At 63.9% G+C, this 57,671-nt stretch carries 49 protein-coding genes (1 of these 49 running past the window's edge); 25 read left to right on the top strand and 24 right to left on the bottom strand.

The features are described from left to right. From ACP7BV_RS21115 to ACP7BV_RS21100, 4 genes are all read left to right on the top strand, one after another. Positions 1-283 carry the final stretch of a hypothetical protein gene (locus ACP7BV_RS21115; protein ID WP_426106588.1) on the top strand. The gene continues 2,018 nt to the left of window position 1, outside the view, so 283 of the gene's 2,301 nt are visible here — the last part of the coding sequence; its start codon lies beyond the left edge, outside the window; it ends in the stop codon at positions 281-283. Between the two features lie 184 nt (positions 284-467). Further along, complete coding sequence (locus ACP7BV_RS21110; protein ID WP_426106609.1) at positions 468-2,018, top strand: MBOAT family O-acyltransferase; 1,551 nt, start codon at positions 468-470, stop codon at positions 2,016-2,018. Between the two features lie 11 nt (positions 2,019-2,029). Next, entirely contained in the window at positions 2,030-2,632 is a 603-nt protein-coding gene (locus ACP7BV_RS21105) for a hypothetical protein (protein WP_426106587.1), read from the top strand. Positions 2,633-2,713: 81 nt separating this feature from the next. After that, positions 2,714-3,250 carry a hypothetical protein gene (locus ACP7BV_RS21100; RefSeq protein WP_426106585.1) on the top strand — a complete coding sequence of 179 codons (537 nt, stop codon included), beginning with the start codon at positions 2,714-2,716 and terminating at the stop codon, positions 3,248-3,250. Positions 3,251-3,254: 4 nt separating this feature from the next. On the opposite strand, the gene ACP7BV_RS21095 is transcribed toward ACP7BV_RS21100, so the two are convergent. The 4 genes from ACP7BV_RS21095 to ACP7BV_RS21080 all read right to left on the bottom strand — a co-directional run bounded on the left by ACP7BV_RS21095 (position 3,255) and on the right by ACP7BV_RS21080 (position 9,489). Continuing rightward, on the bottom strand, positions 3,255-4,607 hold the full coding sequence (locus ACP7BV_RS21095; protein ID WP_426106583.1) for a putative O-glycosylation ligase, exosortase A system-associated: 1,353 nt from the start codon (positions 4,605-4,607) through the stop codon (positions 3,255-3,257). 3 nt (positions 4,608-4,610) lie between these two features. Further along, positions 4,611-4,736: a hypothetical protein gene (locus ACP7BV_RS21090; RefSeq protein WP_426106581.1), complete on the bottom strand. Its 126-nt coding sequence runs from the start codon at positions 4,734-4,736 to the stop codon at positions 4,611-4,613. 117 nt (positions 4,737-4,853) lie between these two features. Beyond that, entirely contained in the window at positions 4,854-6,893 is a 2,040-nt protein-coding gene (locus ACP7BV_RS21085; RefSeq protein WP_426106580.1) for a M13 family metallopeptidase, read from the bottom strand. Between the two features lie 547 nt (positions 6,894-7,440). Then, complete coding sequence (locus ACP7BV_RS21080; protein WP_426106578.1) at positions 7,441-9,489, bottom strand: M13 family metallopeptidase; 2,049 nt, start codon at positions 9,487-9,489, stop codon at positions 7,441-7,443. Positions 9,490-9,816: 327 nt separating this feature from the next. On the opposite strand from ACP7BV_RS21080, the gene ACP7BV_RS21075 reads away from it, so the two are divergent. Continuing rightward, on the top strand, positions 9,817-11,256 hold the full coding sequence (locus ACP7BV_RS21075; RefSeq protein ID WP_426106576.1) for a S41 family peptidase: 1,440 nt from the start codon (positions 9,817-9,819) through the stop codon (positions 11,254-11,256). Positions 11,257-11,351: 95 nt separating this feature from the next. Continuing rightward, complete coding sequence (locus tag ACP7BV_RS21070; protein ID WP_426106575.1) at positions 11,352-12,473, top strand: beta-ketoacyl-ACP synthase III; 1,122 nt, start codon at positions 11,352-11,354, stop codon at positions 12,471-12,473. A 142-nt stretch (positions 12,474-12,615) separates the two neighbouring features. Here ACP7BV_RS21070 and ACP7BV_RS21065 read toward each other — a convergent pair whose 3' ends face one another. Further along, a complete protein-coding gene (locus ACP7BV_RS21065) occupies positions 12,616-14,649 on the bottom strand; it encodes an FAD-dependent oxidoreductase (protein ID WP_426106574.1) in 2,034 nt (677 codons plus the stop codon). Positions 14,650-14,839: 190 nt separating this feature from the next. Here ACP7BV_RS21065 and ACP7BV_RS21060 point away from each other — a divergent pair, with 190 nt between their 5' ends. Continuing rightward, positions 14,840-15,394, top strand: coding sequence for an SRPBCC family protein (locus tag ACP7BV_RS21060; RefSeq protein ID WP_426106573.1), 555 nt, complete (start codon positions 14,840-14,842; stop codon positions 15,392-15,394). A gap of 2 nt (positions 15,395-15,396) precedes the next feature. On the opposite strand, the gene ACP7BV_RS21055 is transcribed toward ACP7BV_RS21060, so the two are convergent. The 8 genes from ACP7BV_RS21055 to ACP7BV_RS21020 all read right to left on the bottom strand — a co-directional run bounded on the left by ACP7BV_RS21055 (position 15,397) and on the right by ACP7BV_RS21020 (position 22,625). Beyond that, positions 15,397-15,852 carry a hypothetical protein gene (locus tag ACP7BV_RS21055; RefSeq protein WP_426106571.1) on the bottom strand — a complete coding sequence of 152 codons (456 nt, stop codon included), beginning with the start codon at positions 15,850-15,852 and terminating at the stop codon, positions 15,397-15,399. Positions 15,853-15,869: 17 nt separating this feature from the next. After that, complete coding sequence (locus ACP7BV_RS21050; protein ID WP_426106569.1) at positions 15,870-16,310, bottom strand: DUF2721 domain-containing protein; 441 nt, start codon at positions 16,308-16,310, stop codon at positions 15,870-15,872. Positions 16,311-16,378: 68 nt separating this feature from the next. Beyond that, entirely contained in the window at positions 16,379-17,335 is a 957-nt protein-coding gene (pip, locus tag ACP7BV_RS21045) for a prolyl aminopeptidase (RefSeq protein WP_426106568.1), read from the bottom strand. Between the two features lie 39 nt (positions 17,336-17,374). After that, positions 17,375-18,691 carry an amino acid deaminase gene (locus tag ACP7BV_RS21040; protein WP_426106567.1) on the bottom strand — a complete coding sequence of 439 codons (1,317 nt, stop codon included), beginning with the start codon at positions 18,689-18,691 and terminating at the stop codon, positions 17,375-17,377. After that, positions 18,675-19,130, bottom strand: a complete 456-nt coding sequence (locus tag ACP7BV_RS21035) for a GNAT family N-acetyltransferase (protein WP_426106566.1) — start codon at positions 19,128-19,130, stop codon at positions 18,675-18,677. The genes ACP7BV_RS21040 and ACP7BV_RS21035 overlap by 17 nt, the downstream gene beginning before the upstream one ends. A 196-nt stretch (positions 19,131-19,326) precedes the next feature. Then, complete coding sequence (phbB, locus tag ACP7BV_RS21030) at positions 19,327-20,067, bottom strand: acetoacetyl-CoA reductase (RefSeq protein WP_426106565.1); 741 nt, start codon at positions 20,065-20,067, stop codon at positions 19,327-19,329. A 69-nt stretch (positions 20,068-20,136) separates the two neighbouring features. Further along, a complete protein-coding gene (locus ACP7BV_RS21025; protein ID WP_426106563.1) occupies positions 20,137-21,315 on the bottom strand; it encodes an acetyl-CoA C-acetyltransferase in 1,179 nt (392 codons plus the stop codon). A 401-nt stretch (positions 21,316-21,716) separates the two neighbouring features. Beyond that, positions 21,717-22,625: a LysR substrate-binding domain-containing protein gene (locus ACP7BV_RS21020; RefSeq protein ID WP_426106561.1), complete on the bottom strand. Its 909-nt coding sequence runs from the start codon at positions 22,623-22,625 to the stop codon at positions 21,717-21,719. Positions 22,626-22,731: 106 nt separating this feature from the next. Between ACP7BV_RS21020 and metE the strand changes: the two genes are divergently transcribed. From metE to minE, 4 genes are all read left to right on the top strand, one after another. Next, positions 22,732-25,032: a 5-methyltetrahydropteroyltriglutamate--homocysteine S-methyltransferase gene (gene metE / locus ACP7BV_RS21015; RefSeq protein WP_426106560.1), complete on the top strand. Its 2,301-nt coding sequence runs from the start codon at positions 22,732-22,734 to the stop codon at positions 25,030-25,032. A 458-nt stretch (positions 25,033-25,490) separates the two neighbouring features. After that, the gene (gene minC / locus ACP7BV_RS21010; protein ID WP_426106559.1) at positions 25,491-26,285 is read left to right on the top strand and encodes a septum site-determining protein MinC; all 795 of its coding nucleotides are present in this window, start codon (positions 25,491-25,493) and stop codon (positions 26,283-26,285) included. Between the two features lie 26 nt (positions 26,286-26,311). Then, the gene (gene minD / locus ACP7BV_RS21005; protein WP_426106558.1) at positions 26,312-27,127 is read left to right on the top strand and encodes a septum site-determining protein MinD; all 816 of its coding nucleotides are present in this window, start codon (positions 26,312-26,314) and stop codon (positions 27,125-27,127) included. A gap of 1 nt (position 27,128) precedes the next feature. Continuing rightward, the gene (minE, locus tag ACP7BV_RS21000; RefSeq protein WP_426106557.1) at positions 27,129-27,383 is read left to right on the top strand and encodes a cell division topological specificity factor MinE; all 255 of its coding nucleotides are present in this window, start codon (positions 27,129-27,131) and stop codon (positions 27,381-27,383) included. A gap of 274 nt (positions 27,384-27,657) precedes the next feature. Here the strand turns inward: minE and ACP7BV_RS20995 are convergent, their stop codons facing one another. Continuing rightward, positions 27,658-28,149, bottom strand: a complete 492-nt coding sequence (locus ACP7BV_RS20995; protein ID WP_426106555.1) for a hypothetical protein — start codon at positions 28,147-28,149, stop codon at positions 27,658-27,660. A 242-nt stretch (positions 28,150-28,391) separates the two neighbouring features. On the opposite strand from ACP7BV_RS20995, the gene ACP7BV_RS20990 reads away from it, so the two are divergent. The 10 genes from ACP7BV_RS20990 (at position 28,392) to ACP7BV_RS20945 (ending at position 39,104) form a co-directional block, all read left to right on the top strand. Beyond that, complete coding sequence (locus ACP7BV_RS20990) at positions 28,392-29,081, top strand: response regulator transcription factor (RefSeq protein ID WP_426106554.1); 690 nt, start codon at positions 28,392-28,394, stop codon at positions 29,079-29,081. Positions 29,082-29,140: 59 nt separating this feature from the next. Continuing rightward, entirely contained in the window at positions 29,141-29,887 is a 747-nt protein-coding gene (locus ACP7BV_RS20985; RefSeq protein ID WP_426106552.1) for a hypothetical protein, read from the top strand. Between the two features lie 119 nt (positions 29,888-30,006). After that, on the top strand, positions 30,007-31,281 hold the full coding sequence (gene hemA / locus ACP7BV_RS20980) for a glutamyl-tRNA reductase (RefSeq protein WP_426106550.1): 1,275 nt from the start codon (positions 30,007-30,009) through the stop codon (positions 31,279-31,281). A gap of 82 nt (positions 31,282-31,363) precedes the next feature. Beyond that, positions 31,364-32,440 carry a peptide chain release factor 1 gene (gene prfA / locus ACP7BV_RS20975; RefSeq protein WP_426106548.1) on the top strand — a complete coding sequence of 359 codons (1,077 nt, stop codon included), beginning with the start codon at positions 31,364-31,366 and terminating at the stop codon, positions 32,438-32,440. Positions 32,441-32,701: 261 nt separating this feature from the next. After that, entirely contained in the window at positions 32,702-33,172 is a 471-nt protein-coding gene (locus ACP7BV_RS20970; protein ID WP_426106547.1) for a disulfide bond formation protein B, read from the top strand. Continuing rightward, positions 33,169-33,987 (top strand): peptide chain release factor N(5)-glutamine methyltransferase, encoded by an 819-nt coding sequence (gene prmC / locus ACP7BV_RS20965; RefSeq protein ID WP_426106546.1) that lies wholly within the window; start codon positions 33,169-33,171, stop codon positions 33,985-33,987. The genes ACP7BV_RS20970 and prmC overlap by 4 nt, the downstream gene beginning before the upstream one ends. A 64-nt stretch (positions 33,988-34,051) precedes the next feature. After that, complete coding sequence (locus ACP7BV_RS20960; RefSeq protein WP_426106544.1) at positions 34,052-35,821, top strand: DUF885 domain-containing protein; 1,770 nt, start codon at positions 34,052-34,054, stop codon at positions 35,819-35,821. 153 nt (positions 35,822-35,974) lie between these two features. Further along, entirely contained in the window at positions 35,975-37,567 is a 1,593-nt protein-coding gene (gshA, locus tag ACP7BV_RS20955) for a glutamate--cysteine ligase (RefSeq protein ID WP_426106543.1), read from the top strand. A gap of 29 nt (positions 37,568-37,596) precedes the next feature. Next, complete coding sequence (locus tag ACP7BV_RS20950; RefSeq protein ID WP_426106541.1) at positions 37,597-38,640, top strand: histone deacetylase family protein; 1,044 nt, start codon at positions 37,597-37,599, stop codon at positions 38,638-38,640. Positions 38,641-38,651: 11 nt separating this feature from the next. Beyond that, complete coding sequence (locus ACP7BV_RS20945) at positions 38,652-39,104, top strand: GNAT family N-acetyltransferase (protein ID WP_426106540.1); 453 nt, start codon at positions 38,652-38,654, stop codon at positions 39,102-39,104. 21 nt (positions 39,105-39,125) lie between these two features. Here the strand turns inward: ACP7BV_RS20945 and ACP7BV_RS20940 are convergent, their stop codons facing one another. The 7 genes from ACP7BV_RS20940 to ACP7BV_RS20910 form a co-directional block, all read right to left on the bottom strand. Further along, positions 39,126-40,346: a hypothetical protein gene (locus ACP7BV_RS20940; protein WP_426106539.1), complete on the bottom strand. Its 1,221-nt coding sequence runs from the start codon at positions 40,344-40,346 to the stop codon at positions 39,126-39,128. 2 nt (positions 40,347-40,348) lie between these two features. Further along, entirely contained in the window at positions 40,349-42,001 is a 1,653-nt protein-coding gene (locus ACP7BV_RS20935; protein ID WP_426106538.1) for an MBOAT family O-acyltransferase, read from the bottom strand. Positions 42,002-42,021: 20 nt separating this feature from the next. Then, positions 42,022-43,923, bottom strand: coding sequence for an HAD-IIIC family phosphatase (locus ACP7BV_RS20930; RefSeq protein ID WP_426106537.1), 1,902 nt, complete (start codon positions 43,921-43,923; stop codon positions 42,022-42,024). Between the two features lie 63 nt (positions 43,924-43,986). Then, entirely contained in the window at positions 43,987-44,238 is a 252-nt protein-coding gene (locus ACP7BV_RS20925; protein WP_426106536.1) for an acyl carrier protein, read from the bottom strand. 131 nt (positions 44,239-44,369) lie between these two features. Further along, positions 44,370-45,419 (bottom strand): PEP-CTERM sorting domain-containing protein, encoded by a 1,050-nt coding sequence (locus ACP7BV_RS20920; protein WP_426106534.1) that lies wholly within the window; start codon positions 45,417-45,419, stop codon positions 44,370-44,372. A gap of 85 nt (positions 45,420-45,504) precedes the next feature. Continuing rightward, the gene (locus ACP7BV_RS20915; RefSeq protein ID WP_426106533.1) at positions 45,505-46,767 is read right to left on the bottom strand and encodes a sensor histidine kinase; all 1,263 of its coding nucleotides are present in this window, start codon (positions 46,765-46,767) and stop codon (positions 45,505-45,507) included. After that, on the bottom strand, positions 46,757-48,112 hold the full coding sequence (locus ACP7BV_RS20910; RefSeq protein ID WP_426106532.1) for a sigma-54-dependent transcriptional regulator: 1,356 nt from the start codon (positions 48,110-48,112) through the stop codon (positions 46,757-46,759). Before ACP7BV_RS20910 ends, ACP7BV_RS20915 begins: the two co-directional genes overlap by 11 nt. A gap of 177 nt (positions 48,113-48,289) precedes the next feature. Between ACP7BV_RS20910 and ACP7BV_RS20905 the strand changes: the two genes are divergently transcribed. From ACP7BV_RS20905 to ACP7BV_RS20895, 3 genes are read left to right on the top strand one after another with little or no spacing between them, the layout of a single operon-like run. Further along, a complete protein-coding gene (locus ACP7BV_RS20905; RefSeq protein ID WP_426106531.1) occupies positions 48,290-49,576 on the top strand; it encodes an efflux RND transporter periplasmic adaptor subunit in 1,287 nt (428 codons plus the stop codon). Between the two features lie 17 nt (positions 49,577-49,593). Further along, entirely contained in the window at positions 49,594-50,274 is a 681-nt protein-coding gene (locus ACP7BV_RS20900; RefSeq protein ID WP_426106529.1) for an ABC transporter ATP-binding protein, read from the top strand. Between the two features lie 11 nt (positions 50,275-50,285). Continuing rightward, positions 50,286-52,718, top strand: a complete 2,433-nt coding sequence (locus tag ACP7BV_RS20895) for an ABC transporter permease (RefSeq protein WP_426106528.1) — start codon at positions 50,286-50,288, stop codon at positions 52,716-52,718. A gap of 140 nt (positions 52,719-52,858) precedes the next feature. Here ACP7BV_RS20895 and ACP7BV_RS20890 read toward each other — a convergent pair whose 3' ends face one another. The 3 genes from ACP7BV_RS20890 to ACP7BV_RS20880 form a co-directional block, all read right to left on the bottom strand. Continuing rightward, the gene (locus tag ACP7BV_RS20890) at positions 52,859-53,581 is read right to left on the bottom strand and encodes a hypothetical protein (protein WP_426106527.1); all 723 of its coding nucleotides are present in this window, start codon (positions 53,579-53,581) and stop codon (positions 52,859-52,861) included. 411 nt (positions 53,582-53,992) lie between these two features. Next, the gene (locus tag ACP7BV_RS20885; RefSeq protein ID WP_426106525.1) at positions 53,993-54,448 is read right to left on the bottom strand and encodes an FKBP-type peptidyl-prolyl cis-trans isomerase; all 456 of its coding nucleotides are present in this window, start codon (positions 54,446-54,448) and stop codon (positions 53,993-53,995) included. A 108-nt stretch (positions 54,449-54,556) separates the two neighbouring features. Next, complete coding sequence (locus ACP7BV_RS20880; protein ID WP_426106524.1) at positions 54,557-56,434, bottom strand: potassium transporter Kup; 1,878 nt, start codon at positions 56,432-56,434, stop codon at positions 54,557-54,559. Positions 56,435-56,654: 220 nt separating this feature from the next. Between ACP7BV_RS20880 and rarD the strand changes: the two genes are divergently transcribed. Continuing rightward, on the top strand, positions 56,655-57,563 hold the full coding sequence (gene rarD, locus ACP7BV_RS20875) for an EamA family transporter RarD (protein ID WP_426106607.1): 909 nt from the start codon (positions 56,655-56,657) through the stop codon (positions 57,561-57,563). The last annotated feature ends 108 nt before the right edge of the window (positions 57,564-57,671 follow it).

The following is a 57,671-nucleotide window of genomic DNA, read 5'->3' as shown; positions in this document are numbered from 1 at the left end:
GTATGCCACAATCGGCCAGGCCTATGCAGCCAGCAACACCGCCGCAGAGAACGCCCTGGCCTGCAACAGCAGCGCAATGGCCACGTCGCTGGGACTGAAGGTGGGTGAAATGACCGGCTATGCGGGCGTCCATACCGGCTACCCGTCCAACCTGCAGCCGGCCCTGGCCTACGCCGCCGACGTCGGCGGCAGCCCGGGCAGCGCAGCCTGGAGCGTTTTCATGGCACGCACCATCAAGCCAAACTACGGTCTGGGTCCGCAGTTCGCGATCGTGCCGCGCTGACCGGCACAAGCCCCGGCACCACAGCAGTACCCACCAGGGGGCCGATGCACATCGCGCCCCCTGGATGCTTTTGGGGCGCGCACGGCTGCCGTCCAAGGTTTTTCGTATAAGCAAGCACTCTGGTAGAGTCTGGACTTTTTCCGACGCCGCCTTGCCCGGGCGCCTCCTGCTGCCGCGCACCGTCATGCTCTTTAATTCCTTCAGCTTCCTGTTCCTGTTCCTGCCCGTGGTTTTCATCGGCTTTTTTGCGTTCGCGCGGGTGGGCAAGGGCTGGGCCGCCGGCTGGCTGGCTGCCGCCTCGCTGTTTTTTTACGGCTGGTGGAGCGTGGCCTACATTCCGCTGCTGCTGGGCTCGATCGTGTTCAATTACTGGGCCGGCGCCCGCATCGGCGCTGCGCAGGGCAGCGCGCGCGCGCGCTTGCTGGCGCTGGCCGTCACGCTCGACCTGGCGCTGCTGGCGTACTTCAAGTATGCCGATTTTTTCATCGACAGCGTCAACCGCGTATCGGCGGCTTACCTGCCGGTGCTGCCGCTGCTCCACCTAGTGCTGCCGATCGGCATTTCCTTCTTCACCTTTACCCAGATCGCCTTCCTGGTCGACACCAGCCGCGGCAAGGTCAGCGAAGTGCGCTTCGTCCACTACCTGTTGTTCGTCACCTATTTCCCGCATTTGATTGCCGGTCCCGTGCTGCATCACAAGGAAATGATGCCCCAGTTCGACCTCGACCAGACTTACCGGCCCTCCAGCGCCAATCTGGCCGTCGGCCTGTCGATTTTTGCGCTCGGCCTGGCCAAGAAAGTACTCATCGCCGACAACCTGGCGCCGCACGCCGGCTTTTTCTTCGATGGCGCCGACACCCCGTCGCTGCTGCTGGCCTGGGGTGGCGTGCTGGCCTATACCTTCCAGCTGTATTTCGACTTCTCCGGCTACTCGGACATGGCGATCGGGCTGTCGCGCCTGTTCGGCATCCGCTTGCCGCTCAACTTCAACTCGCCCTACAAGTCCCACAACATCATCGAATTCTGGCGCCGCTGGCACATGACGCTGTCGCGCTTTTTGCGCGACTACCTGTATATCGCCCTGGGCGGCAACCGCCACGGCCCCGCGCGCCGCTACCTGAACCTGATGACCACGATGGTGCTCGGCGGCCTGTGGCATGGCGCCGGCTGGAATTACGTGGTCTGGGGTTTCCTCCACGGCGCCTACCTAATGCTCAACCATGCATGGGCCGGCGTGGCCGCCCGCCTCGGCCTGGACGGCTCGCACCGCGGCATGCGCGCAGCGTCGGTGGCGCTGACCTTTATCGCCGTGTGCGTGGCCTGGGTGTTTTTCCGCGCGGCCGACGTTAGCCGCGCAGCCAGCATCGTGCAGGGCTTGTTTGGCGTCTATGGCGTCGGCCTGCCAGAATCGATCGGCAACTACCTGGGGACAGGCCAGGCGCTGCTCGAGCGCGCCGGCGTCACCTTTTACCTGGGCGGCGGCAGCCGTTTCATGGAAACCTGGAGCTGGGTGACCGTGGGCGCGGGTCTGGCCTTCCTGTTCCCCAACACGCAACAGATCATGGACCGCTTCGATCCGGCGCTCGACTACGCGGCCAGCGCGCCGCTCGGCCTGGCGCGGCGCGCGCTGCACTGGCGAGCGTCGACGGCCTGGGCCCTGTGGATAGGCGCGTTATGTGTGGCCAGCCTGCTGTCGCTGAGCCGGCCCGCCGAATTTCTCTATTTCCAATTCTGATGGAGTCACCGATGGCAACACCTGGCCAATTCCGGCGCTTCCTGGCCATCGCCGGCGGCGCCACCTTGTGCGGCGCGCTGGCCTGCGCGGCATTGGTCGTCGCCATCGATCCCTACCGTCTGTACTGCATGCCCGAACGGCCCGGCTTGAATGCCGACAAGACCCAGCCGCAGCGCTACCAGTACGAAATCAAGACCGCCAACGCGCGCGCCGCGCACGCCGAGCTGCTTATCCTGGGCAATTCGCGCGCGGAAATCGGACTCAACCCCGACGACCCGCTGGTGGCCGCGACCGGCCTGTCGCCTTACAACCTGGCGCTGGCCGGCACGCGCCTGCACACGGCGCGCGAACAGCTCGGCGCGCTCGCTGCAGCCGGCCAGCATCCGAAACATGTCATCGTTGGCGTCGATTTCCTCGACTTTCCCGTGGACCCGGCCGCGCCCGCTGCCCTGGCGCCGCCTGCGCGCCAGAGCGGCCTGCTGGCCGAGTTGCCGTGGCGCTTCGACACGCTGTTCTCGGTCGACTCGGTGATCGATGCCGTCAAGACGGTGCGCATGCAGGGCGCAGCCGATGCCTTGAGCATGAGCGACAAGGGCTTCAACCCGCTCAGGTAGTATCGCCAGCTGGCGCGCGAGGAAGGCTACTATCCGCTGTTTCGCCAGCGCGCGGCCGACTATGCCGAGCGCTTCGAGCGCATGCCGGGCGCCCTGGTGTCGAACGCCGGCCACAGCTCGCGCGAGTGGGATGCCCTCGGCGGCGTGCTCGAACAGGCGGTGCGCGCCAAAGCGCGCATCGACCTGGTGATTTACCCTTACCATGCGCAGCTGCTGTTCCTGCTCGAGAAAGCGGGCAAGCGGGCGTTGTTCGATGCCTGGAAGGCGCTGCTGGCCGAGCGCCTGGCAACGCTGCAGCGCGACCATCCGACAGCGCGCGTGGCCCTGTGGGACTTCAGCGGCTATGGCGCGCGCCAGTGCGAGGCGATCCCCGCCAAGGGCGACCGCAACACCAACACCGAATGGTACTGGGAGGGCGGGCACTTCAAGGAAGCGCTCGGCCACTTGATGTTCGCCCGCATGCTCGCGCCCGTGGGCGCGGTCGGGGGCGCACCCTCGCCCGAGGGCGAGACGTTCGGTTTTGCGCTCACTGCGGCCAATCTGGATGCCAACAATGCACGCATGGCGCGCGAACGGGCCGCCTGTGTCGCCGCCAACCCGGCGCTGTTTGCGCAATAAAAACTCAGGCCCGGGCCGCAGCCAGCGCTGGTTCCTTGGCCGACTCGGCGACGGCGGCCAGCTTGAGGGCGCGCGGCAGGATGCGCGTGTCGAGCACGAGGATGATGCCGCAAATGGCATAGATCAGCTCGAAATAGGCAAAGCTGAGCGCCGCGCCGCCCAGGCAGAAGGTAAACAGCGATAGCTGCAGCATGGTGGCAAGGTTGGCGATCCATGCCGTGGCCGGGTGCTTGCGCGCCGTGCGGGTGACTTTGCGCGCGGTGATGAACGCACGGGCCAGGAATGAAAGATACAAGGCCAGGCCGACAAAACCATGGTCGCCCAGCACCTGGAAGTAGACGCTGTGCGCCGCGCGCGGCAAATTCACGTTGGGCAGCGCGTCCCCGCTGTAGAAAAACGAGAAGTCGAAGAAGTGCTGGGCCAGCTCGGCCCACACGGCGCGATTTTCCAGCGCCTTGAAGCCGCCGCCCAGAAACGGATGGTGGGCGGCCATGATGAAACTGAGCTTCCAGGCCACCACCCGGCCCATGAACGAGGCATCTTCCTTGGCCTCGCCGATGGTGTCCATGCGCGAGACCCACTCCTGGGACACCATGGTGGACAGGCCCGCCACCAGGATGCACACCATAATGGCGAGCAATATCTTGCGATCGCTCTTGACGAAAAAATAGGCTCCCAGGCCGATCAGGGCGACGAAGCCGCCGCGCGACTGGGTGCCGACAATCGCCGTTACGAGCAGGCCCATCAGTCCCAGCAGGCCGACCCGGATGACGATGCCCTTGGCGCCATATTGCTGGAGCAGGTAAAAACAGATCGGCAGCGTGATCACGAAGGCGAGCGAGAGTTCGTTACGGTCGCCCAGCACATGGCCGGCAAAGCCTTCGATGTGGTGGCCACCGCCCGAGGCGATATATTTGAGCGCCTCGAGGCCGCCAAAAAACCCGATCGACATCACCACGCACCACAGGAAAAAGTCGATATGTAGCTTCTTGTCGATGATCAGCACCACAAACAGGAACAGCAGCACGATCTTGAGGAAGCGGAACCAGTATTCCCAGGCGACTTCGGGCGCGCCCTCGGTCATGATGGTCGACAGGGTCGTCCAGGCAAAAAACAGGAAAATCAGCATGCCCAGGCTGCCGAAAACGGCTTTCGGCTTGTCCTTGGTCATCAGGTAGCCGCCGATGGCGACCGCGGTGAAAATCACGTTGTAGCGGATCGCATTGCCAAAGCCGTACAACCAGGCATTCGGAAAAAACATCGCCGTCCAGATCCACATGCCGAGGGCGATGAAGGGGCGGCGCGTCATGGCGTACAGCATCAGCGGCAAGATGCCCAGGAAGAAAATGTCGCGCATGCCTTACTTCTTGCCTTTGGGCGCGCCCGGCGGCTGCGGCGCTTCCTCGGGAAGGCTATCTTGCCTGAGCGCCCAGTAGCACAGGTAAGTGACGGCGATCAGGTCGATTGCCCAGAGTAAGCTTTCCATCGAGTCATTCCAAGTGGTAAATGTGCAGATATTGTACCGGAGATGACGATGGGTTCACTTGCGCCGCACCCGCAAAAAAGGCCACTTTCGTGGCCTTTTTTGCAATCGCTGCGGCGATTACCAGATCGTCACGCGCTCGCTCGGCGCCAGGTACATCTTGTCGCCTTGCTTGACCCCGAACGCTTCGTAGAACGCCGGCTGGTTCATCACCGTGCCGTTGGCGCGCGCCTTGCCCGAAGAATGGGTGTCGGTTTTGATGCGGCTGATCTGCTCGGCGTCGCGGATCTTTGCGCGCCACACCTGGTTCCAGCCCATGAAGAAACGCTGGTCGCCCGTCAAGCCGTCGATGACGGGTGCGCTCTTGCCGCCCAGCGACAGCTTGTACGCCTTGTAGGCAATCGCCAGCCCGGAATTGTCGCCGATGTTTTCGCCCAGCGTCAGTGCGCCGTTCAGCTTGTAGCCGGGGAGCGGCTCGAAGGCGCCGTATTGCTTGACGAGCACGTCGGCCTTGGCCTTGAACTTGGCGCGGTCGTCTTGCGTCCACCAGTCGCGCAGGTTGCCGTCGCCGTCGTACTGGCTGCCCGAGTCGTCAAAGCCGTGGCTGATCTCGTGGCCGATCACCGCGCCAATGCCGCCGTAATTGACCGCGTCGTCGGCGCCCATGTCGAAGAACGGCGGCTGCAGGATCGAGGCCGGGAACACGATTTCGTTTTTGGCCGGGTTGTAGTAAGCGTTCACGGTCTGCGGCGTCATGCCCCATTCTTCGCGGTCGATCGGCGTGCCCAGCTTGGCCACGCCGCGCTGGTACTCGAAGGCGGAGGCGCGCATCACGTTGCCCACCAGGTCGCCCGGTGCGATATTCAGCGCACTGTAGTCGCGCCACTTGTTCGGGTAGCCCACTTTGGGCGAAAACTTGGCCAGCTTGGCTTGCGCTTCCTGCTTGGTGGCCGGGCCCATCCAGTCGAGCGTGTCGATGCTTTGGCGGAACGCTTCGAGCACGTTTTTCACCAGCACTTCCATGCGCGCCTTGCGCTCGGCCGGGAAATGCAGCTGCACGTACTGGCGCCCGACCGCTTCGCCCATCGCCCCTTCGACCACGCTCACGCCGCGCTTCCACAGCGGCCGGTTCTCCGTCACGCCCGACAAGGTGGTGCCGTAAAAAGCGAAGCTGGTGTCCACGAAGTCCTTTGACAGGTAGGGCGCAAAGCGGCGCACCAGCTGCCACTCGAAGTACGACTTCCAGGTGGCCAGGTCGGTATTTTCCAGCATGCTGTTGTAGGCCGTCAGGTAGCTGGGCTGCTTGACGATCACGTAGTCAGTCTTGCTGGCCACGCCCGCCTTGGCCAGCGCGCCGTTCCAGTCGTAGCCCGGTGTCAGCTCGCCCAGCTTGGCAACGGCCACCTTGTTGTAGCGCTTGACGGGATCGCGGTTTTCGACCTTGGTCCATTGGGCTTGCGCCAGTTCGGTTTCGAGCGCCACGATCGCGCGCGCAGCATCCAGGCCATCCTTGCGGCCGATTTTGCCCAGCATGGCAGCGACCAGCATTTCGTACTTGGCCTTGGCGTCGGCCATCTTGGCGTCGTCTTTTTTCAGGTAATAGTCGCGGTCCGGCAGGCCCAGGCCGCTCTGGTACACGCCCACCGCATAGCGGGTCGATTCGCGCCCGTCCTGCTCGACGCCCACGGCGTACGGCGTGGTGACGCCAATTTCTCCAAGGTGCGCGATCAGGGCGGGAATGGCTTTTTTGTCGCGCATGGCGCGAATGGCGGCCAGTTCGCGCGCCAGCGGCTTGTAGCCGAGCTGCTCGCGCTTTTTTTCATCCATGTAGCTTGCGTACAGGTCGCCGATCTTGCGCGCATCGACGCCGGCCTTGGCTTTCTTGTCGGCCTGCGCCGCTTCGATGATGGCGCGCACTTGCGGCTGGGTGTCGTCGGCCAGCTTGTCGAATGCGCCCCAGCGCGCCTTGTCGGCCGGGATGTCGGTGTTCTTGAGCCACTTGCCGTTCAGGTGATCGAAAAAATCGTCCTGGATGCGCACGGCCGGGTCGATGTACTGGCTGTCGATGCCCGACAATGCGGCCTTGGGCGGCGCGTCGGTGGCGCCGGCGAATGCGGTGATGAGGCTGAGCGTCAGGGTAGAGAGGAGGTAGCGTTTCACAGTGGTCCTTTGTAAGGCTTGTAAAGACGCGGCGGTGGCCGCGGCACGGCGCGCCTGTCGGATCGACCCCGGCGCTCGAGCAGTATAAGTGCGCGCGGGGGCAAGCGGCAACCGCGCCACGCTTTCAGGTGCCATCCTAAGGATGGCATAAGAATGGCGTGCCAAAATGCCTACGTTGCCGGAGCCGATGGGTGTGGCTTTGGACTGCAGAACAGCAAAGGGAGTTCATGGCCCTTTTTTCATACCTCCCTAGCGGGGGGTATTTTTTTGCCTGCAACATCGACTTCGCGCACGCGGCTGTAGCAGAAGTGGTAGGTCGGAAAAGCGAAAGCGCATTCCGACAAGCGCCGTCGACGGCTCCTGTCGGAAAAGGGGGCCGCCCAGGCCTACGCTTTTCCGACCTACGGTCCTACGGTCCTACGGTCCTGATCTCCACGCGTTTTACTACACCCTCGCACGCGAAGACGATGTGGGGGCGGCCCCATGTCCCAATCACAACTGTATGGAAAAAGGCCGCTTGCGCGGCCTTTTCGTCACTCATTGCTGCTTACCAGATGATGGCCCGGTCTTTCGGCGCCAGATACATCTTGTCGCCCGGCTTCACGCCAAACGCTTCGTAAAACGCCGGCTGGTTCATCATGGTGCCGTTGGCGCGGTACTTGCCCGGGGCGTGCGGGTCGGTCTTGACCTGCACGATCTGCTGGGCGTCGCGCATCTTGATGCGCCATACCTGGCCAAAACCCATGAAGAAGCGCTGGTCGCCCGTGAGCCCCTGGATCACCGGCGCCGGCTGCCCGCCCAGCGACAGCTTGTAAGCCTTGTACGCAATGGCCACGCCCGAATTGTCGCCGATGTTTTCGCCCAGGGTCAGTTCGCCATTCACCTTGTAGCCAGGCAGCGGCTCGTAGGCGCCGTACTGCTTGACCAGCATGTCGGTCTTGGCCTTGAACTTGGCGCGGTCTTCGGCCGTCCACCAGTCGCGCAGGTTGCCGTTGCCGTCGTACTGGCTGCCTTCGTCGTCAAAGCCGTGGCTAATCTCGTGGCCGATCACCGCGCCAATGGCGCCGTAATTGACCGCGTCGTCGGCCGTCATGTCAAAGAACGGCGGCTGCAGGATCGAGGCCGGGAACACGATTTCATTCATCGCCGGGTTGTAGTAGGCGTTCACCGTCTGCGGCGTCATACCCCACTCTTCGCGGTCGATCGGTTTGCCCAGCTTGGCCACTTCGCGCCTGTAGTCGGCGCGCTCGGCGCGCATCATGTTGCCCACGATGTCGTCGCGCGAGACGGCCAGGCCGCTGTAGTCGCGCCACTTGTTCGGATAACCGATCTTGGGCGTGAACTTGGCCAGCTTGTCCTGCGCTTCCTTCTTGGTCGCCGCGCTCATCCAGTCGAGCGTGTCGATGCTCTGGCGATAGGCGGCCAGCAGGTTCTTGACCAGCACTTCCATGCGCGCCTTGCGCTCGGCCGGGAAGTGACGCTGCACGTACTGCTTGCCGACCGCTTCGCCCATCGCGCCTTCGACCACGCTCACGCCGCGCTTCCACAGCGGCCGGTTCTCGGTCACGCCGGTCAACGCAGTGCCATAAAACGCGAACCGCGCGTCGACAAAAGGCTTGGACAGGTAAGGCGCATAGGCGCGCACCAGTTGCCACTCGAAATACGACTTCCAGGTTGCCAGGTCGGTCTTGGCCAGCACCTCGTTAAAGCCCTTCAGGTAGCTCGGCTGGTTGACGATGACGTAGTCGACCTTGGCGCCGATGCCGCTGCCGGCCAGCGCCGACTTCCAGTCGTAACCCGGGGTCAGTTCGCCCAGCTTGGCCAGGGCAAGCTTGTTGTAGCCCTTGACCGAATCGCGGTTCTCGACCTTGGTCCACTGGACCTTGGCCAGTTCGGTTTCCAGGCCGATGATGTCTTTGGCGGCGGCCGCGCCATCCTTGCGCCCGACCATGCCGAGCATGGTGGCGACCAGCGTTTCGTACTTGGCCTTGGCGTCGGCCAGTTTGACGTCGTCCGCTTTCAGGTAGTAGTCGCGGTCAGGCAGTCCCAGGCCGCTCTGGCGGATGCTGGCCGTGTAGCGGGTCGACTCGCGCCCGTCCTGTTCGATGTAGACCAGGTAAGGGGCCGAGACGCCGATCTCGGTCAGGTGCGCGATCATGGCTGGAATTGCCTTTTTGTCGCGCATGCCGCGGATTTGCTGCAGCTCTTTGCCGAGCGGCTTGTAGCCGGCGGCGTCGCGCTTTTTCTCGTTCATGTAGCTGGCGTACAGGTCGCCGATCTTGCGCGCTTCGGAGCCGGCCTTCTGGGTCTTGTCGGCCTGCGCCGCTTCAATGATGGCGCGTACCTGCGGCTGGGTGTCGTCGGCCAGCTTGCCGAACGAACCCCAGCTCGACTTGTCGGCCGGGATCTCCGTGTTCTTGATCCACTTGCCGTTGATGTGCGAGAAAAAATCGTCCTGGATGCGCACGGTCGGGTCGATGTGCTGGCTGTCGATGCCCGACAGCGGCGCCTTGGCCGCCGCGGCAACCGGTTCGGCGGCGCCGGCAAAGGCCGTCATCAGGCTCAGGGTCAGGGTAGAGAGGAGGTAGCGGTTCACAATGTTCCTTTTGGGTACGATGCTCTTGATGAATGATTGGATGCTGGTGCACGGCAACTCAGACTGCCGCTTGGAAAAGTTGTAGTCGCAACATTCTAGCGCCATGCCTCAGGCGCGCGCTCGCGTGAACGCGCTTTTTACGCTGCCAGATGCAAAATCTGGCAGGAATGATGGGCAATAGAGACACTCTGCCGCGCCAGACATATGTATATGCATGGCGGCAGTTGCGCGCTGGACACGTGCGTGCCGGATTCAGGTTTATACTCGACTCAACGCCACCCCTTGGCGCGGGCAAACTTAACTTTCTGGCAGCGAGCAGGTGATTCGATGGGTAGCACACTGAAAAATTCCGGCCTGGTCGGCATCGGCCTGATCGCCGGCATGGCGGTCTCGATGCAGTTTTCGGCGATCGCCCAAAAGCCGGTCGGCTCCGAGATGCCGATGGAAGAGCTGCGCCAGCTGGCCGACGTGTATGGCCTGATCAAGAGCGACTACGTGGAATCGGTGCAGGATAAAAAGCTGCTCACCGACGCCATTTCCGGCATGGTCGCCTCGCTCGACCCGCATTCGGCCTACCTGGACCAGAAAGCCTACCGCGAGCTGCGCGAAGGCACCGAGGGCAAGTTTGTCGGCCTGGGCATCGAAATTGGCCCCAGCGATGAGGGCTACATCAAGATCGTCACCCCGATCGAGGATTCGCCGGCCTACCGCGCCGGCATCAAGGCGGGCGACCTGATTTCGCGCATCGACAATACGCCGGTACTGGGCCTGCCGATCGACGAAGCCGTGAAAAAAATGCGCGGCGAACCAAATACCAAGGTGGTGCTGACGATCGTGCGCAAGGATGCGCCGGCGCCGCTCGAGTTTGCCATCGTACGCCAGCAGATCGTCCAGAAAAGCGTCAAGGGGGGCATCGTCGAACCGGGCTATGCGTGGCTGCGCATCTCGCAGTTCCAGGAACCCACGCTGGACGACATGGCGGCCAAGATCAGCGCGCTGTACAAGCAGGACCCGCAGCTCAAGGGTCTGGTGCTGGACCTGCGCAACGACCCCGGCGGCCTGCTGCAAGGCGCCATTGGCGTGTCGGCCGCGTTTTTGCCCAAGGATGCGGAAATCGTTTCCACCAACGGCCAGCTGGCCAGCTCCAAGGAGCGTTTTTACGGCACCCCGGAACACTATGCGCTGCGCAGCGACAGCGATGCGCTGGCGCGCCTGCCGGCGGCGCTGAAAAAAATCCCGATGGTGGTGCTGGTCAATACCGGTTCGGCCTCGGCGTCCGAAATCGTGGCCGGCGCGCTGCAGGACTACAAGCGCGCCGCCATCATCGGCAGCCGCACTTTCGGCAAGGGCTCGGTGCAGACCATCCGGCCGATCTCGAACGACACCGCCGTCAAGCTGACCACGGCGCGCTACTACACCCCGCTGGGGCGCTCGATCCAGGCCAAGGGCATCGTGCCCGACTTTCTGGTCGATGAAAACGCCGACGGCGACGGCATGAATGGTTTGCGCATGCGCGAAGCGGACCTTGAAAAACACTTGTCCAATGATCGCGACAAGGAAGAGGCGAAAAACGCCAACGACGAACTCGAAGAACAGATGCGCGTCGTGGCCGCCGAGCGCGGGCGCAAGGTGCTCGAATACGGCAGCGCCGACGACTTCCAGCTGCGCCAGGCAATCAACCACCTCAAGGGCTTGCCAATGCAGCTGTCGCACGGCGCTGCGCGCGGCGCCATCGCCCACGTCGACAAGGCGCCGCTCAAACCTTAAGCTCTTATAGCGCCGCTTTTGCCGCCCTGCCCCCGCCATTGTGTAGAATCAGGTGTGCCGGGGCAGCCCGGCTTTATCCCATTTGAAAGTTTGCTATGAAACAAGTCGTCATTAGTGGCACTGGCCTTTTCACGCCAGCCGATTCGATCTCGAACGAAGAATTGGTCGTCGCCTTTAACGCTTACGCCGAACACTATAATGCCGACAATGCGGTGGCCATCGCGGCCGGAGAACTGGCCGCGATCGAAGGCTCGAGCGCCGGCTTCATTGAAAAAGCGTCGGGCATCAAGTCGCGCTACGTGATGGAAAAGAGCGGCATCCTGGACCCGGCCCGCATGACGGCGCGCATTGCAGAGCGGGGCGACGAGGTCTTGTCGCTGCAGGCTGAAATGTGCGTGGCGGCGGCGCGCGAAGCGCTGGCACGGGCCGGCCGCACGGCGGCCGACATCGACATGGTGCTCGTTGCCTGCAGCAACCTGCAGCGCGCCTACCCGGCCATGGCGGTCGAAGTGCAGGACGCGCTGGGCATCGACGGCTACGGCTTTGACATGAACGTGGCCTGTTCCTCGGCCACCTTCGGCATCCAGACCGCGATGGCGGCGGTGCAAAGCGGGCAGGCGCGCGCGGTGCTGGTGCTCAATCCCGAGATCACCAGCGGCCACTTGAACTTTCGCGACCGCGACAGCCACTTCATTTTTGGCGACGCCTGCACCGCGATCGTCATCGAGGCGGCCGACACGGCCACCAGCGCGCACCAGTTCGAGATCCTCGAATCGAAGCTCAAGACCAAATTTTCCAACAATATCCGCAACAACTTCGGCTTCATGAACCGCTTCGACGAAGCGGGCGTGGGCAAGCCGGACAAGCTGTTTCGCCAGCAGGGCCGCAAGGTCTTCAAGGAAGTGTGTCCGATGGCCGCCGAGATGATTCGCGACACGGTCACCAAGGCCGGACTGCAGATCGAGCAGGTGTCGCGCTACTGGCTGCACCAGGCCAACCTGAACATGAATTTGCTGATCACGCGCATGCTGCTCGGGCGCGACGCCGCGCCGTCCGAGGCACCGGTGATTCTCGATACCTATGCCAACACCTCGTCGGCCGGATCCATCATCGCCTTTCACAAGTACCAGGACGACATGCCGGCTGGCGCGCACGGGGTAATCTGCTCGTTCGGGGCGGGGTATTCGATTGGCTGCGTTGTGGTACGCAAGAAGTAAATTGGGTTGGTGAGGCGCCTGCAAGTCGTGAGGGGCGTAGGTCGGATAAGCGTAAGCGCAATCCGACCTACGCCCAGTCCCGAAAAAACCGCGGGTAAAGCCAGGCAGCCGAGTTACATCGTTCTCGTGCCCCCAGCGCAATCTACAAGCTCACCGCCAGCTGCGCACCTTCCTTGATGGCGCGCTTGGCGTCCAGTTCGGCCGCCAGCGCGGCGCCGCCGATCTTGTGAAAGCGCGGCCCGCCGGTGGTGCCTTCCGGCGGCATCAGTTCCGTCAAGCTGTCCTGGCCGGCGCAGATGACGACATGGTCGACGACGATCAGGCGCGCCTCGCCGCCCACCGTCACATGGATGCCCTGGTCATCGATCTTGTCGTACGTGACCCCGGCCATCATTACCACGCCATTGCGATTGAGCGTGGCGCGGTGCACCCAGCCCGATGTCTTGCCCAGGCCCGCTCCCAGCTTGCTGGCCTTGCGCTGCATGAGGAAAATCTGGCGCACAGGTTCGGCATCCACAGCCTTGACCAGGCCGCCGCTGGTGGTGGCGTTCAGGTCCACGCCCCACTCGCCGCACCATTCGGCCACCGGCACCGGCAGCGGGTGGGCGGGATTGTGCAGCAGGTATTCGCCCACGTCAAAACCGATCCCGCCGGCCCCGATGATGGCCACGCGCTTGCCGACCGCGACCTTCTTTTGCAGCACGTCGATATACGACAGCACCTTGGGATGCCCGATGCCCGCGATCGGCGGCATGCGCACCTTGATGCCGGTGGCGACGATCACGTCGTCATACCCGCCGGCCAGCAGCTCTTCGCGCGTGACGCGCCGGCCCAGGCGAACGTCGACCCCGGTCAGCTCCAGCTTGCGGCTGAAGTAGCGGATCGTTTCGCTAAATTCCTCCTTGCCCGGGATTTGCATGGCGATTTTGAACTGCCCGCCCACGCTGTCGCTCGAGTCGAACAGCGTGACCTGGTGCCCGCATTCGGCCGCCACGGTGGCGGCCGACAGGCCGGCAGGCCCGGCGCCGACCACGGCCACCTTGCGCGCACGGGCCGCCTTGGCGTACACCAGCTCCGTTTCGTGGCAGGCGCGCGGGTTGACCAGGCAGCTGGCGCGCTTGTTTGAAAAAGTGTGGTCCAGGCAGGCCTGGTTGCAGCCGATGCAGGTGTTGATTTCGTCGGCGCGGCCTTGCGCGGCCTTGATGACGAAATTGGCATCGGCCAGGAAGGGGCGCGCCATCGATACCATGTCGGCGTCGCCGCGTTCGATGATGTCGTTCGCTTCATACGGCATGTTGATGCGGTTGGAGGCGACTACCGGAATTTTCACTTCGCGCCGCAGGCGCCCCGCCACGCTGGCAAAGGCCGCGCGCGGAACCGAGGTGACAATGGTCGGCACGCGCGCCTCATGCCAGCCGATGCCGGTATTGAGGATGGTGACGCCGGCCTGCTCGAGCGCATGCGCCACCGTGACCACTTCTTCCCAGGTGTTGCCGCCTTCGACCAGATCGAGCAGCGAATGGCGGTACATGATGATGAAGTCATTGCCCACCGCCTTGCGGATCCGCTTGATGATTTCGACCGGCAGGCGCATGCGGTTCTCGATCGAGCCACCCCAGCGATCCTGGCGCAGGTTGGTGCGTCCGCACAGGAACTGGTTGAGCAGGTAGCCTTCGCTGCCCATCACTTCAATGCCGTCGTAGCCGGCCATCTTTGCCAGCTTGGCGCAGCGTGCGTAATCCTTGATGGTCGTTTCGATGCCCGCTTCGGTGAGCGCCTTCGGCTTGAACTTGGAGATCGGCGACTTGACGCCGGAGGCCGACACCACGAACGGCTGGTAGCCGTAGCGGCCGGAGTGCAAAATCTGCATCAGGATCTTGCCGCCTTCTTCGTGCACGGCCTTGGTGACGCGGCGATGGTTATAGACGTCGCCGATGAAGTTGAGCGTGCCGCCGAAGGGCAGCAGCCAGCCCTGGCGGTTGGGCGAGATGCCGCCGGTGACGATCAGTCCCACGCCGCCCTTGGCCCGCTCGCGATAGAACTCGGCCAGTTTGCCGTAATTGAAGAAGCGGTCTTCCAGGCCCGTGTGCATCGATCCCATGATGACGCGATTGCGCAAGGTGGTAAAACCCAGGTCGAGGGGAGCGAGCAAGTGGGGGTAGGCTTGTGTGGTCATTGTAGTTATAGGTTGAATCGACGATCCAGCATTAAAACCTACTTCTGTAGACACAGGGTTCTAATTTATTGCCGCCTCTGGCAGCCGGCGTGACCTTCATGACAAGCATGTCAATAAGGTCACAACAGGGCGCGCACGCTTGCTGCGCCACGCGCTTGTCAGCGTGCGGCCTTTACCGTAGTCTGAGGCCATGCTGACTCGTCCCCTTCTCTGCCTGCTGTTCGTCCTCGCCATGCCGGCCATGGCGCAGCCGGTGCTGCCCGAGGTCCTCGTCACGCGCGTGGACGCGGCGGGCGAGCAAGTGTTCGAGGTGGCCGCCAGCGGCACGGTAAAAACCTCTCCCGCGCACGTCTGGAAGGTGCTTACCGATTATGAATCCATGCCGGAGTTTGTGCCCGACCTGAAAAAGAACAAGGTGATGTCGCGCACCGGCAACCGGGCCATTATCGAACAGGCGGGGGTGGCGCGCTTCCTGTTCCTCACGCGCCCGATTCACCTGGTGGTGCAGGCGACCGAGGAACCGATGTCGGCGATCGACATCAGCCTGGTGACGGGCGACATGAAAGTTTATTCCTGCCGCTGGGAGTTGACCGCGCTGCCGGATGGCGGCACGCGCGTGGCCTACACGGGCAAGATGGTGCCCAAGTTTTACGTTCCCGGCATGCTCGGCTCAAACATCATCCGGCGCGACATCGAGCGCATGATGAAGGCAGTACTCGAGCGGCTCGACCAGGCGCCGGAATAAGCTCAAGCGGCGTAAAAGTCGCGCTCGCGCAGTTCTGCAAAGCTCTCGATGCTGCCGATCTTGACCGTGACCGGATTGAGGCTCATTTGCGGCGCCATGGCGCGCCAGGCGAACTGCCACTCCTGCTCATGCGCTTCGGCGCTGGTCTTGGTGAAGGCGGCGCCGAGCGCGGCGCGCACGCCGTATTCGACCGCGCCATCGATTCCCGCCCAGCTTGGAAGCGTGCGCTGCACCGCGCGGTGCAGCCGCTCGCCGAATTCTTCGCTGTTGTGGATGACCAGGCAGCAGTCGGCCGGCGCGAGCAGATCGAACAGCGCCTTGTCCCACACCTGCGAGAACGACAGCGTCAGGCAGTTGTTGGTCGGGACCAGGCGGAACTGCCCGGCCGTGAGCGCAAGTTCGAGTTCGGCGCGCGGCGCGTAGCGGTGCAGTGTGGGTGGTCGTTTGTAGTCGTGCATAAGGTACTCGGTCTTTTTCAGTTGGCGGCGCGCACGTGGCGGCGCGAACGCTGGGTCTTGGAGGCGACGAAAATTTCGCGCAGCAGGTACACAAAGCTGCCGATCAGCGTGATCATGCCACCCACGAACAGGGCCGCGATGTAGCGGTCCAGCGGCAGGTTGGTGGTGTCGCCCAAAAACAGCAGCGCAATGACAAGGCAGATCACCAGCCCGCAAGCGGTCGACAGCGCAATGGCGAAGTTGATCAGGTGCCAGCGCCTGTAGAGCACGTCCAGCTCCCCCATGTAGGCTTCATGGTAGGCGATGTCGAGCCGGTCTTCGAGCGTGCGGGTACGGTCGATGATGCGCGCCAGACGGTTGGTCAGTACCATCAGCATGGTGCACACGCCGGTGAGCAAAAAAACGGGAGCGATGGCCAGCTGGATCACGTGGCCGATATCGCTAATCTGGATATTCATGGTAATGCCTGCGGCTCTGTTTGAACAATGAGGGCGTTAGTGTATCAGGGCGCACCGCAAGCGGTTTGTTAGTCAAATGCGCGGCCGCGCCTGAACTGCTCGGTGGCCGCCACCAGCGCGCCCGAAATGCCCTTTTCAAGCGCGCCATGGCCGGCGTCGGCAATCATGTTCAGCCGCGAGCCGGGCCAGGCCTGGTGCAGCCGATACGCCGACAGCGGCGGGCAGATCACGTCGTAGCGGCCCTGCACGATCACCGCCGGCAGGTGCGCGATACGGCCCACGTCGCGCACCAGTTGGTCTTCTTCGAGGAAGGCAAGGTTGGCCATGTAGTGCGATTCGAGCCGGCCCACGCCCAGATCGAGCGTGTCGGACGCCAATTCTTCGGGCTGGGGCAGCAGGAACACGCGGCGGCCCTCGAAGCGGCTCCAGGCGCGCGCGGCGGGCCAGTAGACGGCCGGGTCGTGGCACAGCATGCGGCTGGTGTAGGCCTTGAGCAGGTCGCCGCGCTCGGCTTCGGGAATGGGCGCCACGAATTCGTCGTACAGCTCCGGGTAGAACCAGCGCACGCCGTGCAGGAACCAGTCGATTTCAGCGGCGGTGCACAGGAAGATCCCGCGCAGGATGAAGCCCAGGCAGCGCTCGGGATGGGCCTGGCCGTAAGCCAGCGCCAGCGTCGAACCCCACGAGCCGCCGAACACCAGCCACTGCTCGACGCCGAACTTGACGCGCAGCGTTTCAATGTCTTGCACCAGTAGCTGGGTGGTGTTGTTGCGCCACTCGCCCAGCGGCGTGGACTTGCCGGCGCCGCGCTGGTCGAACAAAATCACGCGGTAGTGTTGCGGATCGAAAAAGCGGCGGTGCTGCGGCGACAGCCCGGCGCCCGGCCCGCCATGCAGGAACACGACCGGAATGCCGGCCGGGTTGCCCACTTCTTCCCAGTAGAGGGTATGCACGTCGTCCACCTCGAGCATGCCATGCCGTAGCGGTGCGATGGGCGCGAACAGGGCGGGCAAGGTGGCGGACATGGACTCTTTCACAGGGTGGCAGACGCAAATTGTAGCGTACTAAAAGAAGGTGTTCACGCCATAGCGCACGTTGTAGGTGTCGTCGACGGCGAGCAGCAGCGGCCACTTGTCGAAGGTGGTGCACGGGTGCGAAATGCCGCAGCCGACCAGGTCGCCCACGGCCAGCGTGTCGCAGATGGCGTGGCCGGCGCTGAGCTGCAGGTACGCGTGCTGGTCGTTCATCTTGACGATGGCGCAGCCGGCCGGCAGCGCTTGCGGCAGGCCGGGCCCGGGCCGGTGCGACACCAGCCCGATGGGCAGCTCCACATCATACGAGGCGTCGCGCTTGCCCATGGTGAGAATGGCCAGCGTCGGTTCGGGGCGCGACTGCACCATGCTCCACACTTCCAGCGCGCCTTGCAGGCCATCGGCCAGCGCTTCGCGCTCGCCCAGTTCAGCCAGCAGGCGCTGGTAGGAACCGTGGTCGCTGGTCAGGTAGCAGCCGCTGCGCAATATGGGCGTGACGGGCAGCGAAGCGCCCTGCACGCCGGCAAAGCCGCGCGCGACCAGGTCGAAGTAGGCCGAGCCGCCGGCCGAGAGCACAATGGCGTCGCCGCCGAACAAACGTTCGTTGTCGGCCTCGCGCAGCAGCGCCACCAGCTGCGCCACAAAGGCGTCGACCGCCAGCACGTCGGCGCGGCGCTCACGCGAAACCAGCAAGCCTTCGTAGCCCTCGATGCCGGCCAGTTGCAGGCCCGGCGCGGCGGCGATCGCGCGCGCCACGGCCATCGCGTCGTCCATGCTGCGGCAGCCGGCGCGCTTGCCGGCGATGCCCATTTCGACCAGCAGCGACAGCGGCCTTGGCAGCGGATGGGCGGCCACGGCCGCTGCCAGGCGCTGCACGCCGGCGGGCGAATCGGCCAGCGCAAAGCACTCGAAATCGGGGTCCTCGCGCAGCAGGCGCAGCACGCTGTCGATGTCGGCCCTGGCCACCAGCTGGTTGGCCAGCAGCACGCGGCGCACGCCAAAGCGGTGCGCCAGCAGCACCTGGGTGGTGGTGGCCAGCGTCATGCCCCAGGCGCCGTTGGCAAGCTGGGCGCCGAACAGCTGCGGGCACATTGTAGTTTTGCCGTGCGGGGCAAGCATGACGCCGTAGCGGGCGCAAAACTCGCGCATCCAGTCGAGGTTGTGGCGCAGGGCAGATGTCTTGAGGACGGCGACCGGGAAGCTGGTGTCGGCGCGCAGGATGTTCCAGCCTTGCACGCCGATCGCACCCTGGCGCAGCGGCTCGGTGATGGGCAAGCCTTTCACGCCAGGCTGGAGCAATTGTTCGTCGAGGGCGGCGAGGGCAAGGCCGCCTTTAGGCAGGGTGAACATGGGAAGGCTCCCGCGGCTTGGAAAGAGAATAGTGGACGTCGACGTCGTTCTTCATTTTCCCACGTTCCCATCCCTGTGACGCGTAAAACGTATCGGCGCGCGTGTCGGCGCTGGTGGTGAGGACGGCTCTATCGTGGCCGAGGACAAACAGGTAATCGGCCATCAGCGCTAGCAGGCGCTTGCCGATGCCGTGGCCTTCGTGCCCGGGGCTGACGAACAGCGCCCAGATGGAGCCGTCGGTCTTGTCGGCGGCGGCAAAGCCGGCGATGACGCCGTCAGCTTCGCAGACCCAGCTCTTGCCGAGCCGGTCGAGGTAGTCGTGGTACATGGCCGGGGTGATGCGCGATGGATCGGAGAGGCGGTTTTCGGTGACGGCGAGGCGGATTGCCGACATGGCGGGGATGTCGGCCGCCGACGCAGTGCGAAAAATCAGGTTCAAGAACAGGTCTCCGATGAATAGAACAGTAGGGCGTGAAATCGTAGGGCGGAAAAGCTCCGGGCTCTGAGTTCCCCTCGCATTCCGCCATGTTCGCGTCGCGTTGACGCATGCATGGCGGAATGCGAGGGGAACTCAGAGCCCGGAGCTTTTCCGCCCTACGTGGAATGATGGAATACGCGCGTATTCCATCGACCATTTACGACATGTGCTGCCCGCCGTTGATGGCGATGTTGGCGCCAGTGACGAAAGCGGCTTCATCGGACGACAGGTACGCGACCAGACCAGCAACTTCTTCCGGCTTGCCCAAACGCGCCATCGGAATTTGCGGGATGATCTTGCTGTCCAACACTTCCTTCGGAATCTCCATGACCATCTTGGTGCCGATGTAGCCTGGCGAAATGGTGTTGACGGTCACGCCTTTGCGCGCCACTTCCAGCGCCAGCGCCTTGGTGAAGCCGTGCATGCCGGCCTTGGCCGCGGAATAGTTGGTCTGGCCGAAGGCGCCCTTCTGCCCGTTGACCGACGAGATATTGATGATCCGGCCCCAGCCGCGCTCAACCATGCCATCGCATACCGGCTTGGTCATGTTAAACACGGAATCGAGGTTGGTCGCCATGACCAGGTCCCAGTTCGGCTTGTCCATTTTTTTGAACGTCATGTCGCGCGTGATGCCGGCGTTGTTGACCAGCACGTCGACCAGGCCGACTTCGTCCTGGATCTTGGCGATGCACGCCTGCGCCGAATCGTAGTCGGCCACATCGCACTCATAGGCCTTGAAGTCGAAGCCCATGTCCTTGGTCGTGGCCAGCCAGCTGTCCACCTTCGTGTTGCCAGGGGAGTAGGTCGTCACGACCCTGTAGCCCAGCGCCGCGAGCTTGATGCAGACAGCTTCACCCAAACCGCCCATACCGCCGGTTACTAATGCAACTCTAGCCATTGTCTTCTCCTGTTGTTTTCTACCAATTGCCAACCAAAACTACTTGTAGTTTTACACTAAGTTGCTTGTTCAATCGCGCTCGACTGCCAGCGCCACGCCCATGCCGCCGCCGATGCACAGGCTGGCCAGCCCGCGCTTGGCATCGCGGCGAATCATTTCGTGCAGCAGCGTGACTAGCACGCGCGCGCCGGATGCGCCGATCGGGTGGCCCAGCGCAATGGCGCCGCCGTTGACGTTGATCTTGCTGGTATCCCAGCCCATTTCCTTGTTGACGGCAATGGCTTGCGCGGCGAACGCTTCGTTAATTTCCATCAGGTCCACGTCTTCGTGCTTCCAGCCAGCCTTTTGCAGGCACAGCTTGGTGGCCGACACGGGGCCCATGCCCATGATGGTCGGGTCCAGCCCGGCCGACGAGTACGCCTTGATGCGCGCCAGCGGCGTCAAACCCAGTTCCTTGGCCTTGGAGGCGGACATCATGATGACGGCGGCGGCGCCGTCGTTCAAGCCCGACGCGTTGCCGGCCGTGACGCTGCCTTCCTTGTTGAACGCCGGGCGCAGCGATGCGAGCGACTCGAGCGTGCTGCCATGCTTTGGATACTCGTCGGTATCGAAGACGATGGCGCCTTTTTTGGACGGAATTTCCAGAGGAATGATTTCATCCTTGAATTTGCCAGCCTTTTGCGCGGCCTCGGCCTTGAGCTGCGACTGCAGCGCGAATTCATCTTGCGCGGCGCGCGACACATCGTATTTTTTCGCGACGTTTTCAGCCGTGATGCCCATGTGGTACTGGTTGTAGACGTCCCACAGGCCGTCGACGATCATGGTGTCGACCAGCTTGGCTTCGCCCATGCGGAAACCGTCGCGCGAACCTGGCAGCACGTGCGGCGAGGCGCTCATGTTTTCCTGGCCGCCGGCGATGATGATGTCGGCGTCGCCGCACTTGATGGCCTGGGCGGCCAGGTGGGTGGCCTTCAGGCCGCTGCCGCACACCTTGCCGACGGTGAAGGCGGGAACCATGTCCGGCAAGCCCGCCTTGATGACGGCCTGGCGCGCAGGGTTCTGGCCGGCGCCGGCGGTGAGCACCTGGCCCATGATGACTTCATTGACGCTGGCGCCGTCCAGGCCGATTTTTGCCAGCAAATGCTTGATGACGTGGGCGCCCAGTTCGGCAGCAGGGATTTTTGCCAGTGCACCGCCAAATTTACCAACTGCGGTACGGCCAGCGGCCACGATTACGACGTCTTCCATGTGAATCTCCGATGTGCCGGCCGCCAGGGCCAGCGTGGTTTCAATTGTGCCGCCTGCTGCCCGGACGGGCGGCGGGCGGCCATACACAATAAGTTACTGCGTCGGCACTGCCTGGGTGCTGCAATTTCGCGTTGCCAGGCAATCCGGGGTCGGCCGGGCCATGGTCGCTCGCCTCAGGCCAGCGCCGGATTGCGACGGTGGCCGGGGGAAAAACGGGGTGATGTCTGCTGCTGAAAACATGTGTTCCTCTATCGGACTACCAGACTTAGACGCCAACTCGCGCAACAAAGTCCGCTATATTAGGTTTCAGCGCACGCCCTACGTTTGATCAAAATCAATCTTATCAGCATATTCATTCAAGAACGATCGTGCTTATTGCGCAAAGTGCTTGCGCGAAACCCCTAACTGAGCAATTGAATGCCGTCGAGCGTGCGCGCGCATTGTTCGCGGATCACGCTGACGAAGTCGGCAACAAAGGCTTTGGACGCCAGGGCGGGCGGCACGGAAACAAAAGCGTCGCTCCACAGGCCATTGGCGCCGATCGGCTTGGCCAGCACGTAATCGTAGTCGACGTAATTCTTGATGGCCCAGTTGGGCAGCGCCGCCACCCCGCGCCGGCTCGCTACCAACTGCAAAATGGCCACCGTCAGTTCGGCCGTGCGGCGCTCGAAGCGCACGCCCGCTGGACGCAGCACTTCGCGGATCAGGTCGATGCGCTCCTCAGGAACCGGGTAAGTGATGACGGTTTCGCCTTCCAGGTCGGCAGCCTCCAGGCGGCGCTGCGCGGCCAGGCGGTGCTTTTGCGCCAGCAACACCAGGATTTCAAAGCGGAACAAGGGGAATACAGTGAATCCGGGGCCACAGGCCGAACCGATGACCAGGTCGGCCTCGCCGGAGCGCAGCAACTCGACCGGGTCGCTATGGAAGCCGGACACCAGGTCGATCTCGACCTCGGGCCAGCGCTGGCGGAAGGCATCCATCACCGGCATCAGCCAGTCAAAGCAGGTGTGGCACTCCAGCGCCACGCGCAACTGGCCCTGGTCGCCCTGCGACAGGCGCGCCACGTCGCGTTCGGCCTGCTCAACTGCGGGCAGCACGGTGCCGGCCAGCGCCAGCAGGCGCGCGCCGGTGGCGGTAAAGGCGATCGGCACGGATTTGCGCTCAAACAGCGGGGCGCCGTAGCGCTCTTCCATCAGCTTGATCTGATGCGACAGCGCCGACTGCGTCAAGTTCAGCAACTGGGCGGCGCGCACCAGGCTGCCGGCTGACTGCAAGGCACTCAAGGTACGGAGATGGCGAAGCTCAAGCATGCGGGTGTATTAATCCTTTTCATGGTGACGCACAAAAACTTTCGTTTTGATTATACGCCCGTTTGCACCACACTTTAGTCATTGATAACTACATGCCAATGACACCATGCCTACCATCCACACTCACACACTCGGCTTCCCCCGCATCGGCGCGCGCCGCGAACTGAAAACGGCGCTCGAATCGTTCTGGCGCGGCGCCAGCGACGCCGCTGCACTGGAAGAAACGGGCCGCCTGCTGCGCCAGCGCCACTGGCAGCAGCAGGCGGCAGCCGGCCTCGCGCTGGTCACCGTGGGTGACTTTGCGTTCTACGACCAGATGGCCAATCATATCCAGCTGTTCGGCTGCGAGCCAGAGCGCTTTGGCTTTGACGGCGGCGACACCGCCCTGGAGCGTTACTTTGCCATGGCGCGCGGCGCTCGCGAGCATGATTCGGATTGCTGCGGCCGCGCCCACAGCGGCCACGCGCTGGACATGACGAAATGGTTCGACACCAATTATCACTACCTGGTGCCCGAGTTTTCCGGCGCCACGACCTTTACGCTGGACGCCCGGCGCCTGCTGGCCGAAGTCGCCGAAGCGCGGGCCCTCGGCCACGCGGTCAAGGTGGCGCTGATCGGGCCGCTGACCTTCTTATGGCTGGGCAAGGCCAAGGATGGCGCCTGCGACCGGCTCGACCTGCTGGGCAAGCTGCTGCCCGCCTACTGCGCGCTGCTCTCGCAACTGAAAAACGCGGGCGCCGACTGGGTGCAGCTCGACGAGCCGATCCTGGGCCTGGACTTGCCCGCCAGCTGGCGCAACGCCTTTGAGCCGTGCTACTGGCAACTGAGCCAGTCCGGCGCGCAGTTGATGCTGGCGACGTATTTTTCGCCATTGGAAGAAAACCTGAGCCTGGCGTGCCGCCTGCCGGTGGCCGGCCTGCATGTCGACGGCGTGCGCGCGCGCCACGAGCTGGTCAGCGTGTGCGACTGGTTGCCGGTGCCCAAAATACTGTCGGTTGGCATTGTGGATGGGCGCAATATCTGGCGCACCGACCTGGACCAGGCCATCAGCGTGCTGCAGCCGCTGCTTGAGCGCCGCGGCGGTCAACTGTGGCTCGCGCCGTCGTGTTCGCTGCTGCACGTGCCGTTCAGCCTGGCGGGCGAGAGCGATCTGGACGCCGAGCTGCTGTCGTGGATGGCGTTTGCCGACGAAAAGCTGCAGGAACTGGCCGCGCTGAAGGCGGCGCTGACGGGCGACGGCGCCGATGCGGCCACAGCCTTGAGCGCCGCCCGTGAAGCGCTCGCCAGCCGCGCGCGCAGCAAACGCGTCCACAGCGATGCTGTTGCGCAGGCGCTCGGCACGCTCGGGCTTGACGCCGACCGCCGCCGTTCGCCCTTTGCGCAGCGCCAGGCGGTGCAGCGCGCGCGCCTGCGCCTGCCTGATTTTCCGACGACCACCATCGGCTCGTTCCCGCAGACAGCGGCAATTCGCGCCGCGCGCGCCGGCTGGAAGGGCGGCACGGTCAGCGCCGTCGATTACGACAGCGCGATGCGCGCCGAAATCAGCGACGCCGTCAAGCGCCAGGAAGCGCTGGGGCTCGATGTGCTGGTGCACGGCGAGGCCGAGCGCAACGACATGGTCGAGTATTTCGGCGAGCAGCTGGACGGCTTTGCCTTTACCCGCTTTGGCTGGGTGCAGTCGTACGGATCGCGCTGCGTCAAGCCGCCGGTCATTTTTGGCGATGTGGCGCGCCCGGGGCCGATGACGGTGGCCTGGACCGTACATGCGCAAAGCGTGACGCACAAGCCGGTCAAGGGCATGCTGACCGGGCCGGTGACGATCCTGCAATGGTCGTTCGTGCGCGACGACCAGCCGCGCTCGCTGACGGCGCTGCAGATCGCGCTGGCCATGCGCGCCGAGGTGGCGGACCTGGAGCGCGCCGGCATCGGCATCATCCAGATCGACGAGCCGGCGCTGCGCGAGGGTTTGCCGCTGCGGCGCGCGCGCTGGGACGAGTACCTGGCGTGGGCCACGCGCGCGTTTCGCATCACGGCGAGCATTGCGCGCGACGCGACGCAGATCCACACCCATATGTGCTACGCCGAGTTCAACGACATTTTGCCGCAGATCGCAGAGCTCGACGCTGACGTGATCACGATCGAAACGAGCCGCTCGGACATGGAATTGCTCGACGGGTTCGGCAAGTTCAGGTACCCGAACGAGATCGGGCCGGGGGTGTACGACATTCATTCGCCACGCGTGCCGGGGGTGGACGAGATGGAGCGGCTGCTGCGCAAGGCGGCGCTGGTGATACCGAAGGCGCAGCTGTGGGTCAATCCCGATTGCGGGCTGAAAACGCGCGGGTGGGCGGAGACGGAAACGGCCCTGGCGAACATGGTGGCGGCAGCGCACCGGATGCGTGTTTGAGCAGTGTTTGATATGCGCACTGTACAAATCGCAAATAAATAATTGCTCGCATCGAAATAAGGCGCTACATCGAAATAGTTAACTACATCGTCCTCGCGAACGCGGGGACCCATGGAACGGTTGCTCAGTTGAACTGTTCCATGGGTCCCCGCTTTCGCGAGGACGATGGGTGGGTATTGCGCATGTTCGCGATGCTGCTGCCGCCACTCCTGCCATTGCCAAAAATACTGCTCATGCAAGCCCACTGACCGCCCTTCCCGCTTCCCAGCTCCCCCTGCACCGGTTCCCGGCTCCTTCCGTTTCCAACCAGGCAAACCATTTACACCATTCTTCCAGGCCTGAATTTATTGCCTCGCGGAACATTCATCCCGATACTCCCCATCCAGCAATTTTCAAAGTAGAATGCACGAGTTCTGCGCCACTTTGGGCGATGTTAGCCCATATCTCACGATCCGTTTATGCTCAAAAGCCCGTCCCAACTGCCCATCGAAATCAAGATCTCCACCGTCATCGCGATCTCCACGATCTTGTACTCGGCCGACCCGCTGGCAATCGACGCGGCCCTCAAGCAAATGACGGGCGGCGTGGCCGATTTCTTCGAAGACGAATTCGCCGTGATCGACGTCACCACGATCGCCGAAATCGCGCCCGTCATCGAGTGGGACAAGCTGGTCGCGGTCCTGAAAAAATACCGTCTGAACGCGGTCGCCGTGCGCGGCGCCACCAGCCTGATGGGCGATGCAATCCGCGCCCACGGCCTCTCGCTCGACGACGGCGTATCGGGCATCAAGCCGCGCGAAGAATCGGAAGCACCGGCCGCCCTGATGGCAGCGCCGGCGCCGATCCCGGCCCCGCCAGCCGCGGTGTCCGCACCGGTGGCGGCGCCCGCCACCACCGTGCTCACCCCCGGCACCATGATTATCGACACCCCGGTGCGCGCCGGCCAGCGCGTGTATGCGCGCGGCTGCGACCTGATCATTACCGCGACCGTCAACAATGGCGCCGAAGTCATCGCCGACGGCAGCATCCATATCTACGCGGCCCTCAACGGACGCGCCCTGGCCGGCGCCTCCGGCAATGCCGATGCTCGCATTTTCGCTTTGTCGATGCAGCCGGAGCTGGTGTCCATCGCCGGCGTCTACCGCACCTTCGACGAGGGCTTCCCGCCAACGCTGGCTCGCCAGCCGGCGCAAATTCGCTTGATCGGCGACCGGATCGATATACTATCGCTCAGTCCGGCTAACCGCGCCTGATCCGAGATTTCATAAAGGATTTATCTGTGGCAAGAATTATTGTTGTGACGTCCGGCAAGGGCGGCGTCGGAAAAACCACTTCCAGCGCCAGTTTTTCCACTGGCCTGGCCATGCGCGGCCACAAGACTGCGGTACTCGACTTTGACGTCGGCCTGCGCAACCTGGACTTGATCATGGGCTGCGAGCGGCGCGTGGTGTATGACCTCATCAACGTCATCAACGGCGAAGCATCGCTGAACCAGGCGCTGATCAAGGACAAGCACTGCGACAACCTGTTCATTTTGCCGGCCTCGCAAACGCGCGACAAGGACGCCCTGTCCGAAGAAGGCGTGGAGCGCGTGCTCAACGATCTGGTCAACATGGGTTTCGAATATATCATCTGCGATTCGCCGGCCGGCATCGAGCACGGCGCGCTGATGGCCTTGACGTTCGCCGACGAAGCGATCATCGTGACCAATCCGGAAGTGTCGTCGGTGCGCGATTCGGACCGCATCCTGGGCATCATTCAGGCCAAGTCGCGCCGCGCGCAAACCGGCGCCGAGCCGGTCAAGGAACACCTGTTGATCACGCGCTACTCGCCAAAACGGGTGGAAGCGGACGAAATGCTGTCCTACCAGGACGTGCAGGAAATCCTGCGTATTCCGCTGATCGGCATCATTCCCGAGTCCGAGTCGGTGCTGCATGCATCGAACCAGGGCAATCCGGCGATCCACTTCAAGGGCACCGACGTGGCCGAAGCGTATGAGGACGTGATTTCGCGCTTCCTGGGCGAAGAGCTGCCGCTGCGCTTTACCAACTACGAAAAACCGGGCTTTCTGCAGCGTATTTTTGGAGCGAAGTGATATGGCGCTGCTCTCATTCCTGTTCCCAAACAAGCAAGCCAAGAGCGCAACGGCGGCCAAGGAACGGCTGCAGATCATCATCGCGCGCGAGCGCGGACATCGCGGCGGCCCGGACTTTTTGCCGGCGCTGCACCGCGAGCTGATCGAGGTGATTTCCAAGTACACCAAGGTCAGCGCCGACGACATCAAGCTCTCGCTTGACCGGCAGGGCAACCTTGAAGTTTTGGAAGTGAATGTGGTGTTGCCGGACGCTTAATGGTGTTCATGGCGGCGCATGGCGCAATGCGCTGCGCTTTTGTCGCGGTGCCTTGCGCGCCGTACCGTCGACGACCTGAATGTGGGGTTGCCGGACGCACGTTAATGGCGGCTCATGGTGGAATGCGCTACGCTTTTGTCGCGGGGGCGCCGAGCCCCTACGATTAGCGGCTCATGGCGGAATGCGCTACGCTTTTCCGCCCTACGTTTACCTCTAAGCGTAGGGCGGAAAAGGCGAAGCCGCATTCCGCCAAGCGCCGCCCGGAACGAACGCGTTACGACGGCCGCACGACAATCAACTCATTGGCCACCTGCGCGCACGCCTCCACATGCTCGTACCCGAGCTTGCGAAACATCGTAAACCCGATCGCCGCCGACGCAATCTGCCCGGCAATGGGCACAAAGCGCGAGGCCGACTTGGCCATGTACTTGAGCCCCACGCGCTTGAAGATCTGCATCAGTAGTTCCCGGGTGACAAATTTGCCCACCATCACACCACCGACGCCGACCGCCACCTTGTAGGCAATCAGCTTGTGGCTCGGCTGCAAGCGGTCGATCTGCTCGGGCGTGAGGCCGAACGCGCTGTTCACGTCATCGACCAGTTTTTTGAACAAGGTCAGGTCCGACACCACGTCCACGCCGGGAATCGGCACCGCCGACACGCCGGCCGAGATGGCCGCGCGCCTGCGCACCAGACGACGGCAACGCTCGCGCGTGTCCTCGATATGTTTCGGGGTATCAGGTATTAAAGTCCAATCGACGTTCATTGCATTCCTTCTCTAAAATAAATTTCCTAAAAGACGCAAAAAGGCCATTGAATTGCGGGTTTTTAAAGTGTAACGTGTAATCAATTAATCGAGAACACAGCAGGCAAGATGTTGCTGAATGTAAATTGTAGTGCTGCACTCGTGTCAGTTAGTAAAAGTCTGTTATATTCTGAGTAACTAATCAGTTATAACTGTAGGACTGGTCTTACCTACGCGTTTTACATTCAACAGCATTGGCCATCATGAGAATTGCCATCCTCGACAACGACCGCAGCCAGGCAGACCTCATCTGCCAAGTATTGACATCGGCTGGCCACAGCTGCCAGACCTATGAAAGCGGCAAGGACATGCTGGCGCACCTGCGCAAGGACAGCTTCGACATGCTGATCCTGGACTGGCAGGTCGCCGACCTGACCGGCGGCGAAGTACTGCGCCGGGCCAAGGAAAAAATGTCGACCCAAACGCCGATGATGTTCCTCACCAGCAGTTCCGCCGAGGACGACATCGTCGCCGGCATCAACGCGGGCGCGGACGACTACATGATCAAGCCGCTGCGACGCGGGGAACTGGTGGCGCGCGTGCAAGCCTTGCTGCGGCGCGCGTACCCGAGCCAGAATGGCGCCGAACAATTGCAGTTCGGCCCCTACATTTTCGAGACTCGCCCCGGGCGCCTGCTGATGGACGGCGCCGTGATCGATGTCACGCACAAGGAGTTTTACCTCGCACTGTTGTTTTTCAGGAATATCGGCCGGCCCTTGTCGCGCGCGTATATTCATGAGGCGGTGTGGATCAGGGAGACAGTCGTACCGTCCCGGACTATGGATACCCACGTATCGCGTGTACGCAACAAGTTGCAGCTGCGTCCTGAAAACGGATTCAGGCTGGTGCCGGTGTACAGCTACGGCTACCGGCTCGAGAAACTCGGCGCGTAGTTCCGGGCGTTAAAGGATTTCTTGCAGCGATAGCTTATCGCGTCACTACCCACATCGAATTGTTCATTTCCACGCATTTCTACGCATTTCTGCTCGGCAAGCCTATACTCGTGGTCAACACCACCACGACAAGCGGAGTTCATATGCATAAAACAGTTGCCGTAAGTACCTGCATTGCGCTGCTGGCAGGCTGCGCGATGCCAACCCTCGATCAGGGCAGTATCAGTGCCTTGCAAGGCAAAACCGTCGTGCGCGCGTTTCCGCCTCCTATCAAGATGATGATGGTCACGCCGGCATCAGCTGCAGTCGTCGGGCTTGGCCTGCTTGGCGGGGTTGCGGCAGCTGCAAGTGGCGCCAAGGCGGGCGGCACCGCGCCTTTTGATGTTGAAGACCCTGGCATGGCGATCTCGGCCACGCTGGCAGAAAGGCTGGCCGCTCGCTACAACACGAAAACGTCAAGCACTGTCCTGTCGCAACCGATGAGCAGCTTGGCTGAAATTGCAACGCGGGGACAAGCGCTCGCCGACTACAGCTTGCAAGTGTCGACGCGCAATTTGCTCATGGCAAATTACATGACGGCGCCGTCCCGCTACCGCGTCTCCTTCATTGTCGTCGCTACGCTGATCGACAACAAGACCAAGCAGAGCGTTGCCTCGGGGGTCTGCGTGCATCAGCCGGAAAACATCGCAGTGGCCGGAACCTATGAGGACATGCTGGCCAACAACGGTGAGCGCTCCAAGCGCGAGGTGGCAGCTGGCGCTCAATTTTGCGCCCAAAAACTGCAGCGGGATATGTTCGCAATCTGATCCTGGAAGGCGCGGTGACGATGCTCGAAGTTGCCCCACTGCACCAACATTCCCCATTTCCCCGAATAGCTTGACCTATCACGGTATAATGTTGCCACCCATCCGTACACTGAATAGCCATGCAACTGCTCGCCGTCGGCCTCAATCACACCACCGCACCGGTCTCGCTTCGCGAGCAACTGGCGTTCGGTCCTGACCAGCTCGGTCAGGCGGTACGGGCTGCGCGTGGCTGGTTTGCCGGCATCGATCCGCGCGGCAGCGATGAAGCGGCGATTTTGTCGACCTGCAACCGTACCGAAATGTACGCCGCCAGCCTGATCGACAACCCGATCGACGCCTCGGCCCATTTCCTGGCCGACTACCACAAGCTCAATTACGCCGAACTGCGTCCCCACCTGTACATGCTGCCCCAGGGCGAAGCGGTGCGCCATGCCTTTCGCGTCGCGTCCGGGCTCGATTCCATGGTCATGGGCGAAACCCAGATCCTCGGGCAAATGAAAGACGCCGTGCGCGTGGCCGACGAAGCCGGCGGCATGGGCACCTATTTGCACCAGCTGTTCCAGCGCACCTTTTCAGTGGCCAAGGAAGTGCGCAGCACCACCGAAATCGGCGCCCACAGCGTCTCGATGGCGGCCGCCGCAGTGCGCTTGTCGCAACGCATCTTCGACAAGATCTCGGAGCAGCACGTGCTGTTCATCGGCGCCGGCGAAATGATCGAACTGTGCGCCACCCATTTTGCCGCGCAAAACCCGAAAAGCATCACCATCGCCAACCGCACCATGGAACGCGGCGAAGCGCTCGCGCACCGCTTCAACGGCCGGGCGATCCGCCTGGCCGCGCTGCCGGACCAGCTGGCGCAGTTCGACATCGTCATCTCGTGCACCGCCTCCACGTTGCCGCTCTTGGGCCTGGGGCTGGTCGAGCGCGCCATCAAGACGCGCCGCCACAAGCCGATGTTCATGGTCGATTTGGCCGTGCCGCGCGATATCGAATCTGAAGTTGGCCGCCTCGACGACGTGTTCCTGTACACCGTGGACGACCTGGGCAACGTGGTGCAAACCGGACTCGAAAGTCGCCAGGCCGCCGTGGCCCAGGCCGAAGCCATCATTGAAACGCGCGTCCAGTCCTTCATGCACTGGATTGATGATCGCGCCATGGTCCCCGTGATCCAGGACCTGCAGGAAAACAGCGAAGTGATGCGCCTGTTCGAACTGGAACGCGCCAAAAAAATGCTGGCGCGCGGCGACGACGTCGAAGCCGTGCTCGAAGCCCTCTCGCGCGGCCTGACCGCCAAGTTCCTGCACGGCCCGCAGCAAGCGCTGCACCGCGCCCAGGGCGACGAGCGCGCCCGCCTCGCGTCCTTGCTGCCGCAGCTGTTTCGCGGCCGCCGTTAGCGGCCCTTCCCCGTTTCAGAACGCCGCGCCGCCCGATTGCGGCTGCGGTTCGTCATCCCCGTCACCTATTTCAGAGCACCCTATGAAACCATCCATGCTGGCCAAGCTGGACCAACTGGCCAACCGACTCGTCGAACTGGACGAACTGCTCATGCACGAAGGCGCGACCTCGAACATGGACAGCTACCGCAAGATGACGCGCGAGCACGCCGAGATCGGCCCGCTGGTGACCCTGTACCAGGACTTCGGACGGGCCCAGGCCGACATCGATGAAGCGCAGGAGATGCTGTCGGACCCGGACATGAAAGAGTTCGCGCAAGAAGAAATCGAAGGCGCCAAGGGCCGCGTGGCCCAGCTCGAAATCGACCTGCAAAAAATGCTGCTGCCAAAGGACGTCAACGACGAGCGCAACATCTTCCTGGAGATCCGCGCCGGCACCGGCGGCGACGAGTCGGCGCTGTTCGCCGGCGACCTGCTGCGCATGTACAGCCGCTTCGCCGAGCGCAATCGCTGGCAGGTGGAGATGGTCTCCGAATCAGCCTCGGACCTGGGCGGCTACCGCGAAGTGATCGTGCGCCTGGTGGGCAACGGCGTGTATTCGAAGCTCAAGTTCGAGTCGGGCGGGCACCGCGTGCAGCGCGTGCCGGCCACTGAAACACAGGGGCGCATTCATACGTCGGCGTGCACGGTGGCGGTGATGCCGGAAGCCGATGAAGTCGAGGACGTGAACATCAATCCGGCCGACCTGCGCATCGATACCTTCCGCGCGTCGGGCGCCGGTGGACAGCACATCAACAAGACCGATTCGGCGGTGCGCCTGACCCACCTGCCCACGGGGATCGTGGTTGAATGCCAGGATGACCGCAGCCAGCACAAGAACAAGGCGTCGGCGCTCAAGGTGCTGGCCGCGCGCATCAAGGACGTGCAGCTGCGCGAGCAGCAGTCGAAGGAAGCGGCCACGCGCAAAAGCCTGATCGGCTCGGGCGACCGCAGCGAGCGCATTCGCACCTATAACTTCCCGCAAGGGCGAATGACGGATCACCGCATCAACCTGACCTTGTACAAACTTGATTTCATCATGGATGGGGATTTGACGGAGCTGACCAATGCGTTGGCCGCGGAGCACCAGGCGGAGCTGCTGGCCGCGCTGGGCGATTGAGGACTCGGCGGCGCATGGCGCAATGCGCGCGACACTTGGGGTTGCACCCTACGGTCAAAGGTATCGGCGACGCACGGCGGAATGCGCTTCGCTTTTCCGCCCTACGGTTCGTGGCATCGGCGGCGCATTCCGCCAACCGTGCCCATACCGTAGGGCGGAAAAGCGAAGCGCATTCCGCCAAGCGCAGCCACTTAAGCCAGCAATAAGCCCGCATCAAGCCCGTACGAATACAATACCAAATCTGAACCCGGACGCGAAACCATGCCAAATAACCGCCAACTCCTGCTCACCATGGCCCTTGCCTGCTTCGCCCTGATCGGCGGCGCGCTCTACTTCCAGCACGTGAAGCTGATGCTGCCCTGCCCCCTGTGCGTGATCCAGCGCTACGCCTTCCTCTTCACGGGCGTCTTCGCGCTAACCGCCGCCTTCACCAGGAACGACAAACCCTGGCTCGTCCTGTCGCTGGCCAGCGCCATTGGCGGCGCCTACACCGTCGCCAAGCACCTCTACGTGCTGGCCAATCCCGGCTTCTCATGCGGCATCGACCCCACCACCACCTTCCTCAACAAGATCCCGACCGCCACCGCCATGCCCTGGCTGTTCCAGGCCGACGGCCTGTGCGAAGCAGCCGGCGACCTGATCGTCGGCTTGTCGCTCCCACAATGGTCGGCGGTGGCCTTCGCCCTGCTGGTCGCGGGCCTGCTGTTTACCCTGGTGCGCCGGCGCGCATGATCGCCGCCGGCGTCACCATCGGCTCTTTGCAAACGGCGCTGCCGCTCGGCGCGCTGGAAAACCGCATCCTGCTGTGCCACGCGCTTGGCATCACCCGCGTGGGCTTGATCACCCAGTCCGAACGCACCCTGAGCGACGTCGAAGCGGCCACCCTGTCAACGCTGGTCGAACGGCGCCTGCACGGCGAGCCGATCGCTTACATCGTGGGCAAGCGTGAATTTTTCGGCCTCGATTTCCAGGTCACGAACGCGGTCCTGATCCCGCGTCCGGACACCGAACTGCTGGTCGAACTAGTCCTCGAACGCCTGCCGCCACAGGGGCGCGCGCTCGACATGGGCACCGGCAGCGGCGCCATCGCGGTCGCCATCGCGCACACGCGGCGCGACGCCATCGTCACCGCGCTCGACGTCAGCGCAGCGGCGCTTGACGTCGCCCGCGCCAACGCTGCGGTCCACGGCGCCGCCGTGCGCCTGCTGCAAAGCGACTGGTTCGCCGGCGTGCAAGGCGAAACGTTCGACCTGATCGCCTCCAATCCACCCTACATCGCCAGCGGCGACGTCCACCTGTCCAACGGCGACCTGCGCTTCGAGCCGCTGGGCGCGCTCACCGACCGCGCCGACGGCCTGTCGGCGCTGCGCATCATCGCCGCCGGCGCCGCCGCCCACCTGGCGCCGCAAGGCTGGTTGCTGATGGAACATGGCTACGACCAGGCTGCGCAAGTGCGCCACTTGTTGCAGGAGCATGGCTACAGCGACGTGCAAAGCTGGCGCGATCTGGCCGGCATCGAACGCGCCAGCGGCGGCCGCGCTCCTTGAGCGAAGCGGGCGGCCCGCGCGCGCCGCTTTTGCTAAAATGGCTACCCAGCCCCGGAGCCTGCACATGCGCCTACTGTTCGCCCTACCTGTCGTGTTGCTCGTGCCCCTGCTGGCACTGGCGGGCAACGAGGCCGACCAGCAGGCCAAGTCGCTGTTCGATGCCGACTGGCAGTGGCGCATGCAAAACCAGCCCGAATACGCCACCACCGTGGGCGACTACCGCTACAACGCCTTCCTGACCGACACCACGCTGGCGGCCAGCCGCGCCGCCATCGCCTGGCAGCGCAAGATGCTCGAGCAAGCCCGCCTGTTCGAGCGCGACAAGCTGGCCCCCCAAACCGCCCTCTCGCTCACGCTGTTCATCTACGAAAAAGAGCAGTTGCTGCGCGCGGCCTCGTTTGCGCCCTTCATGACCGAGCCACTGAGCAACCAGCAGGGCATCCACGTCAATTTCGCGCAAACGGTCGCGCAGATGCCGTTCGCCACCGAAACCGACTACCGCAACTACCTGGGCCGACTCGACGCCCTGCCCGCCCATATCGCCGGCCTCACCGAGCAGCTGCGCGAAGGCATGCGCACCGGCTGGGTCGCGCCCAAGGCGGCCGTGCGCAACGTGCCCGCCACGCTCAAGCTGCTGCGCGAAACGGCCGTCAGCGGCGCGCTTGGCCAACCGTTTCGCCAGATCCCGGCCACCATCGACAAACCAGTGCGCGACGCGCTCGCCGCCAGCGGCCCGGCCACGCTGCGCACCAAGGTCATGCCGGCCTTGCGCGAACTCGAAGAATTCATGCGCACCGAGTACCTGCCGGCCGCGCGCGACACGATTGCCGCCAGCGCCTCGCCCGGCGGGCAAGATTATTATGCCTTCCTGGCCGCGCAGTACACGGGGGGCGAACTGACGCCGCTCGAGATCCACAAGCTCGGCCTGGCTGAAGTGGCACGCATCGAGGCCCTGATGCCGCCTGCAATCAGGCGCACCGGCTTCAAAGGTTCCTTCGCCGAATTTGCCGCCTTTGCCAGCACGGACGCTCGCCTGTTCGCCAGCTCCCCCGACGTGCTGCTCACGCGCTACCGGCGCCTGATGGTGCGCGCCGGCGATGCGCTGCCACGGCTGTTTTCCAGCGTCCCGGCGCAGGAACTGCTGGTCAAACCGGCCAGCGCCTTTGGCGCGGCAGACATGGGCGCGGCGTGGTACGAGGCCGGCACCGCCGACCGCCCGGCCGCCTTTGTCGTGAACACGTCGCGCCTCGACACGCACCCGCTGTGGGAGATGGAAACGCTGACCCTGCACGAGGCGCTGCCCGGCCACCACATGCAGGTGGCGCGCGCGCGCGAGCTGGGCGATCTGCCCGCCTTCCGCCGCCTTGGCTGGAACGCCGCCTTTGGCGAAGGCTGGGCCATGTACGCCGAAACGCTCGGCCCCGAACTGGGTTTTTTCAAGGATCCCTTCTCCGCTTTCGGCCACCTGAACGCCGAACTGTTTCGCGCCGTGCGCATGGTGGTCGACACCGGCATCCATGCGCAGGGCTGGACGCGCCAGCAGGCGCTCGACTACATGGCCGCGCACACGGCCAACGCGGCCAGCGACAATGAGCTCGAGGTGGACCGCTACATCGCCTGGCCGGGCCAGGCGCTCGGCTACAAGGTCGGGCAGCTCAAGATCCGCGCCTTGCGCGACAAGGCCAAGGCGGCCTTGGGCGAGCGTTTCGACGTGCGCCGCTTTCACGGCGCCGTGCTGGATAATGGTCCGCTGCCCTTGCCGATTCTTGAACAGCAGGTCGACCAGTGGCTGGCGGCCGCCCTGCTCAAAAAACCGGCAGTGGCGATCAACTAGAAAACATCTCTCCCCGGCGCAGTTGCCGTTTTTCGGTTAATCTCGCAGCACACCTGTTGCAGCACACTGATTGCAGCACATTTTTTGCTACACCCTTATTGCAACACACTGTATTGCAGCACACCTATTTGGCAGTACTAGAAAGGATTCACCGTGTCGAACCAACTGACCCGCCGCCTGGCCTTGCTCGACGATGACGCACACCGCGCCCTGCTCGGCCAAGGCCTGCGCGGCATCGAACGCGAAACGCTGCGCGTGGACCGCCACGGCGCCCTGGCGCGCACGCCCCATCCGGCGCCGCTCGGCTCGGCGCTGACGCATCCGCAAATCACCACCGACTACGCCGAAGCCCTGCTCGAATTCATCACCCCGGCCGAAAACGATATCGGCCTCACGCTGCACAAGCTCGATGCGATCCACCGCTTCGCCTACGCGCGCATGAAAGACGAAATGCTGTGGAGCGAGTCGATGCCCTGCGAGCTGCCGTCCGAAGAAGAGATCGACATTGCCTGGTACGGCAGCTCCAACATCGGCATGCTCAAGCACGTGTACCGGCGCGGCCTGGCGCTACGCTACGGCAAAGCGATGCAGTGCATCGCCGGCATCCACTACAACTATTCGCTGCCCGAGAAAATGTGGCAGCTGTTCGCCGCCGACGAAGGCGTTTCCGAAGAACGGCGCCGCCCGCTGCGCGACTTCCAGTCCGAAAACTACATCGCCACCATCCGCAATTTTCGCCGCTACAGCTGGCTGCTGATGTACCTATTCGGCGCCTCGCCCGCGCTGTCCACCGGCTTTTTGCGCGGGCGCGAACACAAGCTTGAAACGCTCTCCGCCGACACCTTGTACCTGCCGTACGCCACCAGCTTGCGCATGAGTGACCTGGGTTACCAGAACGATGCGCAGTCGGGCTTGACGCCCCACGAGAATTCGCTCGACAGTTATGTGAGCACGCTGATGGACGCGGTCAACCGGCCCTACCCGGCCTACGAGGCGCTCGGCACCAAGCGCGACGGCGAATGGATACAGCTCTCGACCAACGTGCTGCAGATCGAGAACGAATACTATTCGACCATCCGCCCCAAGCGCGTGATCCGTACCGGCGAGCGGCCGGTGCAGGCGCTGTGCCGGCGCGGCGTGCAGTACATCGAAGTGCGCTGCCTCGACGTCGACCCGTTCGAGCCGATCGGCATCAGTGTCGAAACCGGGCGCTTCATGGATGCCTTCCTGCTGTTTTGCGCGCTCGACGACAGCCCCGCGATCGACGCCGACGAAAGCCGCATCCACGCGCGCAATTTCTCGCGCACCGTCAAGGAAGGGCGCCGTCCGGGCCTGACGCTGACCAGGAGCGGCGAAGAAATCACGCTGCAGGCGTGGGCGGGCGAGCTGCTCGCGCGCATCGCGCCGGTGGCCGCCCTGCTCGACGAGCAGCACAACGAAGATGGCGTGCACGCCGCGTCGATGGCGGCGCAGGCGGCCAAGATCGCCAATCCGGCGCTCACGCCGTCGGCGCGCGTGCTCGCTGAAGTGCGCGAACTCGGTTCCTCCGCCGCCTTCGGTTTGCGCCAGAGCGAACTGCATGCCGCCTACTTTCGCGAAAGCCCGCTCATGAGCGCCGAGGTAGCGATGTTCGACGAGATGGCCGCCGCTTCGCTGGCGGAACAGGCCGCCATCGAAAAAGCCCCCGGCGGCAGCTTTGACGACTTCGTGGGCGCCTACAACACCAGCACGCTGTGCTGCGAGTGATGCGCGCTACACATTACTAAAGGACGGCCGTGCTCACCTTTTACAACGAACACCACGGCCAGCACCGCGGCCAGTACGAGATGTTTCGCGGCGAACAGGTGCCGTGCTTCGAAAAGCCGGAACGGGCCGACATGGTGCTGGCCGAATTCGAGCGCCGCGGCCTAGGCCAGGTCGTCACGCCGCACGGCGCTTCGCTGGCCTCGCTCGAACGCATCCACACGCCGCGCTACCTGCATTTTTTGCGCAGCGCGTGGAGCCAATGGTGCGCGCTCGAGCTGGCCAATGCACAGCGCGATGTGTTCCCGTCGGTATGGCCGATCCGCGGCCACCGGCACGATATCGAGCCTGACAATTTTGCCGCACGCATGGGACTGTACTCGATGGATTCGGGCACGCCGCTCACCGCCGGCACCTGGATCGCCGCCAAGACCGGCGCCGACTGCGCCATCAATGCCGCGCATGCGCTCAACCTCGGGCAGCGCAGCACCTTTGCGCTCACGCGCCCGCCCGGGCACCACGCCGGGGCCGATTTTTTCGGCGGCTACTGCTTTCTGAACAACGCCGCGCTGGCGGCGCAGCACTTGCTTGACGACGGCGCAAAAAAGGTCGCCATCCTCGACATCGACTACCATCACGGCAACGGCACCCAGTCCATCTTTTATCAGCGCGACGACGTGCTGTTCATCTCGATCCACGCCGACCCGCGCAGCGAGTATCCGTTTTACCTTGGCCACGCCGACGAAACCGGCGCTGGCGCCGGCCTTGGCTACAACATGAACCTGCCGCTGCCGCATGGCGCCAGCACGGCGCAGTGGTTCGCGGCGCTCGAGACGGCCTGCATCAAGCTGGGGAGCTTTGCGCCGGACGCGCTGGTGGTCTCGCTGGGGGTCGATACCTTCGCCGGCGATCCGCTGTCAAAATTCGCACTGCAAAGCGCGGATTTCTTGCGCATTGGCGAACGCATCGCGTACCTTGGCCTGCCAACGGCTTTTGTGCTCGAAGGCGGTTACGCGGTCGCGGAAATCGGCATCAATGTCGTCAATGTGCTCGAAGGTTTCGAGACTGCGGTATGAAGGAAAGCAGCATGACCGAATGGCAGTGGAGTACCTTTGCCGACTTGCCGGCGGCAGCCTTGTACGAGGTGCTGCAAACGCGGCAGGACGTGTTCATCCTGGAGCAAGCTTGCCTGTATCCGGACCTGGACGGCCTGGACCAGGACGCCCATCACCTGCTCGGCTGGCGCGTCATCGACGGCAAGCGCGTTCTGGCGGCCTACCTGCGCGTGCTCGCGCCGGGCGCCAAGTATGTCGAAATGTCGCTGGGACGGGTGCTGACGGCGCCGCTGGCGCGCGGCACGGGGATCGGGCGCGAGCTGCTCGCGCAAGGCTTAGCCCTCGCCGAGCGCCAGCATCCCGGGCACCGGATCCGGATCGGCGCCCAGCGCTACCTTGAAAAGTTTTATGCGCAGTATGGCTTCGTGACGTTTTCAGAGCCGTATGACGAGGATGGCATCATCCACGTCGACATGCTGCGCTAGTGTCTGTTTTTTCAGTGCGCGTCATGTGCCCGCAGGCGCCGCAAGCTTCTGGTTTTCGCGCACCTGAAGCAGGCGCTGCTCCAGGTTGGCCGGCGTGAGCACCACGCCAAAGTCGGGCAGGCCGGGCGTGGCCAACATGCGCCCGGTCATCAGGTCCCCGAGCGCGCTCGTGTAATGCACCGGATCCCAAAACCAGGCCAGGCGCGTTTTGCGGTCGCCGTCAGCGGGAATCCGTTCGCGCGCGTATTGCTCGTAGCCGCCAAAATCCCATAACGTCACCTCTGTGCCGGCGCTGCGTTCAGCGTCCACCAGCAGCGTCAGACCGCGTTTCCACCGTTCATAGTCAGGCCAATAACCCATTTGCGTGAGCAGGTTCAGGCGCGAGGCGTGCGCCGGCTGGATTGCCAGCATCACCGTGATGTGGTGCTGTTTGGCGAATGCGAGCAAGTCGCGCACGGTTTGCAGCTCACGAATCGGCCCCCCGGCCACGTCGCTGAGCACTTGGTGCGGGGTTGAAAATTGCGTCGTAGTCGCGGCGTTTTTTTGCGCAAACAGCGCGGCGACGCCGTCGGCGGCGGTAGTGTCCCGGAAGCCGGCCTCTGAAAAATGGCCGTCCGGCGCCATGTCGGTGCCGCCCGCCAGGCGATTGGCGGCGATGGTGGCGACGCTGTCGGCGATCGCGTCAAGCGAGAGGGCCGCGGCGCCAAAGTCCTTGAGGCGACGCACGGCCCGTTCGGGGTTGGCGCTGCCATCGTCCTGGACCAGGAGGCGCTGCTCCACCTCGCCGCGCACCGCGACCGGGTGCGCCACACCGGGGGCGGGCGGCTTGTACAGAAACGCTTCAAAGTCCAGGCCCACCACCACGGTACGGGGCGCCTCAGCCACCGGCCGCGCCGCAACCAGGTGGCGCAGGTACAGCAGGCCGCTGCGCAAGCCGCTGCCCGCCAGACTGAGGTTGTACACGGGCCGATACTGGCTTGACCACACCGCGTGTTGCGGCGCCAGGCCAATGTCGGTGCGCGAGCTGCCCAAGATCACGGTGCGCGCCAGCTTGCGCGGTGCATCGTAGGCTTTCATCAGCCGTTCGTGCGTGTCGACCGCAGGCTTGACCTGGTTAAAGCCTGGTTTGCGCGGCATGCCGAAAAACAGGTAGGGATCGACCGCCATGTTAAAGCCGGCGACCAGCGCCGCAATGCCCATTGCAAAGACAAGGATCAAGATGCTAAAACGGCTAGGGCGCATGTTCAGAACTGCCAATATAAAAACTCGCTCACGCGATTGAGACCGAGAACGCCAAAGACCAGCAGCATGGCGCTGGTGAAGGCCCAACGTTTGTTCCATTGCACCTTGAAGTCCAAGGCGCGGGCCACAGGCCCAGGCACAGGGACAGCTTTTTCGGGCGCCGGGCCAAAATACAAGGCGCTCTCATGCTGACGCCACACTTCCAGCGAATTGGGCAGGAACATCACGATGGCAAACAGGGTGACCAGCCACAGGCAGGCATACATGAAGGTATTGCCTGAGCTTGGATCGCCCGCGATGCCAACAGTGCTGAGCATGTGTCCCACGGAACCGGCCCGGTTCAGGATGGACTGGGGGATGGAAATGCCATGCAAGCCGGCCATGCCGCCGATCAGGCCCATTGCAGCGGCAACCGTCTTGGCCCGAAAGAACGCCATTGCCGCCAGCACCGACACGAACGTGAGAAACCAGCCGAGCGGCTTCATGATCCGGTCGTAGGCGGCGCCATTCCATTTTGGCCGCCACTGGCGCCATGCATGGTTGCTGACCAAATACGCGCCGTGCAGCAAGCCCCACACCAGGAAGGTGGCGCCGGCGCCGTGCCAGAAGCCGGACAGGAACATGGTCAGGACGGTGGGCCCGGCGATCAGCGCGACGAAGGCACTCACCGTCGGTTTCTTGCGTCCCAACACCGGTTTGCCGGAGCGCATCCGGCTGCGCGTCAACTGCATCACGACCGGGGTGTAGACGTAGGCCGTAAGAAAACGCGTCAGCGTCACGTGCCAGCGGCTCCAAAATTCGATGATGCTCGACGACTTGAGCGGCGAATTGAAATTGAAGGGCAGGCGGATGCCAAACAGGCGCGCCAGGCCGATCGCCATGTCCGAATAACCGGAAAAGTCGAAATAAATCTGAAACGTATAGGCCATCACGCCCATCCACGCAGCCAGAAAGCTGATGGGCTCGCCGCGCAGCGCGGCGTCGAACGTGGGCGTTGCATAGGCCGCCACCCCGTCCGCCAGCACCACCTTTTTGAACAGGCCCATGGCAAACAGGCCCGCGCCGACGGCGACGTCATGCGGGTCGATGCGCGACTTGATATTCTCGAACTGCGGCATCATTTCGCGGTAGTGCACGATGGGACCGGCAATTAGTTGCGGAAAGAAAAATACGAAGACCAGAAAGTCGAACAGGTCGAACTTTTCAATCACGCCGGCGCGCGTGTCGACCAGGAAGGCAATTTTTTGAAACGTAATGAAAGAAATTCCGAGCGGCAAAATCACGGCTGCCAGCACCAATTGCGTGCCGACCAGTTCATTCAAGGAATCGAAAAAGAAATTCTTGTATTTGAAATAGCCGAGAAAGCAGAGATTGAACACCAGTCCGGCAATCACCAGCGCATTGGCCAGCCGGTCGCCCGCTTCGGTATTGCGGCGCATGGCGTGCTGCATCCACCGCGCCACCACGTAGTTGAGCACGATCGAGGGCGCAATGATCAGCAGGCTGACCGGATTCCAGATGCCATAAAAAACAATGGACACCAGCACCAGCCACATGAGGCTGAGTTTTCGCGAGGACAGCAGGTTGACCGCCATGTAACCGAGGACGGCCACCGGCAAGAACGCGAAAATGAAAAGATACGAGTTAAAGAGCATGAAAGTGCGGGCCGCGCCCGTCAGTGCGCCAGCAAGGTGGGACCGAGGCGGATCTCGATGGGCGGCTGGAGTGGCTGGTAGGCGGCAAGTTCAAGCGCCCAGCGCGAACCCGTCTCGTTGCTGTCGGCCAGCGTGAAGCCGAGGCGCTGATAGTGCTCGCTGACCATCTGGTTGCGTTCGGTTCTCGCGTAGATGCCGATCAAGCGCTGCCCCCCGCGCGCCTGCGCAAGACCGGCCAGCGTGTCGAGCACGGCGTGTTCGACGCGCCGATTGAGCACCCGGCAGCTCATCAGCCAGGTGTCGATGTTCCAGTCATTGCCCTGGCAGCTGCAGATCACGATGCCGATCATGCCGTTGTCGCCGAACCGGTCGCGCAGCCGCACTTGCAGGCCAAGGCGGGCAGGATCGTCCTGGATCAGGGCCACATCGGCCTCGCTGTGGCGCACCGTGGTCAGGTTAAACTGGTTGGTCTTGTTGATCAGTTGCGCGATGCGGGCGCGGCCCACGTCGTCAAAGGCAGAAATCTCGGCCACCATTTCCAGCGAGCCCAGGTAGTCTTCCAGATTGCTGGCGTCGCCCAGTACGGCGCGGCGCACGGCGTTCGCCTCGTACTGTTTGGCGCGTTCGCTGTCCTCGGCGGTGAACTGGACGGTTTCAAAGTAACCGGCCGCCATCAAAATGCTGGCAAAGGCCTCGGGCTGTTCAGGCACTTCCGGTACCGCGACCATCGGCAGGGCCAGCCTGACCTGCTGGCGCTCGGCCGGATTGTCATCCAGGAAAACCAGCGCGTCCAAGCCAATATTCAAGGCCTCGGCGATGGCGCGCAGGTTGCTTGCCTTGTCTTGCCAGTTGGCCTGGAAGACGGCGATATGCTCTTCGCGCAACAGCATGTCCGGGTGTTCCTTGAATACGCGGCGCGCGACCGCCTCATCGTTCTTGGACGACACCGCCAGCACGATGCCGCGCGCGCGCAGGGCCAGCGCGGCAGCCTGAACGGCCAGGTAAGCTTCGCCCACCGGGTTGCCCTGGCCGAGCACGATATTGGCCATGCCATCGTCGCCGATGACGCCGCCCCACAAAGTGTTGTCCAAGTCGAGCACCAGGCATTTCCTGGCCTTGCCGCGGGCCGCCATCAGCAGGCGGCACAAGTGATCGGCATACAGGGGCAGCACGTCGTGGGAAAAGGCGAACTTTCCGGTGTACCACAAGGCGCAGTCATGCCAGTGCGACAGTCCCACGGCGTTGGCCAGATGGGCGACGTCGAACAGCAAGGTGCCGGCCATCGGCGTTTCGCGCAGCATGGTGTTGATGCGCTCGATGAGCCACGCGGCGGTGCCGGGCACGCGCATCTCAAAACTGCCGAACAGCGTCTCGGGCAATGCCGGCAGCGTCTGCACGATGACGGTGGCGCCGGCGGCGCTGCGCAAGCCTTCGACCAGTCCGGCGATCGTATCGAACGCGGCCTGAACAATGGCCTGGGCCTGTTCCGGCGCGCCTGGGCAAGGCAGCACGCCGAGCGCCCGGTGGTCCAGCGCGAGCAGCACGAAGTCGTTGCCGCGCGCATTGATGACCGAGGCCGGGTCGACTGCGTCCTGCACGTAGCTGCCGAAGTGGCCGGTTTGCACGTCGAGCCACAGGTCGTGGCGTGGGGCGGTGGCGCGCAGCGCCGGCGGCAACAGGTCGACCGTGCCATTCGACAGGATTGCCAGCTTTATCCAGGGCAAAGTTGGCGCATCTTCAGGCTGAGGAATGGCGCGCGCCAGGCTGTTTAATTGCGTCAGGTTCAGGCGCGCGGTGGCCAGGCGCCGCAGAGCGTTGGCATCGGCGTTGGCATCGGCCCCCGATGCAGCGCGCAGCGCCTGGACATCGCTGCGAAAAGAGGTGGATGGCGCAGCCAGCCAGGGAAGGTCGATCAGATTCATGTCGTGGGAAACTCTTGGCTAGCGCCACACAAGGACGCGTGGGTTCCGTGGGCAGGATGCAGCCTAGCGGGGGGCGTTTTTTTTCAAGATCAAGGCGGCAAGTTCGCCCAGGTTTTTGACGCCACCGATCTCGCTGGCGTTAAACCGCAGCTTGAATTCTTGCTCGATGGCGAGGAAAAAGCGGACATTGCCCATACTGTCCCACCCCTCCACCTGCGCGGCAGTCAGTTCAGGCGAGGCGACTATGGTGTCGTCATCGAATACGTCGCGCAAGATGTCGGTTAGTTGCGCGTAGAGAGCAGTATCGTTATTCATATGAGAAATAGCCTTCAGATGTGCATTTTTAGAGTTTTGATATTATGCTCAAATATTAGAATTTATGCAATTCCGCTCGCCTTCCCGCCACCACCATTGTGGACGTTTTGAGCAACGCCAGTGGCTGGCGTTTAACGGACCCGGCGCCAACCCAGCATCCCTAGTCCGATCAGCAACAACACGAAGGTTTCGGGTTCGGGCACCGCCGCCGCATCGAGCAGCACGGCGCCGCAAACGTCGCCGCGGCAGCCATAGGCCGCAATCTGACCGCTGTCGTTGATGCCGTTCGCCTGCAACAGCGTCCAGCCACCGGCCGGATCGATCAGCGCGTTCAAGTCCAGCATGGACACGCCATCCCACAGGTATGCGGCGGTATCGACGTCGCCGGCCAGTTGCGAATAGCCGACAATCTGCCCGCTGGCATTGATATCGTAGGCAAAACTTTCACCCCCGCCCAGCGTGCCCAGGTCATGCAGCATGCCGCCCTGGTACAAAAAAGCGTGGAACCGTCCCTGCACCCAGCCCTGCCCGGCGACCTGATCGAATTCATTGATGGCCGTCGCTTCGCTCAGGCTGGCGTCCGGAAAGGCGCCCAGGTCTTGCATCACGCCGTCCGCGTACAAAAACGCGTGCGCGTGAAAGGGCGCGTCGTCCAAGGCCGAAAAACCGACCACGTGGCCGGCACTGTTGACCGCGTTGGCGCCCGCGAAGCCGCCGCCCAGGTCGCCAATATCGGTCGTCACGCCGCCGATGGTCGAAAACGCGCCGCTCTCCTGCGCGAAATACTGCCCCACGACCTGCCCATTGCTGCTGATCCCCATCGCGTAACTGCCGCGCGCGCCGAAGATGTCGAGCGCCGTTGTCACGCCGCCGCTGTAGCGAAACGCCTGCACATCGCCATTGGCCCGGTCGCCATAGCCGGTCACGACGCCGCTGTCATTGATGGCCGTGGCCCGGCCAAAAGTCCCGCCCATATTGCCCAGTGTGACTAGGGTGCCGCCGGACCACAGGAAGCCGTCGCTGCCAAGCGCGCCGACCACCTGGCCACGGTTGTTCATGCCTAGCGGGGTGGTGCCCTCGGGCAGAGCGGTCACGGTATAGCGCGGCGCGGCGGCGGCGGGCAGCGCGGCGGCGAGCATGGGCGCCAGCAACAGCGCCAGCATAGTGTTTTTCGAAAGCATGGTCTGGTCCTTTGTCCCGTGGAGCATAAAGGATGTGCCATTCACCGCGCCGGCTTCTGCGCAAGATCAGCCGACGGCAACGTTGTCAAAATGTGATCACAAAGCGCGCGCCGGGGCCGATGGATTTGGCGTACCGCACGGTACCGCCATTACAATGAATCAACTGCCGCACCATCGCCAGGCCGATGCCGCCGCCCTGCTTTTTGGTCGTAAAAAAGGGCGTGAAAATATGCGCGATCAGCGCGTCCGGCACGCCCGGACCGTTGTCCACCACGTCGATGCGCAAGCGCGCGCCGCGGCCCAGGCGGGCGCTCACGTTCACGTGCGCCCCCGCTACCTGGGCCGTGGCCTCAAAGGCATTGCCAAGCAGGTTGATGAGCGCCTGTTCGAGCTGGCCGGCGTCCACCATCAGCACCAACGACGCCGGCTCGACCGAGAAGCTGGCGCTGCCGCCGCGCGCGCGCCAGGCGGGAGCCACCAGGATCGCCACCCGTTCGAACAGTTCGCTCAAGGCCAGCAGCTCGGCGCGCGCCGGCGGCACGTTCGACAGGCTGCGGTAACTGCCCACGAACTCGACCAGGCTGCCGGCGCGCCGGCTGATCGCGTCCAGCGCCACCGCCAGGTCGGTGTTGACGTCGGCCGGCAAGTGCTCGCGCAAGTCGTCCAGCAAATCGTAGGCGGTGCGCGAGAGCGAGGCCACGGGCGTGAGCGAATTCATGATTTCATGGGTCAGCACATGCACCAGCTGGCGCCACGCGTTCAGCGCCTCGGCTTCCAGCTCGCTCTCGACCGGCATCAGCGCGACCAGGCGCTGGGCGCTGCCGCGCACCGACAGCGCCGACACGGCCACCAGCGCGCGCTCGACGCCGCGCTCGGTGTCAAAGCCGATCATGCTGCGCCGGTCAACCGGTTGCGCGATCAGCTGGCGGTACAAGTCGTCCGGGTCGGTGGCGCGCCCGGGCGCAACCAGCCGGCGCGCATTGGCGTTGAGCGCGCAGACGAGCGCCGTCGCGCCCGGCGCCAGGTCAATCCGGAACAGGGCAATCGGGGCATGCTCCAGGCGCGCTTCGAGCGCGAGTGCATTGTCGAGCAGGGTTTGCTGCTCGAGCGCCAGCGCCGGCGATTTGCCGGCCGCGGGGCGAGCGCCGCGCGCGCCCAGCGCGGCCACCGCGCGCCAGGCCACCAGCGCCAGCGCCACGGCGGCCAGCATGCACAGCACCGCCAGCCGTGGCGAGTCGCGCAGCGCGCCGGCGCCGGCGGCCAGCGCCAGCGTGCCGGCCATCGCCAGCAGCACCAGCAGCACCAGCAGCAGCAGCGAGGGCGCCCTGAAGCCCCGCTCAGATGCCATGCTTGCCCAGCTTGCGGTACAGCGCCGCGCGGCTTACGCCCAGCATGCGCGCGGCCTGGCTGATGTTGCCGCAGCTTTGCGCGAGCGCTGCGGCAATCGTGTCGCGTTCCAGCGCGCCGAGCTTGAAGTCGTCCGCGCTTGCCGGCCGGCGCCCGCAGCCGGGCGCAGCGACGGGCGGCGCCGCGGCCAGGCCAAAATCGGCAAACACGTAGCCGGCGCCGGCGCCAAGAATCACCGCGCGCTCGCAGGCGTGGCGCAGTGCGCGCACATTGCCCGGCCACGCGTAGGCGCACAGCTGTTCGAGCACGCCCGCTTCCAACACGCGCGCGGCGCGCTCATACTGGCCTTCGTAGGCGGCCAGGTAGTGGCGCAGCAGCGCGGGAATGTCGTCGCGCCGTTCGCGCAGCGGCGGCACCCGGATCACAATGGTATTCAAGCGAAACAGCAAGTCGGGACGGAACACGGCCGGGTCGAACAGGCGTGCTTCGTCAAGGTTGGTGGCGCTGATCACGCGCACGTCGACCGCTTCGGCGCGGTCGGCCCCGACCGGCGTGACCGCGCGCCGCTCCAGCGCCGTGAGCAGCTTGGCCTGGCCGGCCAGCGGCATGTTGCCGATCTCGTCGAGGAACAGCGAACCGCCGCGCGCGGCCTGGAAGCGCCCGGCGCGGTCGGCCCGGGCGTCGGTGAAGGCGCCCTTGCGGTGGCCGAACAACTCGCTCTCGAAGGTCGATTCGGGCAGTGCGCCCATGTCCACTGCCATGAAGGTGGCGCCGGCCCGGCGCGACGCCTGGTGGATGGCGTGCGCGACGAGCTCCTTGCCGACGCCGTTTTCGCCCAGGATCATGACGTTCGCTTCGGTCGGCCCCACGCTCGCCACCATCGCCTTGACAGCGCGCATGGCGGCCGATTCGCCCATCAAGGGCGCAGTGGCGCCGGACGGGCGCGCCGCGCTGCGCCTTGCCAGCGCGCTGTCGACGGCGGCCACCAGGCGCGCGTTGTCCCACGGTTTGGTAATGAAATCGCTGGCGCCGCGCTGAAGCGCAATAACTGCCAGTGGAATGTCGGCATAGGCCGTCAACGCAATGACCGCCGGCGCATTGGCCTGCGCGCGCAGCAGGTCGAGCGTGGCCAGGCCCTCGGCGCCGTCAATCCGCCCCGGCGTGAAGTTCAGGTCGAGCAGCACCACGTCGGGCATGCGCGCCGCCAGCAGCGCCGGCAGGCCGGCCGGGCCGTCCAGCGTGGCGACGGTGCCGTGCCGCCGGCGCAGCAGCATCTGCGCGGCGCAGGCAACGTCGGCGTCGTCGTCGAGGATCAGGATGTAGGCGGCGTCGGCCATCGCAGGCATGGGTTAGAGAAGCGGGATTGCGCCGGTATTCTAGCAGCAGCGGCCGGCGCCGCGACCGGCAAGATGGGACTGTCCGCTTGTGAACAAGTGCACCTGTTCACAAGCGGACAGTTGTGCCTGAAAACGCACCCAAGCCCTTGAATTTTGCCATGGCACGGCCCTTGCATTGCCAGCGGCATGGACAGACTACCCCCACAACACGCCAACAGCGGCGCCGCCATGGACCGGAACATCCCGCGCCGGCGCGGCAAGCGCTACGCCGTCATCGGCAGCGCCATCGTTTCCGTGGCCATCGCCGGCGCCATCTTGTGGAGCCTGCTGCCGCGCGGCCTGCAAGTGGCCGGCCAGGATGCGCGTATCGCCGCCGTCGAAAAAGGTGTGTTCCGCGACGATATCGTGGTGCGCGCGACCGCCGAGCCGCTTAATTCCGTGATCCTCGACTCGGTCGAATCGGGCCGGGTCGAGGAAGTCGTGGCCCGCGACGGCGCCATGGTCGCCAAGGGCGAACTGCTGTTTCGCCTGTCGAACCCGCAGCGCAACCTGGAGTTGCTGGCGCGCCAGGCCGAACACGCGCAGCAGATTTCCAACCTGTCGAACCTGCGCCTGGCCCAGGAAGCGAGCCAGAGCGAACACCGGCGCCGCCTGTCCGAGCTTGAATTCGCGCTGGCGCAGGGCGACAAGCAGCACGCGCGCAATCTCAAGCTTGCCGCCGATGGCTTCATTTCCAGCGTTGCGCTGGAAGAGTCGCACGACCGCGTGGCCCAGCAACGCCATGCGGTGGCGCTTGAGCGCGAGGCCAGCAGCGCCGAAGTCAAGGTCAAGCGCGACGCGCTGGCGCAGCTTGAAAAAGCCACCCGGGAACTTAGTTCCGGGCTGGCGCTGGTGGGCGCCACCGTCGAAGCGCTGGCCGTGCGCGCACCCGGAGCCGGCATGCTCACCGGCTTTCGCCTGCAGGTCGGCCAGACCGTCCAGACCGACCAGCACATCGGCCGCATTGACGACCCGAATCGCTTCAAGCTGGCCGCGCAGGTGGACGAGTTTTACCTGAACCGGGTCGCCGTCGGACGCCAGGGCACGGTCAGGCAGGGCGACGCCACCTGGCCGGTCACGGTCAGCACCATCTACCCGCAGATCAAGGAAGGCCGCTTCACGGTGGAGATGGTGTTTGCCAAGGGCCAGCCGGGCGTGCTCAGTCCCGGCCAGAGCCTGGACGCGCAGATCACGCTGGGGGAACCGGCCGGGGCGCTGCTGCTGCCCAACGGTGCCTTTGTCAACGACACCGGCGGCGCCTGGGTGTTTGTGCTGGCCGCCAATGGGCAGGACGCGCAGCGCCGCAACGTGCGCCTGGGCCGGCGCAGCAACAGCCAGATTGAAATTTTGTCGGGTCTCGCGCCCGGCGACCAGGTCATCGTGTCAAGCTACGCCGCCTACGGCAAGGCTGAACGCCTGCAACTTACCAAATAAACCAAAGGACCATCAGCATGCTCAAACTTGTAGGCGTTTCCAAAATCCACGTGGCAGGCGAAGTGCAGACCACGGCGCTCGACTGCATCGACCTCGAGATCGATGCCGGCGAATATGTCGCCATTACCGGGCCTTCCGGCTGCGGAAAATCGACCCTGCTCAGCCTGTTAGGCTTGCTGGATGTACCCAACAGCGGCGAATATTGGTTCGAAGGCCAGAACGTGGCCGGCTGGAGCGAAGCGAAACTGAACCTGCTGCGGCGCGGCCGCGTGGGCTTCATTTTCCAGAGCTTTAACCTGATCGAGGAACTGACCGTGTTCGAGAACGTTGAACTGGCGCTCGAATACACCGGCACCCCGGCCGCCGAACGGCGCGACCGCGTGCGCGCCATGCTGGAAAAACTCGGCATCGCGCACCGCGCCGAGCACCGCCCGTCGCAGCTGTCGGGCGGCCAGCAGCAGCGCGTGGCGATCGCGCGCGCGCTGGTGGCCGGTCCCGCCATGCTGCTGGCCGATGAACCGACCGGCAACCTGGACACCGCGCACGGCGACGAAGTCATGCGATTGCTGCGCACCATCAACGCCGAAGGCACCACCGTGGTGATGGTGACCCACTCGCCATCGCACGCGGCGCAAGCCTCGCGCACGCTGCACCTGCTCGACGGGCGCATCATAGTCGACGCGCTGCGCGCGGCGTAAAAAGGCGCGCCGTGACGCTGCATGATTTTAAAATTGGCTGGCGATTGCTGCTGGCCGAACCGGTCTACTCGGCCGTTGTGAGCGCGGGCCTGGCGGTCGGCTTTGCGGTCTGCTTCCTGCTGCTTGCCTACGTGCGTTACTGCTACTCCTACGACAGCGCGGTGCCCGACGCCGCCCAGGTGCACATCATGCAGCACCGTATCAATCTGTTCCCCACGCCCGTGTGGCGCGAGCCGATGCCGTTGCCGGCGGCCGCCAGCGCGCTGCGCAGCGGCATGACCAGCCAGGTCAGCGTCGCCGTGCCGCTCGACGTGGTGTTCGACGCATTGTTCGACAACTCGGCCAAAGGCGCGCGCAGGCAGCGCGGCGAAGCGATCCTGGTCGACGCGTCCTTTCCCGCCATGTTCGGCGTGGCCGCGCTCGAGGGCGACCTGGCCGCGGCGCTGGCGCGGCCGGACGCCGTCGCCCTCACCGTCGCGCAAGCGCAGGCCGTCCTTGGCAGCGCGGCTGGCGTGGTGGGCAAGGTCATCCGCATCAACGGCCTGCCCTATCGCGTGCTGGCGCTGTTGCCCGATCCCCCCTCCAACACCACCCTGCCCTACCGCACGCTGGCCGGCACCGCCAGCGCCTTGTGGCCACAAAAAAAGCGCGACGCCATGCTCCACGCCTGGACCGGCACCGGCGGCAAAATCTATGTGCGCCTGAGAGCGGGCAGCAGCGCCGCCGACCTGCAAGGCTTTCTACAGGGCGAATTCGACCGCTCTGCCTGGGCCAGCATGGTCGGGCAAGATGAACTGAAACGCATGGGCCATGTGGCCGAGGTGCGCCTGCGCCCGGTGCGCGAGAGCTACTTCGACGCCGGCATGGCGCAAGGCAGGCTGGACGGACCGCATGGCGAGCGCCGTATCGTGCTGGCGCTGGGCGCGGTGGCGCTCCTGATCCTGGCGCTGGCAAGCGCCAACTACATCAACCTGGCCACGGTGCGCACGCTGCGGCGCGACCGCGAGATCGGCATGCGCAAAATGCTCGGCGCCGGCGCCTGGCGCCTGACCGGCTTGTTTTTGGCCGAATCGGTGGTGGTGGCGCTGCTCTCCGGCGCCCTCGGTCTGCTGCTGGCGTGGCTGCTGCTGCCGCTGTTTTCGGCACTGGTCGACCGCGACCTCGGCGGCGCCCTGGGCCTGGGCGCCTGCGCGGGGGCGCTGGCGCTGGCCCTGGGCATTGGCCTGGCCAGCGGCGCCTATCCCGCCTGCATTGCCCTGCGCCTGCGCCCGGTCGATGCGCTGGCCGGGCGCGGCAACGCCGAAAACCGGCGCGGCCTGTGGCTGCGCCGGTCGCTCAGCGTGCTGCAGTTTGGCGCCGCCATCGCCTTAAGCAGCAGTGCCGTGGCGATCGCGTGGCAAGCCTCGTTCGCCGCCGCCATGGATCCCGGTTTCGATCCGCTGCCGCTGCACGTGGCGCGCCTTCCCGACGACGCCACCGCCCCTCAGCGCCTGGCAATGCGCGAAGCGCTGGCGCGCCTGAGCGGCGTGGAGGGCGTGGCCGCAACGTCCTCGCCGATCGGCGCGACCGGCGTCATGAAGTGGGCCGGCGCCATCAAGGTGGGCGCAGGGCGCGAAGTGCCGATGCGCTTCCAGCCGGTCAGCACCGGCTTTTTCAAGGTGTTCGGCGTGAAGCCGCTGCACGGCCGGGTGTTCGATCCGGCCATCGACCAGCCGTCCGAACCCGGCACCGGGAACGTCGTCATCAGCCTCGCTGCGGTGCGCGCACTGGGCTTTGCATCGGCGCAGGAGGCGCTTGGCCAGGGCCTGGACGGGGGCAAGATGCGCATCATCGGCGTGGTGCCTGAAGTGCGCGACCAGACGCTGCGCGACGCGGCCGAGCCGATGATTTATCCGATGTCGCTGCCGGACGCCGAACAGGCGCTGACGATCCGCTCGCGCTTGAGCAGCGCGGCGCTGGCGGCGCTCATTGAGCCGCTGTGGCGGCGCCAGTTTCCAAACGAATTGTTCGCGCTGCGGCGCGCGGCCAGCTATTTCGAGGAAGGCTACGCCGACGACGTGCGCCTGGCCAAGCTGCTGGGCGCGGCCAGCGTGGTGGCGCTGCTGATCGCCGCGTTCGGGATCTACGTGCTGGCAGCTTACAGCGTGCAGCGACGCGCACGCGAGATCGTGCTGCGCAAGCTGCATGGCGCCAGCCGCAGCGCCATTGCGCGCTTGCTGGGCAAGCAATATGCGGCGCTGATCGGCGCTGGGGCGCTGCTCGGTTTGCCGCTGGCCGCGGTGGTCATGCAGCGCTACCTGGCAGGCTTTGTCGAGCGCGCGCCAATGGGCTGGTGGCCGCTGGCCGGCGCGCTGGCGTTTGCCGCACTGATGGCGCTGGCGGCCACCACGCGCCACACGCTGGCGGCGATGCGGATCGCCCCGGCGCTGGCGCTGCGTGCATAACCTATCGGATGAACTCGTTTTTCACGTCACGTTCGATCTGCCGGGACCTGGCCGCTTGGTCGCCAACCGTCGCGATCGCTGCCGAAAAGGTCCGGCGTCAATGAGTCGTCACCGTCGTCATAGCTTACGAAACATTTTGGCTAAAAGACAAAACCGGCGCAAAGCCCTGCCCAGCCGCCGAAGGCGCCGGTGGCAAAGCACGCGCCCACAAAAATGTAATAGAACCAGGAACATCCGAACCAGATCAGGCACACGATAACAAGGGCAACGGCAATGACGAGAATGATTGCGATAACGATCCACTGCCATGTTTCAATCGGCGAATGAGGCTTTCGGCCCCAGTCTTCTCCCTCCTGCAAGGCGGCTTCGAGTTCCTGGCAACGAGTGTCGATCGTACCAAGCAGTGCTGCAAAGCCACGGTCACGCAAGGTGCTCACCGTGGCGTCCCAGATGCCTAGCCCTTCAAGCGCGTCCTGGGCAGGCAGGCCCGATTCGCGTAAGGAATTGACGAACATGTCGCGCACCCCGCGCAGAGCGCCGTCGGTCGCGTCCCGATTCCTCGCGTGCCACTGGGCCGCCGCCTCCCGCTCATTACTTTTTTTTGCCATCTCCACCGACAGGGCAGTCACGCACCTGCGCGCCTGGTCCATTTCTCGCTGAACGCTGAGGCGATCGGCAGAGCCGCCATCGATGCCCAGCGCCGCAGAGAGTTCGTCACGCTTGAGGGCCTCATGCCCCCTATGGATGAAGCGGCCAATTTCCCTTACGATCAGTAGCGGTCGTCTCAGATCCGCCTGGTCGAGCAATTCCCTTGTCTGAGACGGTAGCTCATCGAGCGTCTTGTGGCAGTTGCATGCATGCATGGCGATTCCTTGTTATGAGTCTGTTAAAAGGAGGTTGTCCTACTTTGTCAGACACTCATTTTTGGCGGAGTTCACCAGAACTACTGGAAGAAGCTGTAAAGCTTGTTCCAGCGCAAGGACGGGGCGGGGGGCGGGGCGCTGCGCGCGCGGGTTGGTGCGCAGCAAGGCCGGGATGTGCCGGTCGCCGATCTCGCTGTGACGATCGAACAAGCGCACCAGAACCCGGCTGCCGATCTTTGCCGGTCGCGCCGCGTAGCTGCTATGGTTTGTCGAGCGCGCGCCAATGGCCTGGTGGCCGCTGGCCGGCGCGCTGGCGTTTGCCGCACTGGTGGCGCTGGCGGCCACCACGCGCCACACGCTGGCGGCGATGCGGATCGCCCCGGCGCTGGCGCTGCGTGCTTGACGCGATGCTTACTGGACTTCGACCAGCTCCAGGTCAAACACCAGGCCGGAGTTGGCCGGGATCTTGGCGCTGGCGGTGGCGCCGTAAGCCAGGCTGGCCGGAATCATCACGGTGCGCTTGCCGCCCACTTTCATGCCGGTGACGCCCTGGTCGAAGCCGGCGATCACGCCGCCGGCGCCCGTTTTACCGACTAGATACTGGTACGGGACACCGCCGATTGAGGTTTCGAACTGGGTGCCCTTGAAGGACGCGACGGTGGTGTTGTACAGGTAGCCGGTGTAATGGACTTTGACCGTCTTGCCGGGAACTGCGATGGCGCCGCTGCCCACCAGGGTATCGTTGGTGGAGAGCGTGGCAGGACTAAATACGGTAGGGGCCGCCGGGGCCGGATCCGAACCGCCGCCGCACGCGGCCAGGGTGGCGACGGCGAGCATGGCGGCGATCAGGGAAAGCTTGAATTTCATGGGTGTCCTTGGATGGATGGCTGCGAAGGGGTGGCTGTAAAGCGAGCGCCTGGGCAGTGTACCCATGAACCACTCCCCTGGCTACGCGCAGTGTGTATAAGCTTTGTCTCAAATTTCTACCTGGGTTCCCAGTTCGATGACGCGGTTGGTCGGGATCTGGTAGTAGTCGGCCGCGCCCCTGGCATTGCGCGACATGGCCACGTACACGTGCTCGCGCCACGGCGCCATGCCCGCGCCCGGCGTCGAGATGACGGTCTGGCGCGCGATGAAGAACGAGGTGTCGAGCATCTCGAACACCAGGCCGTCCTTCTCGCAATACGACAGTACCTTGGGAATGTCCGGCTCGTCCTTGAAACCGTAGAAGACGTTGATCTGGTAGCAGTTGTGACCCAGCGTGACGACCTTGGTCTGCTCGGCCGGCGCGACCCACGGCTCTTCGACCATGTGCACCGTCAGGAACACCACGCGCTCATGGAGCACCTTGTTGTGCGAAAGGTTATGCAGCATGGCATGCGGTACGCCGTCGCTCTCGCCGCGCAGGAAAATGGCGGTGCCGTAGACGCGCGTGGGCGGGGCCACGAACAGCGACTGCAGGAATTCTTCAAGCGGAATGGCGTGCTTTTGCAGGTTCTCGAACACCAGCTGGCGCCCGCGCTTCCACGTCATCATCGCGGTAAACAGGATGGCGCCGAGCAGCAGCGGGAACCAGCCGCCGTGGAACAGCTTGAGCGAAGTCGACGAGAACAGCGCAATGTCCATAATCATGAAAAACCCGGTCGCGCCAAAGCACAGCGCCAGCGGCAGGTTCCAGCGGTAGCGCGTAACGAAAAACGTCAGGACCGTGGTGCAGAACATGGTTGCGGTGACCGCGATGCCGTAGGCGCCGGCCAGATTGTCCGATGACTGGAAAATGAGCACGGCCAGCAGCACGATCGACAATTGCAGCCAGTTGACGGCCGGGATGTAGATCTGGCCGATTTCGCTTTCCGACGTGTGCAGCACGCGCATGCGCGGCAACAGGCCCAGCGCGATGGCTTGCTTGGTCATCGAAAAGGTGCCCGAGATGGTTGCCTGCGAGGCGATCACGGCTGCCATGGTGGAAAGCACGACCAGCGGATAGATGGCCCAGCCGCCGACCTGGTTGAAGAAGGGGTTGCTGATGGCGGCCGGGTCGTTGATCAGCAAGGCGCCCTGGCCCAGGTAATTGAGCGCCAGCGCGGGAAAGGCGACCATGAACCAGGCGGCGCGGATCGGTTTTTTGCCAAAGTGACCCATGTCGGCATACAGCGCTTCGGCGCCGGTGATGGCCAGCACGACGGCGCCCAGCGCAACAAAGGCAGTGAATTTATTTTCAATCATGAAGCGCAAGGCATGCCACGGATTGAGGGCGGCGACGATCTGCGGCGCCTTGATGATATGCATCACCCCCATCACGGCCAGCGCGATGAACCAGATCAGCATGACCGGGCCGAACCAGCGGCCAATGCCGGCCGTGCCGCGCCGCTGCAAGGAATAGAGCGCGATCAGCACGGCGATGGTGATTGGCACCACGTACGATTTCATGCCCGGCGCGGCCACTTCCAGACCCTCGATCGCGCCGAGCACGGAAATGGCCGGCGTGATCACGCTGTCGCCGTAAAACATGGTGGCCCCAAAGACGCCGACCACCATCAACGGCAGATACCAGCTCGAGTTCTTGGTCACCGAATTCAAGGCCAGCGCCATCAGTGCCATGATGCCGCCCTCGCCGCGGTTGTCGGCCCGCAGTACCAGCGTGACGTATTTGAGCGACACGATCAGCGTCAGCGCCCAGAAAATAAGGGAAATCACGCCCAGCAGATTGGGCGTATTGAGCGCCAGGCCATGTTCGGGATCGAAAATGGCTTTCAGCGTGTAGAGCGGGCTGGTGCCGATGTCGCCATAGACGATGCCGACGGCGGACAAGGTCATCGCCGCCAGGCTGCTTTTCTTGTGTTCAGAGGTCAAGGTCGCACCATATGCTAGTTTTGGTGCGTTGCACAATAGAATAGGGCAAGCTAAAAAGCAAGCGCAATTCCGTTGCGTTAACGACACCAGTTGGTCCAGTGGGATAAATAATGTCAGGACTTTACCACTTTCATTGGGGAAGTCCCATTTCCAGGAGACGCCAGCAAAGCGCGTGCAAAGAGGCCATAATGTTTGTCCAATGAATGATTGAATGCTTATCATGCGCACCGGCGTCATCTCTGCTGGCCTGGCGTTTCTCTGCTGGGGCCTGTTTCCACTGTATTTTCACGCCATCAGCGACGTTTCGCCGCTGCAAATCCTGATCCACCGCGTGCTGTGGTCGCTGTTGTTTTTGACCATCATCCTGACCGTGCGCCACCAGTGGAAGTGGCTGGGCGAACTGCGCCGCGCGCCGCGCGTCATGGCCAGCTTTGCCGTCAGCTCGGTGCTGCTGAGCGGCAACTGGCTGTTGTATATCTGGGCCGTCAACAATGGCCACGTGATCGACGCCAGCCTGGGCTACTTCATCAATCCCCTGGTCAACGTCATGCTCGGCTATTTGGTGCTCAAGGAGCGCCTGCGCAAGGGACAGTGGGCGGCCATCGGCATCGCTGCCCTCGGCGTGCTGTGGCTGACCTGGCAGGCGGGCCACATGCCGTGGATTGCGCTGGCGCTGGCAGCGTCGTTCGGCGGCTACGGACTGATGCGCAAAACGGCCAAGCTCGGTGCGCTGGAGGGCTTGTCGTTTGAAACCATGGTCTTGTTTCCGTTCGCGCTGGCCTACCTGGTGTGGCTGACGCTGCACGACCAGAACAGTTTTATCACGACCACGTCGAACACCACACGCTGGTTGCTGGTGGCGTCAGGGCCCATTACGGCGATCCCGCTGCTGTTGTTTGCCTCGGGCGCGCGCAAGATTCCCCTGTCGGTGCTGGGTCTGCTGCAGTATATCGGGCCGACCATCCAGCTAAGCCTGGGAATTTTCATGTTCCACGAAGCTTTTACCGCGGCGCGGCTGGTCGGCTTTGCGCTGATCTGGGGCGCGCTGGCGCTGTATGCGTCAGAGGGGCTCTTGATGGGCAGGCGCAAGGCGCCGCAGCTGCAGCCGGTCGCTGAAACGGCGCGCTGAAAAGGCCGTTGCAATCGTTGAATTTGATCGCGCTAGTGTAGTGCGTCATAAATAATAAGACTTATTATATATATGCATGTATCCTTGTCATATGGAGGGGAAATCATG

It is taken from the genome of Massilia sp. TSP1-1-2, from assembly GCF_049896185.1.
GTDB lineage: Bacteria > Pseudomonadota > Gammaproteobacteria > Burkholderiales > Burkholderiaceae_D > Telluria_A.
Note: the sequence above shows the minus strand (reverse complement) of the source record. Positions and strands in the feature narration are given on the sequence as shown.

Excerpts from the sequence above, each read along its gene's own strand:
- ACP7BV_RS21110 (WP_426106609.1), top strand. The coding sequence starts at position 468 with ATGCTCTTTAATTCCTTCAGCTTCCTGTTCCTGTTCCTGCCCGTGGTT.
- ACP7BV_RS21105 (WP_426106587.1), top strand. The coding sequence starts at position 2,030 with ATGGCAACACCTGGCCAATTCCGGCGCTTCCTGGCCATCGCCGGCGGC.
- ACP7BV_RS21100 (WP_426106585.1), top strand. The coding sequence starts at position 2,714 with ATGCCGGGCGCCCTGGTGTCGAACGCCGGCCACAGCTCGCGCGAGTGG.
- ACP7BV_RS21095 (WP_426106583.1), bottom strand. The coding sequence starts at position 4,607 with ATGCGCGACATTTTCTTCCTGGGCATCTTGCCGCTGATGCTGTACGCC.
- ACP7BV_RS21090 (WP_426106581.1), bottom strand. The coding sequence starts at position 4,736 with ATGGAAAGCTTACTCTGGGCAATCGACCTGATCGCCGTCACTTACCTG.
- ACP7BV_RS21075 (WP_426106576.1), top strand. The coding sequence starts at position 9,817 with ATGGGTAGCACACTGAAAAATTCCGGCCTGGTCGGCATCGGCCTGATC.
- ACP7BV_RS21070 (WP_426106575.1), top strand. The coding sequence starts at position 11,352 with ATGAAACAAGTCGTCATTAGTGGCACTGGCCTTTTCACGCCAGCCGAT.
- ACP7BV_RS21065 (WP_426106574.1), bottom strand. The coding sequence starts at position 14,649 with ATGACCACACAAGCCTACCCCCACTTGCTCGCTCCCCTCGACCTGGGT.
- ACP7BV_RS21060 (WP_426106573.1), top strand. The coding sequence starts at position 14,840 with ATGCTGACTCGTCCCCTTCTCTGCCTGCTGTTCGTCCTCGCCATGCCG.
- ACP7BV_RS21055 (WP_426106571.1), bottom strand. The coding sequence starts at position 15,852 with ATGCACGACTACAAACGACCACCCACACTGCACCGCTACGCGCCGCGC.
- ACP7BV_RS21050 (WP_426106569.1), bottom strand. The coding sequence starts at position 16,310 with ATGAATATCCAGATTAGCGATATCGGCCACGTGATCCAGCTGGCCATC.
- pip (WP_426106568.1), bottom strand. The coding sequence starts at position 17,335 with ATGTCCGCCACCTTGCCCGCCCTGTTCGCGCCCATCGCACCGCTACGG.
- ACP7BV_RS21040 (WP_426106567.1), bottom strand. The coding sequence starts at position 18,691 with ATGTTCACCCTGCCTAAAGGCGGCCTTGCCCTCGCCGCCCTCGACGAA.
- phbB (WP_426106565.1), bottom strand. The coding sequence starts at position 20,067 with ATGGCTAGAGTTGCATTAGTAACCGGCGGTATGGGCGGTTTGGGTGAA.
- ACP7BV_RS21025 (WP_426106563.1), bottom strand. The coding sequence starts at position 21,315 with ATGGAAGACGTCGTAATCGTGGCCGCTGGCCGTACCGCAGTTGGTAAA.
- ACP7BV_RS21020 (WP_426106561.1), bottom strand. The coding sequence starts at position 22,625 with ATGCTTGAGCTTCGCCATCTCCGTACCTTGAGTGCCTTGCAGTCAGCC.
- metE (WP_426106560.1), top strand. The coding sequence starts at position 22,732 with ATGCCTACCATCCACACTCACACACTCGGCTTCCCCCGCATCGGCGCG.
- minC (WP_426106559.1), top strand. The coding sequence starts at position 25,491 with ATGCTCAAAAGCCCGTCCCAACTGCCCATCGAAATCAAGATCTCCACC.
- minE (WP_426106557.1), top strand. The coding sequence starts at position 27,129 with ATGGCGCTGCTCTCATTCCTGTTCCCAAACAAGCAAGCCAAGAGCGCA.
- ACP7BV_RS20995 (WP_426106555.1), bottom strand. The coding sequence starts at position 28,149 with ATGAACGTCGATTGGACTTTAATACCTGATACCCCGAAACATATCGAG.
- ACP7BV_RS20990 (WP_426106554.1), top strand. The coding sequence starts at position 28,392 with ATGAGAATTGCCATCCTCGACAACGACCGCAGCCAGGCAGACCTCATC.
- hemA (WP_426106550.1), top strand. The coding sequence starts at position 30,007 with ATGCAACTGCTCGCCGTCGGCCTCAATCACACCACCGCACCGGTCTCG.
- prfA (WP_426106548.1), top strand. The coding sequence starts at position 31,364 with ATGAAACCATCCATGCTGGCCAAGCTGGACCAACTGGCCAACCGACTC.
- ACP7BV_RS20970 (WP_426106547.1), top strand. The coding sequence starts at position 32,702 with ATGCCAAATAACCGCCAACTCCTGCTCACCATGGCCCTTGCCTGCTTC.
- prmC (WP_426106546.1), top strand. The coding sequence starts at position 33,169 with ATGATCGCCGCCGGCGTCACCATCGGCTCTTTGCAAACGGCGCTGCCG.
- ACP7BV_RS20960 (WP_426106544.1), top strand. The coding sequence starts at position 34,052 with ATGCGCCTACTGTTCGCCCTACCTGTCGTGTTGCTCGTGCCCCTGCTG.
- ACP7BV_RS20945 (WP_426106540.1), top strand. The coding sequence starts at position 38,652 with ATGACCGAATGGCAGTGGAGTACCTTTGCCGACTTGCCGGCGGCAGCC.
- ACP7BV_RS20940 (WP_426106539.1), bottom strand. The coding sequence starts at position 40,346 with ATGCGCCCTAGCCGTTTTAGCATCTTGATCCTTGTCTTTGCAATGGGC.
- ACP7BV_RS20935 (WP_426106538.1), bottom strand. The coding sequence starts at position 42,001 with ATGCTCTTTAACTCGTATCTTTTCATTTTCGCGTTCTTGCCGGTGGCC.
- ACP7BV_RS20930 (WP_426106537.1), bottom strand. The coding sequence starts at position 43,923 with ATGAATCTGATCGACCTTCCCTGGCTGGCTGCGCCATCCACCTCTTTT.
- ACP7BV_RS20925 (WP_426106536.1), bottom strand. The coding sequence starts at position 44,238 with ATGAATAACGATACTGCTCTCTACGCGCAACTAACCGACATCTTGCGC.
- ACP7BV_RS20920 (WP_426106534.1), bottom strand. The coding sequence starts at position 45,419 with ATGCTTTCGAAAAACACTATGCTGGCGCTGTTGCTGGCGCCCATGCTC.
- ACP7BV_RS20915 (WP_426106533.1), bottom strand. The coding sequence starts at position 46,767 with ATGGCATCTGAGCGGGGCTTCAGGGCGCCCTCGCTGCTGCTGCTGGTG.
- ACP7BV_RS20910 (WP_426106532.1), bottom strand. The coding sequence starts at position 48,112 with ATGCCTGCGATGGCCGACGCCGCCTACATCCTGATCCTCGACGACGAC.
- ACP7BV_RS20905 (WP_426106531.1), top strand. The coding sequence starts at position 48,290 with ATGGACAGACTACCCCCACAACACGCCAACAGCGGCGCCGCCATGGAC.
- ACP7BV_RS20900 (WP_426106529.1), top strand. The coding sequence starts at position 49,594 with ATGCTCAAACTTGTAGGCGTTTCCAAAATCCACGTGGCAGGCGAAGTG.
- ACP7BV_RS20890 (WP_426106527.1), bottom strand. The coding sequence starts at position 53,581 with ATGCATGCATGCAACTGCCACAAGACGCTCGATGAGCTACCGTCTCAG.
- ACP7BV_RS20885 (WP_426106525.1), bottom strand. The coding sequence starts at position 54,448 with ATGAAATTCAAGCTTTCCCTGATCGCCGCCATGCTCGCCGTCGCCACC.
- rarD (WP_426106607.1), top strand. The coding sequence starts at position 56,655 with ATGCGCACCGGCGTCATCTCTGCTGGCCTGGCGTTTCTCTGCTGGGGC.